The sequence below is a fragment of the Virgibacillus litoralis genome (genome assembly GCF_017873675.1).
Classification (GTDB): Bacteria; Bacillota; Bacilli; order Bacillales; family Amphibacillaceae; genus Lentibacillus; species Lentibacillus litoralis.
Map to the genome: position 1 here is coordinate 57,672 of NZ_JAGGKK010000005.1, position 57,671 is coordinate 115,342.

At 38.1% G+C, this 57,671-nt stretch carries 44 protein-coding genes and 1 pseudogene (2 of these 45 cut by a window edge); 6 read left to right on the top strand and 39 right to left on the bottom strand.

Going from position 1 to position 57,671, the window contains the following annotated elements; translation table 11 throughout:
- Window positions 1-937 carry the 3' portion of an argininosuccinate lyase gene (gene argH / locus J2Z82_RS06220; RefSeq protein WP_209479921.1) on the top strand. The gene continues 464 nt to the left of window position 1, outside the view, so only the last 937 of its 1,401 coding nucleotides appear in the window; its start codon lies beyond the left edge, outside the window; it ends in the stop codon at window positions 935-937.
- Window positions 938-1,046: 109 nt separating this feature from the next.
- Here argH and J2Z82_RS06225 read toward each other — a convergent pair whose 3' ends face one another.
- From J2Z82_RS06225 to J2Z82_RS06290, 15 genes are all read right to left on the bottom strand, one after another.
- On the bottom strand, window positions 1,047-2,330 hold the full coding sequence (locus J2Z82_RS06225) for a family 4 glycosyl hydrolase (protein ID WP_209479922.1): 1,284 nt from the start codon (window positions 2,328-2,330) through the stop codon (window positions 1,047-1,049).
- Window positions 2,331-2,461: 131 nt separating this feature from the next.
- The gene (locus J2Z82_RS06230) at window positions 2,462-4,972 is read right to left on the bottom strand and encodes a PIG-L family deacetylase (protein ID WP_209479923.1); all 2,511 of its coding nucleotides are present in this window, start codon (window positions 4,970-4,972) and stop codon (window positions 2,462-2,464) included.
- Between the two features lie 792 nt (window positions 4,973-5,764).
- Window positions 5,765-6,952: a site-2 protease family protein gene (locus tag J2Z82_RS06235; RefSeq protein WP_209479924.1), complete on the bottom strand. Its 1,188-nt coding sequence runs from the start codon at window positions 6,950-6,952 to the stop codon at window positions 5,765-5,767.
- 43 nt (window positions 6,953-6,995) lie between these two features.
- Window positions 6,996-7,232, bottom strand: a complete 237-nt coding sequence (locus J2Z82_RS19330) for a PTS sugar transporter subunit IIB (RefSeq protein WP_209479925.1) — start codon at window positions 7,230-7,232, stop codon at window positions 6,996-6,998.
- 245 nt (window positions 7,233-7,477) lie between these two features.
- Window positions 7,478-11,077, bottom strand: coding sequence for a glycoside hydrolase family 97 N-terminal domain-containing protein (locus J2Z82_RS06245; protein WP_209479926.1), 3,600 nt, complete (start codon window positions 11,075-11,077; stop codon window positions 7,478-7,480).
- 301 nt (window positions 11,078-11,378) lie between these two features.
- Window positions 11,379-11,939, bottom strand: a complete 561-nt coding sequence (locus J2Z82_RS06250; protein ID WP_245251147.1) for a sigma-70 family RNA polymerase sigma factor — start codon at window positions 11,937-11,939, stop codon at window positions 11,379-11,381.
- 261 nt (window positions 11,940-12,200) lie between these two features.
- On the bottom strand, window positions 12,201-12,335 hold the full coding sequence (locus J2Z82_RS19545) for a hypothetical protein (protein ID WP_280922973.1): 135 nt from the start codon (window positions 12,333-12,335) through the stop codon (window positions 12,201-12,203).
- Between the two features lie 137 nt (window positions 12,336-12,472).
- On the bottom strand, window positions 12,473-12,721 hold the full coding sequence (locus J2Z82_RS06255) for a sigma factor (RefSeq protein WP_209479927.1): 249 nt from the start codon (window positions 12,719-12,721) through the stop codon (window positions 12,473-12,475).
- 361 nt (window positions 12,722-13,082) lie between these two features.
- Entirely contained in the window at window positions 13,083-14,579 is a 1,497-nt protein-coding gene (gene mqo / locus J2Z82_RS06260; protein ID WP_209479928.1) for a malate dehydrogenase (quinone), read from the bottom strand.
- A gap of 194 nt (window positions 14,580-14,773) precedes the next feature.
- Entirely contained in the window at window positions 14,774-16,117 is a 1,344-nt protein-coding gene (locus J2Z82_RS06265) for a GntP family permease (protein ID WP_209479929.1), read from the bottom strand.
- 96 nt (window positions 16,118-16,213) lie between these two features.
- A complete protein-coding gene (gene rhmD / locus J2Z82_RS06270) occupies window positions 16,214-17,398 on the bottom strand; it encodes an L-rhamnonate dehydratase (protein WP_209479930.1) in 1,185 nt (394 codons plus the stop codon).
- Between the two features lie 26 nt (window positions 17,399-17,424).
- Window positions 17,425-18,450, bottom strand: a complete 1,026-nt coding sequence (locus J2Z82_RS06275) for a zinc-binding dehydrogenase (protein WP_209479931.1) — start codon at window positions 18,448-18,450, stop codon at window positions 17,425-17,427.
- 17 nt (window positions 18,451-18,467) lie between these two features.
- Complete coding sequence (locus J2Z82_RS06280; RefSeq protein WP_209479932.1) at window positions 18,468-19,370, bottom strand: fumarylacetoacetate hydrolase family protein; 903 nt, start codon at window positions 19,368-19,370, stop codon at window positions 18,468-18,470.
- A gap of 341 nt (window positions 19,371-19,711) precedes the next feature.
- Window positions 19,712-20,476 (bottom strand): IclR family transcriptional regulator, encoded by a 765-nt coding sequence (locus J2Z82_RS06285; RefSeq protein ID WP_209479933.1) that lies wholly within the window; start codon window positions 20,474-20,476, stop codon window positions 19,712-19,714.
- Window positions 20,477-21,191: 715 nt separating this feature from the next.
- The gene (locus J2Z82_RS06290) at window positions 21,192-22,469 is read right to left on the bottom strand and encodes a DHA2 family efflux MFS transporter permease subunit (protein WP_209479934.1); all 1,278 of its coding nucleotides are present in this window, start codon (window positions 22,467-22,469) and stop codon (window positions 21,192-21,194) included.
- Between the two features lie 480 nt (window positions 22,470-22,949).
- On the opposite strand from J2Z82_RS06290, the gene J2Z82_RS06295 reads away from it, so the two are divergent.
- Complete coding sequence (locus tag J2Z82_RS06295) at window positions 22,950-25,223, top strand: ATP-dependent DNA helicase (RefSeq protein WP_209479935.1); 2,274 nt, start codon at window positions 22,950-22,952, stop codon at window positions 25,221-25,223.
- A gap of 79 nt (window positions 25,224-25,302) precedes the next feature.
- On the opposite strand, the pseudogene J2Z82_RS06300 reads toward J2Z82_RS06295, so the two are convergent.
- From J2Z82_RS06300 to J2Z82_RS06325, 6 genes and pseudogenes are all read right to left on the bottom strand, one after another.
- Window positions 25,303-25,620: pseudogene (locus J2Z82_RS06300) on the bottom strand (transposase); the annotation flags it as partial.
- A gap of 170 nt (window positions 25,621-25,790) precedes the next feature.
- The gene (locus tag J2Z82_RS06305) at window positions 25,791-26,774 is read right to left on the bottom strand and encodes an ABC transporter substrate-binding protein (protein ID WP_209479936.1); all 984 of its coding nucleotides are present in this window, start codon (window positions 26,772-26,774) and stop codon (window positions 25,791-25,793) included.
- Window positions 26,775-26,961: 187 nt separating this feature from the next.
- A complete protein-coding gene (locus J2Z82_RS06310; protein WP_209479937.1) occupies window positions 26,962-28,137 on the bottom strand; it encodes a Glu/Leu/Phe/Val family dehydrogenase in 1,176 nt (391 codons plus the stop codon).
- A 239-nt stretch (window positions 28,138-28,376) separates the two neighbouring features.
- Window positions 28,377-29,849 (bottom strand): aldehyde dehydrogenase family protein, encoded by a 1,473-nt coding sequence (locus tag J2Z82_RS06315; protein WP_209479938.1) that lies wholly within the window; start codon window positions 29,847-29,849, stop codon window positions 28,377-28,379.
- 235 nt (window positions 29,850-30,084) lie between these two features.
- Window positions 30,085-31,758 (bottom strand): thiamine pyrophosphate-binding protein, encoded by a 1,674-nt coding sequence (locus tag J2Z82_RS06320; protein WP_245251152.1) that lies wholly within the window; start codon window positions 31,756-31,758, stop codon window positions 30,085-30,087.
- Between the two features lie 547 nt (window positions 31,759-32,305).
- On the bottom strand, window positions 32,306-33,043 hold the full coding sequence (locus J2Z82_RS06325) for an SDR family NAD(P)-dependent oxidoreductase (protein ID WP_209479939.1): 738 nt from the start codon (window positions 33,041-33,043) through the stop codon (window positions 32,306-32,308).
- 192 nt (window positions 33,044-33,235) lie between these two features.
- On the opposite strand from J2Z82_RS06325, the gene J2Z82_RS06330 reads away from it, so the two are divergent.
- The gene (locus J2Z82_RS06330) at window positions 33,236-33,835 is read left to right on the top strand and encodes a TetR/AcrR family transcriptional regulator (RefSeq protein WP_209479940.1); all 600 of its coding nucleotides are present in this window, start codon (window positions 33,236-33,238) and stop codon (window positions 33,833-33,835) included.
- A 188-nt stretch (window positions 33,836-34,023) separates the two neighbouring features.
- Here the strand turns inward: J2Z82_RS06330 and solA are convergent, their stop codons facing one another.
- The 8 genes from solA to J2Z82_RS06365 form a co-directional block, all read right to left on the bottom strand.
- On the bottom strand, window positions 34,024-35,181 hold the full coding sequence (solA, locus tag J2Z82_RS06335) for an N-methyl-L-tryptophan oxidase (protein ID WP_209479941.1): 1,158 nt from the start codon (window positions 35,179-35,181) through the stop codon (window positions 34,024-34,026).
- Window positions 35,182-36,130: 949 nt separating this feature from the next.
- The gene (locus J2Z82_RS06340) at window positions 36,131-38,116 is read right to left on the bottom strand and encodes a sodium:solute symporter family protein (RefSeq protein ID WP_209479942.1); all 1,986 of its coding nucleotides are present in this window, start codon (window positions 38,114-38,116) and stop codon (window positions 36,131-36,133) included.
- A gap of 11 nt (window positions 38,117-38,127) precedes the next feature.
- Window positions 38,128-38,892 carry a cyclase family protein gene (locus J2Z82_RS06345; protein WP_209479943.1) on the bottom strand — a complete coding sequence of 255 codons (765 nt, stop codon included), beginning with the start codon at window positions 38,890-38,892 and terminating at the stop codon, window positions 38,128-38,130.
- Window positions 38,889-39,719 carry a beta-keto acid cleavage family enzyme gene (locus J2Z82_RS06350; protein WP_209479944.1) on the bottom strand — a complete coding sequence of 277 codons (831 nt, stop codon included), beginning with the start codon at window positions 39,717-39,719 and terminating at the stop codon, window positions 38,889-38,891. Before J2Z82_RS06350 ends, J2Z82_RS06345 begins: the two co-directional genes overlap by 4 nt.
- Before the next feature lie 91 nt (window positions 39,720-39,810).
- Window positions 39,811-40,620, bottom strand: a complete 810-nt coding sequence (locus tag J2Z82_RS06355; RefSeq protein ID WP_209479945.1) for a TrmB family transcriptional regulator — start codon at window positions 40,618-40,620, stop codon at window positions 39,811-39,813.
- Between the two features lie 469 nt (window positions 40,621-41,089).
- Window positions 41,090-42,682 (bottom strand): sodium:solute symporter family protein, encoded by a 1,593-nt coding sequence (locus tag J2Z82_RS06360; RefSeq protein ID WP_209479946.1) that lies wholly within the window; start codon window positions 42,680-42,682, stop codon window positions 41,090-41,092.
- Window positions 42,683-42,740: 58 nt separating this feature from the next.
- Entirely contained in the window at window positions 42,741-42,872 is a 132-nt protein-coding gene (locus J2Z82_RS19550) for a hypothetical protein (protein ID WP_280922974.1), read from the bottom strand.
- Window positions 42,865-44,859 carry an oxidoreductase gene (locus J2Z82_RS06365; protein ID WP_209479947.1) on the bottom strand — a complete coding sequence of 665 codons (1,995 nt, stop codon included), beginning with the start codon at window positions 44,857-44,859 and terminating at the stop codon, window positions 42,865-42,867. The genes J2Z82_RS19550 and J2Z82_RS06365 overlap by 8 nt, the downstream gene beginning before the upstream one ends.
- Window positions 44,860-45,070: 211 nt before the next feature.
- Between J2Z82_RS06365 and J2Z82_RS06370 the strand changes: the two genes are divergently transcribed.
- Window positions 45,071-45,658 (top strand): helix-turn-helix domain-containing protein, encoded by a 588-nt coding sequence (locus J2Z82_RS06370; RefSeq protein ID WP_209479948.1) that lies wholly within the window; start codon window positions 45,071-45,073, stop codon window positions 45,656-45,658.
- Between the two features lie 580 nt (window positions 45,659-46,238).
- Here the strand turns inward: J2Z82_RS06370 and J2Z82_RS06375 are convergent.
- Entirely contained in the window at window positions 46,239-46,850 is a 612-nt protein-coding gene (locus J2Z82_RS06375; protein WP_209479949.1) for a hypothetical protein, read from the bottom strand.
- A 409-nt stretch (window positions 46,851-47,259) separates the two neighbouring features.
- On the opposite strand from J2Z82_RS06375, the gene J2Z82_RS06380 reads away from it, so the two are divergent.
- A complete protein-coding gene (locus J2Z82_RS06380) occupies window positions 47,260-48,297 on the top strand; it encodes a C40 family peptidase (protein WP_390314405.1) in 1,038 nt (345 codons plus the stop codon).
- Between the two features lie 249 nt (window positions 48,298-48,546).
- Window positions 48,547-48,723: an aspartyl-phosphate phosphatase Spo0E family protein gene (locus J2Z82_RS19555; protein ID WP_209480015.1), complete on the top strand. Its 177-nt coding sequence runs from the start codon at window positions 48,547-48,549 to the stop codon at window positions 48,721-48,723.
- Between the two features lie 612 nt (window positions 48,724-49,335).
- Here J2Z82_RS19555 and J2Z82_RS06390 read toward each other — a convergent pair.
- The 9 genes from J2Z82_RS06390 to lpdA all read right to left on the bottom strand — a co-directional run.
- Window positions 49,336-50,286, bottom strand: coding sequence for a nuclease-related domain-containing protein (locus tag J2Z82_RS06390; RefSeq protein WP_209479950.1), 951 nt, complete (start codon window positions 50,284-50,286; stop codon window positions 49,336-49,338).
- 362 nt (window positions 50,287-50,648) lie between these two features.
- On the bottom strand, window positions 50,649-50,864 hold the full coding sequence (locus J2Z82_RS06395) for a DUF2922 domain-containing protein (RefSeq protein ID WP_209479951.1): 216 nt from the start codon (window positions 50,862-50,864) through the stop codon (window positions 50,649-50,651).
- A 44-nt stretch (window positions 50,865-50,908) separates the two neighbouring features.
- Window positions 50,909-51,133, bottom strand: coding sequence for a DUF1659 domain-containing protein (locus J2Z82_RS06400; protein ID WP_209479952.1), 225 nt, complete (start codon window positions 51,131-51,133; stop codon window positions 50,909-50,911).
- A gap of 361 nt (window positions 51,134-51,494) precedes the next feature.
- On the bottom strand, window positions 51,495-52,280 hold the full coding sequence (locus J2Z82_RS06405; RefSeq protein WP_209479953.1) for a Cof-type HAD-IIB family hydrolase: 786 nt from the start codon (window positions 52,278-52,280) through the stop codon (window positions 51,495-51,497).
- Window positions 52,281-52,537: 257 nt separating this feature from the next.
- Complete coding sequence (locus tag J2Z82_RS06410) at window positions 52,538-52,819, bottom strand: PTS sugar transporter subunit IIB (RefSeq protein WP_209479954.1); 282 nt, start codon at window positions 52,817-52,819, stop codon at window positions 52,538-52,540.
- The gene (locus J2Z82_RS06415; protein WP_209479955.1) at window positions 52,820-54,181 is read right to left on the bottom strand and encodes a PTS galactitol transporter subunit IIC; all 1,362 of its coding nucleotides are present in this window, start codon (window positions 54,179-54,181) and stop codon (window positions 52,820-52,822) included.
- Window positions 54,182-54,221: 40 nt separating this feature from the next.
- Entirely contained in the window at window positions 54,222-54,686 is a 465-nt protein-coding gene (locus J2Z82_RS06420) for a PTS sugar transporter subunit IIA (RefSeq protein ID WP_209479956.1), read from the bottom strand.
- Between the two features lie 20 nt (window positions 54,687-54,706).
- Window positions 54,707-56,539: a BglG family transcription antiterminator gene (locus J2Z82_RS06425; protein ID WP_209479957.1), complete on the bottom strand. Its 1,833-nt coding sequence runs from the start codon at window positions 56,537-56,539 to the stop codon at window positions 54,707-54,709.
- A gap of 387 nt (window positions 56,540-56,926) precedes the next feature.
- Window positions 56,927-57,671, bottom strand: partial view of a dihydrolipoyl dehydrogenase gene (gene lpdA / locus J2Z82_RS06430; RefSeq protein ID WP_209479958.1) — the 3' portion only. 635 nt of this gene lie beyond the right edge of the window; the window shows 745 of its 1,380 coding nt (coding positions 636-1,380); the start codon falls outside the window, past its right edge — the gene reads right to left on this strand; the stop codon is at window positions 56,927-56,929.

Consider the following 57,671-nt stretch of genomic DNA (forward strand, 5'->3'; position numbering starts at 1 on the left):
ATCTATTATGCCTGCCCATACTCATACCCAGCCGGCACAACCAACGACATTCGGACACTATCTAGTCGCAATATATGATAATTTGTCAAGAGACATCGAAAGATTAAAACAGGCACATAAGACAGTAAACCAGTCTCCTATGGGCGCTGCTGCCATTACTACAACGGGATTTCCTATAAATAGAGAGCGAATGGTCGAATTGCTTGAGTTTGATGGGTTAATTGAAAATTCCTATGATGCAATTGGTACAGGGGATTATTTAATAGAAGCAGCACAAGAATTAATAAGCCTTATGACAAATATGGGTAGATGGATTCAAGAGTTTTTACGAATGTCATCAAAAGAGGTTGGATTGTTACAAGTATCAGATGCATATGTTCAGATTAGCAGCATTATGCCACAGAAAAGAAATCCTGTTTCTATAGAGCATTCTCGTGCAATTGCCAGCAGTGCTGCAGCAGAGGGAATGGCAGTACTTCATATGATTCATAATACACCATACGGAGATATAAATGATACGGAAGATGATTTGCAGCCTCATTTGTATGGTGGATATCAAAAGGCTAATAGAGTAATAAAATTAATGCGAGCTGTCATTCTTACATTAAATTTCAATAAAGATCGTGCTCATCAGCAAGCAAAGGAAAATATGATTACGATTACTGAACTTGCCGATGTACTCGCCCGGGACTACGGTGTGCCGTTTAGAAAAGCACATAAAAAGGCAAGCATTATAGCAAAACGTGCTAACGAAGAGAATAAGGAACTTTATCAAATACCATTATCTACAGTGAATGAATGGTTAGGTAATGTTCAATTAGAAAGTAATGATTGGGAATCCATTATCGACCCTAAACAATTTGTAGAACGAAGAAAGGTAACAGGGGGAACAAACCCTAAGGTAGTATTAGATATGATTCAACGGAGGAAAAGGTAAAAATTTATTCTTGAGCAGTCGGTGTCCCCCTAAAACCAGTTTTAATACGGGGGGATTACAACTGCAACTTTCTTAATTTAGACCAATCATAGTTTTCCTCCATTACTTTTCAGTAGAATTGATTCAAATAAAGTTTGTTGATTTCCATTAACTCATCATAAATTTTCATTGCAGCATTTGCACTTGGAACATTTGGATCGGTAAGTAAGGCTTGCATAACCAAATTTCTGTCACCATTAACTCCTGCATCTACTACAAGATGCTGAACATCAATTTGTGTTTTACATAAAGCAGCAATCCCCCTCGGAAGCTTACCAAGTGCAAGTCCATTTATCCCGTTACCACTGATTAAAGAAGGCACTTCAACAATTGCATCATTTGGAAGATTAGTTATATAGCCTTCGTTTGGGATATTTACAGATTCAACCATTTCATTCGTATTATTTGTTATTCCATTTATTATAGTAAACGCTTTTTCTCCAGAGGGCTTAATTAATTCACTGTCAATAGTTACCTCATCATTAATAATGTCGTTTAAAGTTTTAACTACATTTTGACGCCTTTTTTCATATTTATTGAAATCATAGCCTGCTTTACTAATCATTTCATGCGCATAAGGAAAGAATTCACCTAAATGAATGTCACCAGACGTTGGAAAAAGCCCATAATTACGGAAAATAAACCTCGATAATTTTTCATATTCTGTAGTATAAATTGCCTCTTTTTCTATTAAGAGCGGATACAAATCTTTTCCATTGCGTTTATCTCTAATATCAACCATCCAAGTAAAATGGTTTATTCCCCAAGCTTTCACATCAATATATTCTCTATCAATATTAGTTAATGTTGAGACAATACCAATTCCTGCGTTAATTTGATGACAGAGACCCACTACCTTAACATTCGTATATTTTTTAATTGCCGTGCATAAACGACTTTCAGGATTTGTAAAGTTAATTAGTAATGCATCAGGACAATACTTTTCTATATCCTTACAAATATCAAGAATAATTGGAAGGTTTCTCATGGTATGAAAAACTGCACCCGGTCCAACATTTTCACCTAATACATGGGGAATTCCATGCTTTTGTGGAATAGAAAAATCTTTCTTCCACATTTTTACTCGATCAACAGCTATAGATACAATTACAAAATCTGCTCCTGTTAAGGCATCAAGTCTATCGGTGGTCGATGATATCTTGTATCCAGCATCAAAGTAATCATTAAACCGAACTGCGACTAATTCCATTCTTTCAACAGCTTCTTTGTCAATATCTACTAATACCAGTTCACTTCCCCATAAATCTTTTGTAGAAAAGGCATCTTTCAACATACTTAGTCCAAAAATGGCACTACCTGCACCAACAATAACTATTTTCGGTTTATTTATCATAAAAGACCTCCTTTAAATAGCTTACTCTCTAAAGAATTCCCCCAAATCACAGTAAATAATAAATTATGCGATTCAGGGGTTTCTTTTTGTGATTCTCCTGCTGCTGATACTAGGTACTTATAAACATTATTCTATTCTTCATATAGAGGATAGCTGATTAGGTTGCTAAAAATACGATACCCTCCAGGTACATTATTCTGAATTTGTCGGTACCATACTAGGTTTGTATACATGTATGTTCCCTCTCCATGGTCCGCCATCAATATACCACCGTCAAATGACTCCTCATTCGGATCAGCCATACTTACGAACGTTTCAAATCTATCATCCCATTGCATAGGGTAATATAAACCACGTTCCTGAACCCAATTAGACCAATCATCTCCAGTTATATTATTTGGATAGTTAAACAAAGGATGATTTGGTTTTAAAACGTCCACCTCGGCATCTTCATTAGTGACACGCCACTCTATTGAAGGCTGGCCAATAACAAGATTGTATGGACTGGTTTCATCGGGATTCCAATTATCCCAGGGCTTATTGTATTGAACTACAAGATGTCCTCCATCCTCAACGTAATCTAGCAATCGTCCATTGTTATTTCGCAAATCTTCACGAGAAAGATATGCTCTAACACCAGTAACAATGGTGTCGTATTGCGAGAGATCAGCAGATTGAAGATCTTTTTGTGATAATTTCGTAACATCCATCCCAATACCCTGTAATCCTTCAGTAACTTTATCGAAACCACTATCTACATATCCTACCTTCAATGTTTCAGGTACGTTTAAATCGAATGCGGTTCCTTCAACTTTTGCAGGGTAAAGATAGTAGGACTTGTCTATATGATCGTAATTAATTTTTTGTACGTCTGTACTTAATGATTTTCCATTTGCGTTTACAATAGGGTTAATAGAAAATTCACCTTTGTTAACACTAGATCCAGGTGAAACGGTAAATGTTATCGATTTGGTTTCATCCTCTTCTTCAAATGTAACAGGTGCTAATTCAGGCTCAACTTCCCATCCTTTTGGTACATCTAAGCTAACAGATGCATCAAGCTCTCCATTCGTATTATTCTGTACTTCAGTATCCACAGTAACTTGTTCTGGAACATCCAAAGTGTTTACTACTAAGTTATTTGGATTGACCTGTACGGATACATCCGGCAATACAGCCACAGTAGTATTTGTATCATAACTATGACTTACTTTTGTTGATCCTACTGAATAGGATACTTCTGAATGGATAACAGGTTTCTCATAAGGTTTAAAGTAATTGGCATCAGAAGGAACATTGACAGTAAACTCAATTGTTCTCTCCTCACCAGCTTTTAAACTGGACAGGGTTCTTGATTCATTCAAGGTCCACCCCTCTGGTAGATTTAGCGTTGTGCCAATATCTTTTAAAGGGTGCTTCCCTTTATTTGCTAGGATAACGGTAACTTGTGTTTGTCCATTTTGAACAAGCGTAGTATCTTCAACCACTGTCTCTACTTTCAAGTTAGCAGCCACTTTACTTACATCAGAGAGTTGTTGCTGTTTAACATCAAGGCGAAACAGAATATCTTCTTTAATCTTATCTTCCAGATTACTATTGTTTAATTTCGACTCTAACTTTCTTGCTTCATTAAGAGCAATATGAGCCTTTTTCATTGCCTTATCACGATTTGGATATTGTTTTATAACCTTCTCGAGTGTCATTTGAAGATGGTTTAGTTCTTCACTTAACGGTTCGTTATTTAGTTGACTTGCAATTTCAGAGAAATCATATGCTAGTCCATCAAAAAGGTCCTCTTGTTCTGGAATATCCTTTAGTGACTTAGCAAGTCTTAAGTTAATTTTCTCTGGTTCAGCTGGAATGTCATTTCCCATTCCTTGGCTTTTGTGAAGATAACGAGACTCTTCGCCAAGCTGTGGATAAGTCATCCCATAAATCGGATCATACATACCGATTTCTGTTGAAGTAGTTGCGTTTTTAGAATCTGCGGGAAGGTACAATTTTTTAGCTTGCCAAGTAGAAAGCCCTTCTTCCTCAAGCTGTTCTGGATACACGGTTGGATCCGCCGCATCTTCGAAAGCCTTTCTTGTAAGCTGATTAATTGCTCTGTGGTGTCCATGTTGAGTGTTTACATCTAAAAAGGATGTGAAGAGAATATCGGGTTTATAGGTTCTTATTCTATGAATAAAACGTTCGTAGGTTTGGTCACTTCCCCACTTTTCTAACGTTTCATCCGGACTCTTAGAGAAACCAAAGTCATAAATAGGGTCACTAGTTGTTTGACTTAAATGAAATACATCAATACCAGTAATCTCGGAAGCTTCAATAAGCTCATTTGAACGGATTATCCCTAATCCATTACCCAGTTCCTTTCCTATTTCATTTTGTCCTCCTTCCCCACGGTTAGCGATAAGACTCGCAGTTCTTAATCCAAGTCCTCTTGAAAGGTATGCAAGAAGATGACTGCGCTCATCATCCGGGTGAGCACCAGTATTCATGAAACTTAATGTAGTATCTAAAGGCTGCAATGTATTCCAGAGTTCAACATCATGTTCAACTTTTTCTTCCCCCACTGTTTTCATAGGTGTCAATAGTGGGATGAGTAAAAATAGAATTAAAAACAAATAAATAATTTTCTTCATGGTATTTCTCCCTTCATGTTTCTGATACAGTGACAGGTTTACTTACCAAATACTTATTTATCTTCATGTTAGTATCTTAAATACGATCACCTCCTAAATTTAATTGATATATACTTAATATCTTAAGTTAGTAAAGTTTACTTACCAACTCGAGACACACCACAAATGAAATCCCTTTCATTTGTGAAAGTGAAATCTAATTTGCTGAAATTTAATATATTCTTATATTTATCTTCTCTATCTATATTTCACCACCGTTTACATGCTTATCTGGATAAGAAAAAACATTCTTTCTTGCACGCAAGGAAGTAACAGATGAAATATTAACAAATTATTTAAAATAGTTTGTCATTTATTGTTAAAAATACCATATTTATGTCTTCTAGTATATAATCCATTATTACTATTTCATATTATCTAAGAATGCTTCAAATGAGTCTTAAGTACTTAATTTATGCTGACAAAATTCCAATTATATAATGTAAAAGACTAAAGAATAGGTGCTAAAAATAAGCTAGAAATTCATACTCACCACACCAAAAACGCTGTGGAACTTTTAGATCCACTTAGGGTGCAATTTTGAAAAACAGTATCTGCCTAAACTAAATCGAATCTCACATAAAAAAAATGGCACCTGGATAGAAAAAATTAAATTTTTCTTTCCTAATGCCACTTTTTCAGCTTTAGAAACAATAGTACTTAAAAGAAAGGTATTTTCTGCTTTAGCAGAAAATCAACATTTCTTGGTGAGTTGGATGCAAGCTGAGAGGTTACAGTACGAGTGACCCCCCACTACATTCCCGACAACTCACTCGCATCCAAAATACCCATCGCATAAACTAAAATCACAGCAAGCAATATAGCCAAAGCTAAATACAGAACAAGTGACTTAACTTTTGTTCCAACCGAGGTTTGGTAGTATGCTTTTACACGTTTAACCTCTTTTCTAATCTCCATAAGTTGGTATTCATTTTTGTGGTAAATACTTTCTACTATTGAATCGAGATGGCTAGCCGGGTCCACCTCCAGTGTATCCTCTCTAATGTTCATTTCGTTTAGAATTCTTTTTAAAATGTGTTTCTCTGCCTTGTTCTTTTTAATTTCCGTACGCTTCTTTTCCTGTAAAACCGGAAAGGTAAAGCCCTCATTATTTTGCAGATAACGATTAACTTCATCTTTTCGATCTTTGATTTTAATAAATAAGGAAGTAAATTGATTTGCTGTTATTTCGGAATGACCAAAATCGCGTGACCTATTTTCAGCTAAAAAGCGAAACTCCTTATTTAGTTCAGTCAAAACATTCTCTTCATGCTTCATGATTTCCGTGTCTCTATCCTTCTTGAATTGTTTCCACCATGTCACGAGTCCAAAAATAAATATTAAAATTAGGATGGGATCTGGTGAGATAAAAAGTATCGGAATTAGAACTAACAGCCCAACTAACCATATATTCGGTGACAATACACTCACAATCCGTCCACCATCAAGTGGGGATACCGGAAATAGGTTGAATAAATTAATAAGTGCACCAAGCTGAATGACAAGAGCCCAGTAAGGATCCCCTGTTGTCGTATATAGTGCAAATGCTGGAAGAATGGATATTAATCCAGCTAAAGGACCACCATACGCCACAAAAAATTCTGTTTTAGCATTGTCGATTTTTTTAGGGTCTATCCCAATTGCAGCCCCTAAGAATGGGATAAAAACTGCAGGACTTGTTGGAATGTTTTTCATCTTTGCTGCAACAAGGTGCCCCATCTCGTGAATAAATATTAAGTAAACAAGTGCGATTGCAAATTTCCATCCAAAAAATATCGCATATGCCCAAAGTGATACAAACATTGAAGCTAGCGTAGCAAATTTCCCAACCTTGAGTAAGACTAGCAGCCATTTTGCTTTGGTTAATAAGAAGACTCCAATTACGGCTAGCCATCCCCAGTAACTTTTATTTTTATTTTGTTTAGCAGTTGTTGCCATCATAAATCCCCTCTATCCATTGTTGCTCTCATCTATATTAGCAAGTTTAACATAAACTTATTTTTGGGTGTTTTATATTTTTAATTAACTGATTAACTAAAGGGTGGAGCGATCCTTTAGAGGCATTTTCCAGTTCTTTAACGGCTTTATTCTGAGCAACCGCCCAGATCTTCACATCAATTCCACGACCTTCCGCTTCCTCCTCCATTTTTTTAACTAATAGACTTGTAGACATTCCTGATGAACATGCTAATAAATATGTTTCATAATAGTTCCTCCCCATAGGCTTGTTTATCTTGAAGTAATTTCATTATAATTTAAAAGCGCTTACATGTAGATACAATGTATTTCCGTTGATAGTAGGAAATATTTATTTTTGGATTTGCTTTTGGCAGAAAGGATTAAAAAAGGTTAGGAACCTGAGCGGACATTATCCGCGTAGTTCCTAACCTTTTAATGCACAAAGATTAACCGGTAGAAAGTTCTTGCCTAGTTAATAGTAGCTACCATATTGGCAGCTTAATAACTTTAATTAGTCTCAATCAAAGTTAATGTCACATTATCAATCTGCAAATTAGTATTACCAGGTGCTTCCTGATAAAAAGCAATTTCCAGGGTTCCGTTGGTCACCTGCACAGTTCCACTTATCTCTTTGTACTCTGGTCCATGAGCAATATCAGTGTATACAGGGTCTCCTCCATAACCTGATAATTCCATTCTGCTTAGATCAGCAGTCCCGGTATTTTGCTTAACCATTGCACTCACGGTATACGTACCATTTTCGAGTTCAGTTATTGTTTGTGAAACCTCTGCAGTATATGGATTAGAACTCCATATCCAATACTTACTGCCTTCATATGCATCGTTACTGTCTACACCACCAGATGCATTACCTGTCAACGTCCATCCAGTTGTTCCATCTTCAAAATCTCCGTTGATCAATTTTAAAGTTGGATCATCATAGCCTGGTACCTCTACGTCCGGCTTATCTTCCCCTTCTACAAATATCTCCAACGGGGTGACTGGCCCAGCATAAAGACCGCCACCACCTGTTCCATCAAAAACTCTTATACTAATAACATTTTCTTCACCATATTGGATGGCTTCTGCAGGGATAACATATTCTCTATCCGCTTCCCATGCAGTGACCATCCCTTCTTCCCCTTCTCCTGTTGGGAACGTTCCGGTTTGGCCAATCTTATGTCCGTTGAAGTATGTTGTGTCTACATCATCAATCTTTCCCAATCTTACTTTTAATGAATGACCTTCCCATTCTGCAGGAATGTCGATTGTTTTTCTGTACCATCCATATACACTGTTATCTGTATAGTTAGAGTGTTCCTCCCAGCTTGATGGAAGGTTTACTGTTTCCCAATCGCTATCATCAAAATCTTCTTCTTTCCAGCTAGGATCGTCTCCTTTTTGGAATAACCATTCCCCTGCCATTTCAATAGAAGGTAATCCTATCGTTTTTGTAAGGTCACCTAAGGAAACTTCGAAAATGCCAACAGTTTCTGTAAGCTGATAAGTAAGCTTCACTTCTACGCTTGCTCCTCCTGCCTGTGCAGGCACTTCTACTGTTTCACTTTTTACAACCTCGCCATTCACATATAATGGCACCTCTGTTTCTCCTGCATAGCTCCCATAGTTAACTACATCGGCTGTTGCTGTAATTGTTTGACCTTCTAACAATACATCTAAATTGTAATAATCAAATGTTGGTTCTTTTTCATTAACCGTTACTTGTTGTGTATTTAGTCCATTTACACCGAATTCATAATCACCTGCTTCAAACAGTTTTTTGTAGGTTAAGCTTACCTCCTTGGTACTTCTAGGAGCAACCCTTACAAACTTTTCATCTACCTTTTCCCCATCAATTTTCAATTCCAATTGTTTAGCGGCAATTACATTTCCTTTATTTCTAACGTTGACTTTCACTGCAAATTCATCATTGGATTGAATAGACTTAGCAAAATCTTCATAGGAAACTTTCACTTTTTGTTTCTTGTAATTCGGAAATTTTGCTAGTTCCTTTTCAGATGCCGGATAAATTCTAACTGCTTGCCCGCCACCTGCTGCAAGGGAAGCAGTTAAGGTGTCATTCGACTTTACAATTACTTTATTTATAGAGACCGATGTTGGATTCGTTACCAAATCTGCGTCAGGACCATCAGAATAAATTTCAGCTACATATTGTTCACCTTTATCCAGGAAGTCCAGGGCTATATCCAAATTTCTCGCGTTTTCATCTGTGATACTTCCGATATACCATTCTTCTCCACTGCGACGGATAATACTGGCATAATCTCCAATTGCAGCGTCTGGAACGATGATATCATCCCATGTTACCGGGACGTCCTTAATAAACTGAAATTCTGGTAAAATATTTCCATCCTCATCCTTGTAGTTTTCTGGTAAATCCGCAACCATCTGTGTTCCACTGGAAATGGTTACATATAAGGCTAGTTGTTTAGCTCGTGTTGTATGGACACGTGTATTCGCATGTGATATTTCAACATCAAAAATTCCTGGTGTAAAATCAATAGGTCCACCCATCATTCTAGTGAATGGAAGAATTGTTGCATGTTCAGGAGGATTTGTATCGTCGCTAAAGGCACTATATTCCATTCCACTAACACCTTCACGACTCATCCAGTTCGGATAGGTACGTTCAAGGCCTGTACCTTTAATTGGTTCGTGGGTATCAATCATAATCTGATGTTCGGCCGCTCTTTTCACAGCATCTAAGTAATGATTAACTATATATTGACCATGATGACGCTGCCCCTCTGGATTATGGATTCCATTGTCAGCAACATATCCACTTTTAATGGCATGAATCCCTAACTCTTGATAAAAATCATAGGCTTCACCCATTTGATTCTCGTAATTCACGATATCTCCTGATGTTTCGTTATGCATAATATAAGAGACATCTTTATTTTGCGCATACTCGACAACCTCTTTTAAATCATAGTCGGGATAAGATTTAGTGAAATTAAATTGATCTCCATTTTCAATCCAATTCCCATCCCAGCCAATGTTCCATCCTTCGACTAATAGACCGATATTTTGGTTTTCCGTATCAAGATAGTTGTGGGCGAAATCAATATATTCTTTTGCATGTTCTGTTGTAGCACCATGCTTTGGACCTGATGCCCATGTTGATTTGCCACTAATCATTTCCCACCAAACCCCTACATATTTCATTGGCTCAATCCATGAAGTATCCTCTAGAGCATTCGGCTCATTTAGATTTAAAACCATATCTGATTCAACAAGATCACCAGCGTTTTCTCCAACTTGAATGGTCCTCCACGGCGTTTCTATTGGGAATGAATCCTTTTTAACCTTTGTACCATCTGGCCATGGTGCTAAGTGACTTTCTAATGTATTTTCTTTTCCATCTACTGCTTTTAGAGCCATACCCGCGTAATCTATTAAAGCAGCCTCATGAACAGTAAGGTGTATCCCTTCTGGTGTCTTCATAGTAAAAGGAGTACTAACTTCTTGAACTTGACTTAATGGAGTTTGTTTATAGTTATATTCATAACTATCCCAGTCATTCGGAATCCACCAGGAAGTATTATTACTTGATAATTGAAATTCCGTTTCCTCTGATGTTATTTCTATATGTTCACTACTAAAACCATCTTGTTCTGGCAGGACATATTTAAACCCTAACCCCTCATCAAAAACTCTAAAGATAAGGTTCAATTTTCTATGTGGTTCTTCTTCCTCCTGCAGATAAACTGTTAATTCTTCATAATGGTTTTTTATCTCGCTTTTTTCACCCCATTGAGGCTCCCAGGTTTTGTTAAAACTATTAGTAGTAGTTTTTATGATTTTAAAGTTATTTTTTAAGGGTAATTGTTCTTTAAACTCAAATCCTAAAGTTGAGGAATCAACAAGATTAACCCCGTTATAGGAAAGCTGATAACTTGGCGCTCCCTTATCAGTTAGTTGAAAATCCAGGTTTACCTTGCCATCAGGTGAGCCTACCTGGGCGGTCATCTCCTGTTCACTTTCCACTTCGGCACTTACTTGTACAACCGTTGCCATGGAAAAAGCTAGTATTAAACTTAGCATCAGGTAAAATTTCCGTATTACTTTATCTTTATTTCCCATACTTTTCCTCCTTTTAATCATTTTACTAGCTTGAAATTATCGTCAGACGCTTGACCGTTCTTCTAAAAAGTACTCCCTCCCTCATTATTAGAAAACGCTTACAATAATTTATTATACAGAAATTTCTAATTTTTTTAGTGATTAAAGTCTGTACTTTCTTATGATTCTTATCAATTTTTTATTATGGGAATCAATTTCATAATTACTCTTTTGAGGGACAGGTTGAGCTTTTATTTTTGGTTTATTCAATTTCAACATTCTAGTAGTCGCGTTTCAGTGACCTCCTCCTGTCCCCCCGAATTCACGAGGGCCGATACAAACTCTCAAGATACTCCCCTTCATCCTTCAATTTCTTCCTTACCTCTCTCCCCCAGCTTTTCACGGCATCAAAGGACACACCTTCCAGCTGGGCAATCTCTTGCATTGACATCCCTTCAATGATAAAGAATTGCACCCATTTCCATTGATTTTCACTTAGCTTTGATTTCACGCTTTCCCAAAAGGTATTATCCTCGATAGTGATACCATTCGGGTCGAACATTGGAAGTTTCATTGTCCCGCAGCTGTTGCCATTATCTACTTCGCATATCTCTTTTTGATTAATTTTCTGTTCGTTATTGTCTTCTCTTGTTTTCATTCTGAGCATGTCGATTAGGCGGTTGCGAATTGTGTAGTTGAAATAGGTTGCAAGTGGGCCTTTGTCCGGGTCGTATTTCTTGTAAGCCATCCACATCGCGTACAATCCTTCCACATAGAATTCCCGATGCGGATCGTTAATTCCAAGCTTCAGCATATGATAATGGATCCTTCTTTCATTTTGCTCGAATATTTCTTCAAACGTCATACTCACCTTTTCAGTCATTGTTTCTCCCCCTAGTAACTATTGAATAGAGCAAGTCCACTAAATCTCATCCTATGTATCTCTCAATTTTCGCTGTAAAATAGGAAAATGTCCCTGTAATTGTGACATTCAGAATATCCCTCTATTCATTTGTATAATCGATAGAACTCTGAAAAAGGTGGCATTTAACTGAAAAAAATTATGTATGAATTTTTTAGAAATAAACAAAACTGCCAGATCAACTAGTGAACAACCACCTCAGACCTAACAGTTTCTATGTTTTTATACTGCTTCAGCAAAACCTACACCCAAATTAAAAGCTAAAGAATGGTGGAATCTGACTCCAATTCCCCAGCTTTTCACTGTCTCTGTGGTTACGCTTTCATTTTTGCGACTTCCTTTAATGGGATTCCTCATAAAAACTCCCTCATTTCCATTGGTTTTCTAGCTTTTTCTTCAAGTTCTCCCAGAACATATCTGTGATTCCTGATTGATCTACCATTGGAAATTTCGTTCATCCGTGCCGATTGCTTTATCCGTGCTACATATTTCTTCTATGTTGTTACCTTCTCTTGTTTGTTTTTCAAATCAATGAGACGTTTATGAATTGTGTAGTTAAAGTAAGTTGCCAGTGGTCCTTTGTTTGGCTCGTATTTTTTGTATGCCATCCACAACTCATATAATCCTTCCACATAAAACTCCCGATGCGGATTGTAGCTACCAAGCTTGTGCATATGGTAGTGAATTCTTTTTGCATTTTGCTTAAAGAATTCCTCAAATGTTACATTTTCTTTGTCGTTCATTGATTTACCCCCTTTATTATTCTCTTATATAATAGAGTATGTTCACAAATTCGTCATCTATTTTTTTCCAATTTTAACTAAAAATTTAGCTTTTATTGAAAAAATGTCGAAAATTTGTAATATTTTACCGAAAAGTACGTCTATTTCAGCTATTTAATCGAAAAAGTCACATAAAAGGTGGCATAACTTTGAAAATATTAGTTTTTATGGAATGACACCTCACCTCCAATTTCCACCTAAAAATTATTAAAGATTTTTTGACAAAATCCGGGAAGTGACAGGCACCCCCACACAAAAAAGCTTCCCACACCCAAAAAAAGCCCATCCCCTCGAAAGGGAATGAGCCTCATTCATTACTTGATTATTCCTGCTCCTTCAAATCATTCAATTCCAGGGCTTTCATTGTTGATGTTTTAATTTCAGCAATAAGTTCAGGTTTATCAGATAATTTTTCACCATATGAGGGAATCATTTCTTTTAATTTTGGTTTCCACTCATTAAGTTTTTGTGGGAAGCATTTTTCAAGTAATCCAAGCATGTCTGAAACAGACGTTGATGCACCTGGAGAACCACCAAGTAACGCAGCCAATGTTCTATCATGACTATGAACAATTTCCGTATCACTAAATTGAATAATTCCTTTACCAGCTGGCGTATCCTTAATCACTTGCACACGTTGTCCAGCCACTTTAAGTTCCCAATCTTCATCTTTTGCATTAGGAAAGAATTCTCGTAATTCATTCATCCTCTCTTTCTTTGATAGTCTCAATTGCTGAATCAAGTATTTCAGCAAGGATATATTTTTGACGCCAGCTGCTAACATGGTAATCATGTTGTTCGCTTTGACTGAAGCAAACAAGTCCATATTTGAACCTGATTTAAGAAACTTAGGTAAAAAGCCTGCAAAAGGACCAAAAATTAATGTTCTTTTACCGTTGATAAATCGCGTATCCAAATGGGGAACAACCATTAGTGGTGCTCCAGGTGGATTCTTACCATATACCTTTGCGTAGTGCTGTTCGATCACCTTAGAATTATTACATTCCAAATATTGTCCACTGATAGGAAAACCGCCAATGTGTTTCCCTTCAGGAATTCCGGTTTTCTGTAATAAAAGCAAGCTGCCACCGCCGGCTCCTATAAAAACAAACTTTGAAGTATGCGTTCCAATTGCACCGTTTTTGTCGCGAACCTTCAATTCCCACAACCCATCTGTGGTCTGCTTAATATCTAACACATTATGATTGTAATTAACAGTTACGTTTTCTCTCTCCAGGTAATCGTACATGGTGCGAGTCAATTCCCCGTAGTTAACATCTGTACCATCATCAATTTTCGATCCGGCAACAGACTCATTTGCTGACCTATCATTCATAATAAGCGGGAACCATTCTTTTAATCGTTCTGGATCTTCGGAAAACTCTATTTCCTGAAATAAAGGATGCCCAGATAATGCTTCAAAGCGTTTTTTTAAAAATGCTACATTTTCCTCGCCTTTAACAAAACTCATGTGAGGTAAACTGGTAATAAAATTACGTGGGTTCTCGATCAAATTATGATTTGCCAAATAAGACCAGAGTTGCCTTGACAATTGAAAACGTTCATTGATTCTAACTGCTGCATTGATATCGATGGAACCGTCAGATTGTTCGTTTGTATAATTCAACTCGCATAATGCGGCATGTCCTGTGCCTGAATTATTTTTTTCGTTAGAGCTTTCCCCGCCAGCAACTCCAAGCTGCTCGAAAGCTGTAATTTTCCAACCGGGTTCTAATTCTTTAATCAATATTCCTAATGTTCCACTCATAATCCCAGCACCTATTAAAACAACGTCTGATGTAGATGATTGATAACTCATTTTGGTTCACTCCCATTTATATAGTTCGAATTCTCGTTTAAACAAATTTCGAAATTATAAGACCATAAGCTCCGTTTTCGAAAGAAAGTGGAAATACTTTCGAAAACGGAGCCAATCTGTTGGTTCCAGTACTTATGGAAATATGAAAGGTAATTATGAAACTCGTATAATAACATCCTCTATAAAACTTATACTTAGAATATATGTGCTCCGATTATCGTAATGAATAATACGACAAAACCGGCAATTGCTTCACTAGTGGTATATGTTTTCAGACCACCCTTAACAGTTAATCCAGCAATTTTGGTCGAAATCCAGAATCCACTGTCATTCACATGCCCAAGCATTAATCCACCTGAGAGAGAAGCCATGGCAACCCAAACCGGATGAATATCGACACCTGTTGCGACTCCAGCCATAATAGTCATTGTAGTAATACCGGCTACTGTACCTGAACCGGTGATTGTCCTAAACATAACACCCATAAAAAATGCTACCAAAATAATACTTATTGTAGACTGGGCATCGCTTACAAAAATATCTACAATAGCCTGATCAATGCCAGTATTTTCGATAATTTTCCCGAAAGCTCCACCAGCCCCCGTAATTAACAATACGATACCTGTTGCCTGCATTGCTTCTGAAGAGGAATTATCTCTTTCTTCTTTGCTAAGCGATTTGGCTGCGATAAAGTAGGCTGCTAATGTACCGATTAATAATGCAATAATCCGATGACTAAAGAAGGCAATTACTGCAGGATTCTCATCATAGAAAACGCTTCCAACTGAACCTAAAATAATCATAATACTTGGCAAAATGATTGGAATTAAGGCCAGGAATGCAGATGGCGGATTTGATGGAACATCTATTCTTCCAAAAGTATTGTCCAGTGACTCATCCTCGTCCTGCTCTTTATTCCAAAATCCTTTATCCAAAATAATGAAATATATTTTGATCGTTAACATTGTAGCCGCAAATCCAACTAATGTACCTATCAAAATCATAATTCCTAAGTCAAAATCCAATATACTTGCAGCAGCTAATGGATTTGGTGTTGGAGGTACCAGTGTATGCGCTACAGCTGCACCAATTATGATTGCCCCTACAGAGTATGGTAAAGGTTTATTTGCTTGTTTCCCCAATTGAATTGCTAATGGTACCAATATGATAAAGGCAACATCAAAGAATACTGGTATAGCCAGGATGAACGAAGCGGCACCCAAGGCATATAAAGCCCATTTTTCGGATGTCCTGTTCAAAACTGCTGTCGCAATCGAGTAAGCACCACCGGAATCGGAAATAAGTTTACCCAATATAACCCCGAGACCAATTGGAATACCCAATGCAGTCATTAATCCTCCAAAGCCTTCTGAAATACTAGTTAACGTTTCCACGAGTCCAAGTCCTGAAACAATCCCCATAAATAAACTGGCAATAACTAACGTCACAGCAACATTAAATTTAAACTTCATTGCTAACGTTAGAATGATTACAAGTGATAAAAATAAGTATCCTATCAAAAGAATATCTTCACTCATATTTCTGTCTCCCCTTTGTTATTTTAATATTAAGAAATATATTTATCTACTTCCGGGCGAGATAAGCTTACCTCGCCCTGGAAGTTGAAGATTCTATTAATCTTTATTTACTTTTTGCAGATTTGCATTTTTATTGAGGCTTACCCCAAAGCCTGGACGGTCGTTTAATTTGACTTTACCGTTTTCTGGAATAATTTCATCCTCAAGTAATGGGTAATATTGCGGAACAACCTTGTCTGCATTCGGGCTCATGACCAAATATTCTGCAAACGGACTGTTTGTCTTGGTAGTCACATAATGATAGCTGTACACTCCACTGCCATGAGGAATTACATACTTTCCATAGCTTTCAGCCAAATTACCGATCTTTATTAGTTCGGTTAATCCACCACACCATCCAACATCCGGCTGGATAATATCTACGTCACTGAACTCCATTAACATTCTGAATCCATAGCGTGTCGCTTCATGCTCTCCGCCGGTAACCATCATGTTATTTGGTGCCCTTTTCTTCAAGTCACGGTATGCCCAGTAATCATCCGGGTTGAAGCATTCCTCAATCCATCTAAATCCAAGCTCTGATGATTTTTCCATTAATTTTTGTGCGTATGGCAAATCGAGTGACATCCAGCAATCCCACATAAGCCAGAAATCATCGCCAACTCGTTCACGCATATCTGCTGCCTGTTCAATGTTTTTCCTTAACCCTTCTTCGCCATCAGCAGGACCATATACCAGTGGAATTTTACCACCGATAAAGCCCATTTCTTTAGCCAAATCCGGACGCGGTCCGGTTGCATAACATGAAATCTCATCCCGGACTTTACCGCCAATCATGGCATATACAGGTTCCTGTCTGACTTTTCCAATTAAATCCCATAATGCAAGATCGACAGCTGAAATCGCATTCATAACAACGCCTTTTCGACCATAATACATTGTTGAGCGATACATTTGGTCCCACATTTTTTCAACATTTTCCACTGGTTGTCCAACAATAAATCGATCCAAGTGATTCATGACTATCCACGCAGCCGGGTAGCCTCCTGTTGAAATTCCAACACCAACTTCTCCATTATCCGCTTCAACCTCGATTACTAATGTCTTTAAAGCATTAATCCCAAAACTTGTTCTTGTTTTTTTGTATTCAGGATAAATACTCATTGGTGTTGCAATTTGATTGACAATCCAATGTTCCTGTCCCTGATCGTGATAGTCACCGCCGCCACCACCTGCAACATATGCACGAATGTCTTTGATCTTCCGACCGGTCAACCCCATTATTCTACCTCCCTAAAGCATTCCTATTATTTATTAAGATCAAGGAAAATTTTGCTGTTTTTAACTTTGCCTTCAATTAAATCCATGAAAGATTGTTGTCCCTCTTCCAGTTTACGAACTTCTGTCCACCCATCTGGTGTAACCTTGGCATTGACAAGTAATTGAACTGCATCTTGGAAATCCTGTCTGGAATAACAGAAAGATCCTAATACCGTAATCTCACTTCTAATAAAGTCATTGATTGGTAAAGGGGTCTCATTAACTCCCAGTCCAACATTCATAATAACGCCACCAGGGTTGATAACTTTAGCTGCTTGTGATCTAGTTGGCAAAAATCCAACGGCATCAATTAACACATCTATCCCTTTATTACCAGCGATTTTCTCCAGTTCCTGTTCAAACCCGTCCTCACTGTTATTCAGGGTGTGCTCAATACCAATTTCATTCAACGTTTGCAACCGTTCTTCATTAATATCAGCAACAATTACATGGTTTGCACCAAGTTCTTTTGCAACAAAAGAACTTAATAAACCGATAGCTCCTGCACCATAAATCAATACATTTGGTACAGTATGTAAAACAAGTACTCTTCTTACAGCTCTGAAACAGCAAGCTAATGGTTCTGCCAGTGCCGCAGCATAGGAGTCAATTCTTTCTGGCACTTCAACAACAGCACTTGCAGGAACAGCAACATATTCCGCAAATGCACCTGAACGGTGAATTCCGATGATTTGTCTGTTTTCACATTGCGTTTCATTACCTCGTACGCATTGTTTACAGCTGCCACAAGTTAATAGTGGATTTACGACAACCTTTGCGCCCTTCGTAACTCCATTAACATCTTCGCCTAAACGCTCCACATGGCCACTAAACTCATGACCCATTATGAGCGGTGGTACACGCAAACTATTATGTCCTAAAAAGCCCTCAATTTCAGAACCGCAAATACCGGCGACATCCACTTTTACCAATACTTCATCCTTTGCCAGTTCGGGTACGGATCTTTCCTCTACATCCATTTGCTTTGGTCCATTCCATGATAGTACTTTCATCTGTTTCCCCCTCGCTGTTATCGAACTGGATTTTCCAGTACTCCAATATTCTCTATCTCAATTTTGCATGTATCACCCGATTTTAAAAATAATTGCGGATCACGGAAAACGCCAACCCCATGAGGCGTTCCGGTTGCAATGATATCTCCAGGTTCAAATGTGAATCCTTTTGACAGATACGAAATGATGAATGGAATATTAAATATTAAGTGTTTCGAATTTGAATCCTGCAATCTTTCCCCATTCAATTCCAGTTTGATATCCAAATGGTGGGGATCTTCAATATCATCTTTTGTAACAATCACAGGCCCAATTGGTGCAAATGTATCATAGGACTTCCCTCTTACCCACTGTACATCAGCAAATTGTACATCCCTGGCACTGACATCATTAAGGATTGTGTAACCAAAGACATGATCCATTGCATCTTCTTCAGGGATATTCTTACCTTTCTTCCCAATGACAACTGCAAGCTCTGCTTCATAATCAACCTGTTTTGATTCCTCAGGTAATTCAATCGCTTCACCAGGAGCTGTTAGACATGAAGGCCATTTTGAAAAAATCATCGGTTGTTTTGGTGGTTCCACATTCTGTTCAATACAATGGTCCATATAATTATTTCCTACACAAACTACTTTTCCTGGACGAGATACCGGATTCAACACCTTGACGTCCTCATAACGATAAACCGCTTCCGTTACTTTATCTGGGTTTTCTTTTGCCCACGTCCAGACTTTGTTAATAACAGGCAATGTTTTATCATTATTAACTACCAATTCATCCAAATTATTTACTAATGAAACATTTTGATCGGTTGCTTCATTATATAAATCTACTAATTTTACCAATTCATATACATTTGCTTCTTCTTGAATACCAATTCTTTCTTGTTCCTTTAATTCGAATGTGAGTAATTTCATGTTTCCACTCCTTGTTAGTTAATTATTAAATTTGATAACGTTTCCAAAAAGATTTAATTAAGTGGCAGATATTCTATCCTTTAATTGAATCTCCCCTTTTACAAGGTTTATTATAATAAACTTAGTTTCTCTAAATGAACTATTAATATAGTAACATAAGACAATTTATTGTCAAATAATTTTTAACCTTCTTCAACTTTGAAAATTTGGCTTATCGCTAAGCCTTAATTGGGAAAGCCTTCGCTACGCTTATGCGCTCAATTTTTAATGTTTTCTAACCACTAAAAAAATGCCATATCCCAGTCAAACAGGAATATGACATCATTAATACCTTCATTATTTTATCCTAAATAGCCGCTTATCTTAGATAGTTTGTTTGCTAATTCAATAATTTCTGTGGTTGCTATATCTTTCTTCTTTATCCAACTCGTTTTCGGCATAGTAAAACTTATGCCATAAAAAATCCGATTGCTATGATCATAAACAGGTGCTCCTACACAATAAAACCCCTCAGCACCCTCCTGCTCTTCTACCACATATCCATCTGCTTTAGCCTTTTGTAACTGGTTCCATAACTGTTCAATATTTTCCACTGTATAATCCGTTTTCTTTTTAAATGATTCATCTTTATAAATTTCTTTTAGTTCGTCAAATTCATACTGCGCCAACTGAATCTTTCCGATTGCTGAAGCGTACGCCGCAAATCGGGTTCCTGGATCCGTTACAAGTCTGACCGGTGAGCTTCCTTCTTCCCTACCGATATAAAAAACATCGCCACCCATTAGTTTGCCTAATTGAATATGTTCATCGACGATTTCGATCGCCTTTTTAGCCTCACTAGAAAACGTTTCCATAATATTGAATTGATTTAAATAAGTGGAACCGATAAATCCTAAAACTGAGCCCAGATTATATTTCTCATTCTGTCCTTTTTCGATCCATCCTAACTTCTCCATTGTGTTTAATAAAGAATACATAGAACTTTTATTTATTTCTAATCGATTTGATAAATCAATCAACCTTAACCCATCCGGATTCTTAGCAACTTGTTCAATAATCAGGTTTGCCCTTTCCAGCGCCGGCACCCAATACTTTTGCTTTACCAATTTCTACCACCGCTCCTTTATCAGTGAAATTTCAGTTTATAATAGTAAACTGACTTTATTATAACACACATATATTAACGACAATATTAAGGCACATTTCGTGTCTCGTCTTTTTAATGAAACAGTTGATGTTGCTGAAATAATTTCAACATAGATTTCCATGTTGTTCTGTCTAATAGACTCAATGATGCTGCGTTTTAGGGAATTGTCGCTTGTAATCTATTTTCACAACATTATTTTTCTTCTCATTCATGTACCTCCATATTTTTTTATTACAATCTACTATGAACAAAACGAATGGAGGTTTCATTTTTTGTAGTGTGGTCTGTCCCTAAGTCCATACCCATGCTTTGTTAAGAACCGTCACCATGTTTCTAAAAAAAGGAAAATAGTACGCTGATTTTTGCCATTAGAAAAACGCCAAAGATACTGACCCTACAATGTTATTGGCGTTTTGGGTGTCAGACTTTAATCCATATATTTTTAACGGTTAATCTTATTGCTAAATAATCGTAGGCGGGAGAACCACCTAGTGTGGGTAAGATATCAAAACCCTCCAAAATAAAAGCCACCCAAACGTCATTACCCTCTTTCACCAGCCTGCTTCTCACTTTCTAAAAACAGAGAAAGAAGCAATCCTGTGACAGCAAACAAAAATGCGACGAAGAAGGCGGTTTTTACGCCGGTTAGGTAATTAGCGGGTTGTGCTACTGCCTCAGATCCGGACCCAACATTGCTGATAAACGAAATAATAAACGTCAGTCCCAATCCCCCCCCCAAATTGGCGGGCGGTATTGATTACCGCAGTCCCATGTGGAATCAGCTTATCAGGCAAAGCATTGATGCTAGCGGTCATGATGGGCATATTAATTAATGCCACCCCGCCCATGGCAATCATGAATAATCCCATCGTAATAATGAATGACGTGTGAAGACCAAGAATTAAATGAAAGCCGAGTGTGCTTAGACTGAGCAGCACAAAGCCAATAATTGCAATTGTTTTGCCACCGTATTTATCAAACAATCTTCCTGCCAAAAGCGACATAGCAGCAAGTGTCAGCGCGCCGGGCATCACAATCAGGCCCCCGTAATAAGCTGAGAACTGCTGAGCGTTTTGCACATACATCGGCAAAATCGTCTCGGTTGCGATAAGAAGACTGAACGAAAGGATGGATACAAACGCAATAAGTGCAAAGACAGGCACTTTAAGCACACGAATCTCCAGGATAGGTGTCGTGAGCCGCAACTGCCGAACCAAAAATAAACCCAGTGCGAGGGCTCCGGCAATCAGACTGGTAAGTGTAACTGGATCAATTATGCCACCCTCCTGTATGTTATTGAAACCGTACAGTAAGCCGCCAAAACCAATCGTTGACAGTATAATGGATAAGATGTCGATGTCTGTGTTTCGCTGCTCGGTAATATTACGCATAAACAAGAAAGTAAAAAGTAGAATACATGCTGCAATCGGCAGGGTTATCAGAAACAACGAACGCCAGTCAAAATAGCTAATCACAACACCGGAAATAGGCGGACCAACCGCGGGCGCAACGTTAATCACAAGACCGGCCAATCCCATCGCATATCCTCTTTTTTCCTTTGGATACAGAAGGAACAACAGTGTCTGCATTAACGGTATCATTATGCCAGATCCCATTCCCTGAATAACACGTCCAATTATCAGGATGGGAAACGAAGGTGCAAACAAACAGATCAATGTCCCTGCAAAAAACAAGAACATAGCACCCATCATTAATGTCCTTGTTTGAAATTTATCAATAAAATAAGCCGTTATCGGAATCAGAACGGCGATTGTTAACATATAGCTGGTTGTTAGCCATTGGACTTCCGTTGAGTTAATCTCAAACCCACTCATGATTTTTGGAAAAGCTGTAATGAGCAGAAATTGTGTCAAAACAGATAAAAAAGCAGCCGATAATACAATCGCCACAATTAGGCGTCGTTGAATTCGTGATAGATTCACCGCAGTCATCTCGCTCCCCTCCCTCTCTAGTCAAACTCTTCCTATGTAGATACAACCATATTACATGTCACACAATGTTTCAGCAATTAACAAACAAACGGTGAACATTTAAATTTGAAGCGTTTTTGATTACATGATCTTACCAAAGACCCGTGTACAAAATCGTAGACGGGATTAATCGTGCCATCCATTGATAAAACACCAAGAAAAGCAGCATCATCCGGAAGGGCATCTTAAATATCCTCCGCTTCTTTTCTAATGCCCATTGCCATCCCCACGAAACATCAAACCCTAAGTAAAAAAAACCGCCAGTTTCAAAACAGCTGTCTTAGCTATTATTATTGTATAATTCAACAAAATTCGGGAAGTGACAGGCACATTGGCTCTCCTTCCACAACCTCCAAATGAAGCAATAGAACCGCCCCCATGCTTCCTCTTCCCTAAAATCAGCTGACCTGCTAAACTTAATGTAACGAAGCAGGTGATTACATGACAAACGTTGTTAAGATATCGGTACGGCATCTAGTGGAACATGTATTTCGAAGTGGGAGTATTGATTCCGGTGGTTTCCGTTCAGCAAATCCTCTTACAGATGGTACAAAGGCTCACCAGAAGATACAAAAAACGTACAAAAAAGATGATCAGAAGGAAGTCTATCTAAAGGCAGAGATTCCCTTTGAAAATATAAGCATTCATGTCGATGGACGCTGTGATGGATTGCTTTTTCAGGAGGACGGGTCGGTAACCGTCGATGAAATCAAGTCTACTTCACATGTGCTCGGTACCACAGAAGAGACCTACCCAGTACATTGGGCCCAGGCTGTCTTCTATGCATATATTTATGCGTTAGATCATGAGCTGGCGTCAATGACGATTCAACTTACATATGTGCAAGTCAAAACAGAAGAGCAGAAACAGTTTCAACGTTATATGACACTTACCGAACTTGAAGATTTTGTAATGGAAGTGGTAAGTGAGTACGCTGCTTATGCCAAAGCTAAGACGCAGCATATAAATGACAGAAATACCAGCAGTAAAGCGCTGGCATTTCCTTATGGAGTCTACCGGGATGGGCAGCGCAAGCTTGCAGGGTCAGTCTACAAAACGATACTCGATAAGAAGGTTCTGTTTGCCAAAGCTTCCACTGGAATTGGTAAAACGATTTCCACAATCTTTCCAGCAGTTAAATCGATTGGAGAAGGCAACCTCCAGCGCATCTTTTATCTGACTGCAAAAACCATTACCAGACAAGCAGCCGAAGAAGCATTCCAGTTGTTGATTGAAAATGGCTTGGAAATGAAGGTTGTCACCATTACAGCAAAAGACAAGATCTGTTTTCAGGAGGAAACTATTTGTACTGCTGAGCATTGTCCTTTTGCTGAGGGGTATTATGACCGGATTAACGGCGCAATTCTGGATATTTTTGAAAATGAATCATTAATGAGCCGTACAGTGATTGAAGCATATGCACGGAAACATCGGGTTTGTCCATTTGAATTTTCGCTTGACCTTGCTTACACAGCAGACGCCGTTATTTGTGATTATAACTATATATTCGACCCTAGAGTGTCCCTAAAACGCTTAATTGAAGATCAGAAAAAACAAGCCGTTCTGCTCGTGGATGAGGCGCATAACCTAGTAGATCGTGCACGGGAAATGTACTCGGCGGTGCTGTTTAAATCATCGTTTTTACAAGTACAAAAAGAATACAAAGATATGAATGGCGCTGTTGCTAAAGCTGCAAAGGCCGTCAATGTTTGTCTCGCGGAAAAGCGAAAGCAGGCAAATATAGTAGAAAAACAGCTGGATGAAGACCTGGCAGTCCTGGTGGAAACGTTCACTGAAGTGGCAGAAGAAGAATTGGTTCAAAGTGAGGAATCCAATCAACTTTTAGTGGATACTTATTTCGCCGCCAGTACTTTCGCAAAAATCTGCCGGCTCTATGATAAACGCTTTGTTTCTTATGTAGAAACAGACAAGAATGAGGTAAGGATGAAGCTGCTTTGCTTAGATCCATCGTACCTTCTCCAGCAAATGGGAAAAGGTTTCCGTTCTAAAGTTTTCTTTTCGGCTACACTAACACCAGCAGATTACTATAAAAATCTATTAGGAGGAACCAAGGATGACTATGTGTTATCCATCCCCTCTCCATTTGTCCATGAAAATGCAGAGATTCTGGTTAAGCCTTTGTCCACACGCTATCATGACCGTGAACAGACACTGTTGCCAATGGTCAAGTTTATTCTTGATGCCCTGAAAAAGCATGAGGGGAATTTCATCATCTTTTTCCCGTCCTATAACTATATGAATAAGGTTTTCGAGGCATTTAAAACACAAGCACCAGATGTAAAAACAATTGTCCAGGAAACCGGGATGTCGGAGGAGTTACGGGAGAATTTCCTAACTGCCTTCAAGGCAAGCGCAAATGAAAGATTGGTAGGATTTGCGGTTCTTGGTGGCGTTTTTTCAGAAGGGGTCGATTTGAAAGGAGACCGGCTTTCTGGAGTCATGGTCGTTGGGGTCGGGCTTCCGCAGATCGGATTCGAACGAGATATTATCAAGGATTATTTCACGAATGAAGGACATAATGGCTTTGATTACGCCTACGTCTATCCTGGAATGAACAAAGTCCTGCAGGCTGGCGGCAGACTCATAAGGTCTGAGGACGATCAGGGGACCATTGTCTTAATAGACGACAGATTTTTACAGCTAAAATATCAGAAGCTATTCCCGGAAGAATGGCGTCATTATAGAGTGGTTTGAAGCATGGAGACGGTTCCTGCAACTTCTAACATTCTGCTTAACTTTTTCCGGGTACCTGTGCCGTTCCACCTGCAAGAGATTTCGTTAATAAGCTTGGATGGGGTAAGCTATCTTCTGGATTAATACCTAGGAAATACATATAAGCAAGATTTAACGAAGCCTCCTCAATAACTCGTTCATCTGACAAATTATAGAGGTATTGCAGCACCGACAATTTAATCATAAGTTCAGGCTCTTTTGCTGGTCTCCCGTAATACTTGCAGTAAGAGGTTTCAAGAAGTTTATTAATAGAACTAAAGTCAACCTCATCTCTTATTAACTCAAGCATGTGATTTTCAGGGATTTTATTGTATAATTCTGAGTAGATGCTTAATTGTGCATCATCATTATTGAGCATAGAAAAAAACTCCGTTGTGTGTTTGGTAGTAGTTTTTGGTTAACTCTATTATACCAAATAACGGAGGTTTTTTCTGTGTCTAAAATCAATTTTATTCCATATTTTCCAAAATTTAGGAGTCGTTTTTCAGTGGTCTCTTCCTGTCCCCTTGTCCCCCCTGCAATAATAGATTATTTAATTCCTTCCTTCACTTTTGCCGCAACATCCTCAGGTACCCATTTCGTCCATAAATCTTCATTTTCCTTTAAGAACTTGAGTGCAGCATCCTCATGCGACGCTTCCTCTTCTTGCATATAGACTAATGCATCGTTAGCTATCTTACTAGATGTTTTATAGTTTTTCAAAAATTCAACTACTTCTGGTGCTCGTTCTGGTAAACTTTCATTTGATATAATATCAATATCCTGTGCACCGATCTTTTCTAGTGGACCAGGTTCCTTTTCAAGTATTGGTGTCATGTCAAATTTCCCCATTACCCAGTTTGGCTCATAATTATATCCAATCCACGGTTCACCATTATTATATGCCTCTGATAATGATATATTTATCCCTGTTTCGGATCCTGCACGGAAATAATTATAATTTTCATCTAATCCATAGTGTTTGAAAGCATCGTACAGTATTTTATCCACATTCCACCCAGATATCGCTCCAATAATGCGTCCTTTTTCTGGATCTGCAGGGTCCTTAAAGAGTTCCCAGTATTCAGGTAGATCTGTTATGTATTTTAAATCCGGTGCCACTGGTTCAATCCCACGTTCTGGATCTCCTTCAATCACATAAGTAGGTACATAAAACCCTTGATGGTTGTCATCATAATTTGTCGATAACTTAATAAAATACCCTTCCTCTATTCCTTTTGTATAAACTTCTTCATCATTTTTTGTCCATATTTCCATATGAACGTCTACCTGTCCTTCTTCAATTGCAGTATAAATAGCTGGAGTTGACCCAGATAATTTTTCTGTTTCATAACCATATCCTTCTTCAATGATTGTTCTAGCAATCTGATTATGAAAACGAAGGCTATCCCATCCATCATCAGCAAACACAATTTTTTCTTTAGAATCTGCATCTGTTTTATCACTACAGCCAACAGTTACTAGTAGTGAAAGAAAAGCAATTACCATTATGACAATATTAAACTTTTTCATATATTTATTCTCCTCATCTGATTTATAAACAACGATTTTTTAATAAGTAAGGTAAAACGTGCCCTACCAAAAGTAGATAATTTTTTCACTAATAGCGCAATCTTTGTTTCGCGTAAACTTATCTCTTTTTTAATTCAAATAATTATGCATAAAAGAACCTGGAAAATGTTAAAGCATTATCAGCTGCTTATTGTGCTGCTACTTTTTTGGAAGGATCCGCAAACTCTAATAAATCGCTGACTTCCGGTTTGAAAATTTCATAAGCAATATCTCGCTGATACCTGTTTTGTTTCTTTGCTTGTGAAAATAATTGATAGGTATTTTTTCGGCATAGCTTTTCAATATCATCAATCACATCTTGTGGGTCTGGTTTGACCAGTCCAAAAATAACTGCATCATAAAATCTTATTGCCCCTAGATTCGCAACGAAATCATTGACGATATCAATTCCTTTATGCTTGATGATTTCGTCCCCTTCAGAAGAGATTGGAATATTGGCAGCTTCAACAATCAAGCTTGATTTTACGCTATCAGCATTAGACTGGTTAATAACGTCCTCTAATGCACATGGGATGACTATATCACAGTCCACATCAAGCCAGTTCTCGTTTGACCTCACAGTATAGTTCGATTCAAAATAGTCGTGATCCATTTCTCCATATACATTCTTATGGTCAATCAGCTTTTGGACATCTAATCCTTCTTCACATGTGACTAACAGGTTTGCATCCGAAATTCCGACGATTTTATAACCTAATTGAGACAATTTCAACGCACAGCTTGCGCCTACACAACCGAAGCCTTGGATGACAACGCTCGCTCCATCTTTTCCATTTTTATATTTCCAAGCCTCATCTGTCGAAAATGCAACACCATATCCTGTTACGGCATCATTTAGAAGCAGTCCATCAATTCTTGTTTTCATCAGTACATCAAAATCCTTTATCCCTTGAAGGACTGCAGGATCTTGTTTCATTGACGGCGTCAAAGGGATATCAATGCTGAATTCATTAAAGATTTCAAGCACATCTTCATATTTAGTACCTAGATCACTTCCTAAAGATACGCCTTTATCAATATAGGGCATCATTGCAATTAAAAATCTTCTTAAAACGGCATATGCATCAGGAGCTTTGTAATCATAAGAAATACCTGCCTTACATCCGCCGGTCGTTTCACTGTCACTAGCTACATACTTATAAGCCATGGCCTCGGCCAATCTTTCAACCTCTTCTTTTGTAACCGACGGATGCATTCTCGTACCGCCGCCTGTATAGCCTTTCATGAAGTTATGAACAACAAGCCACCCTTGTGCATCCGTTTCCGTATCATTCCACTCTATAACTAAATAGGCTTTAGCCATTTTATTACCTCCTAATGATTTTTTTGCATGTAAGCCTCATGTAGATATTCTTTTTTTAGATTGCTAGATTACTATTTTTCCGTGCAGTAAATTCACAATCATCCCTTGCCCAACTTTTCATTGTATGCGACCCCATAATATTTCCAGCAAACAATGGAAGCGCCCTTATTTTCACATAAGGATTCTTCACCTTGTTCCTTTTAAGCATTTTTCAAAAAGAACAAGGTGCCATCCATTCTCTAATCAAACCAATGAATCGGTTTCGGAGCCAGATTAATGTTAATCTGTTTCGTTTCCTGGTATTCATCCAATCCATACGTACCAAGGCTTCTACCAATACCACTTTGTTTATAGCCACCCCATGGGGCTTGAATATTCGTAAGGTGGTAAGCATTTAACCATGTGATGCCGGCTCGGACTTTTTTGATGACACGTAAGGCTTTATTTTGATCTGCAGAGAAAACAGAACCCGCAAGTCCAAAGTCTGTGTCGTTTGCAATCTTAATTGCCTCTTCTTCATCTTGGAATTTCTGGATAGTGACGACAGGACCAAAGATTTCTTCTCTGACAATCCGCATATCGCTTGTTACATTCGTAAAGACGGTAGGTTCCATAAAAAAACCCTTTTCCAGACCGTTTTTCTCGATGCGAATGCCGCCAGAAGCAAGGCTTGCACCTTCTTCTTTTCCAATTCGTATGTAGTCTAGTATACTCTTGAGCTGGTTTTCGCTGACAATAGCTCCCATCTCAGATTGCTCATCATTTCCGGGACCAACCCTTATCCTTCGTGCATTCTCTACAAATTTCGCCACAAATTCATCATAGATACCCTCTTGGACAAGAATACGGCTTCCCGAAGTGCAGACTTGCCCAGATCCCATGTAGATCCCAAACAAGGAGTAATCGATGGCTGTTTCCAGGTCCGCATCACCAAAGATGATGTTCGGAGATTTCCCTCCCAATTCAAGGGACACTTTTTTCATATTACCTGTTGCTGCCTGCATGATACGGCGACCGACACCTGTGCTTCCAGTAAAGGAAACAACATCCACATCATCGCTTTCAGCGATCGTTTGGCCAACAACCGATCCAGAACCCATCAGGAGGTTAGCTACCCCTTTTGGCAAATCGGACTCATCAATCAGTTCAAACATTTTCACCGCTGTCATCGGAGTAATTTCTGCGGGTTTTAATAGAATGCTATTACCTGCTGCCAATGCCGGAGCAATCTTCCAAACACTCATCAATAAAGGGAAATTCCAAGGAACAATCAATCCCGCAACACCCATCGGTTCCTTCACAATCATTGTCTGCATATCTTCTGGGGCTTCATACGTTTGGCCATTAGGCATATTAAGCAGACCTGCATAATAACGAAAAGTATTAGCGGCCTCTTCAGCATCCGACCGTGCCTCTCTTCTTGTTTTTCCGTTATTCTGTACTTCCAAATTCGTTAACTCGTCAATGTTTTCTTGCAATTTATCCGCAATCTGAAGTAAAACTGCCGCCCGTTCTTGCGGGGATTTATCAGACCATACACCACTTTCAAACGTTTTTTTTGCTATTTTGATAGTCTCTTCTGTTTCTTCTTTTGTTGCTCTCTGGGCCATGGCTATAACTTCTTGTGTAGCAGGATTAATAATATCAAGTGTATCCGGATTACTAGATTCTACCCAATGTCCATTTATATATAGTTTCAACTCTTTTGTCATAACATTCCTCCCCCTTCTTGTCGGCTTTAAAGTCTAACAAATACTGAAATAGACTGTGCTCTAGTTTATATTAGCCACAATTGCAGAGCATTTAACCAATTCCGTAAACTGAATATGCTATATATACGGTATGAACAGACTAAGCCAACTTTTAATACCCGCTAGCCCTAAAAATGAATGCCAATTCTATCAATCTACCTAAAAGACAAGATAGGTAGAGGATGAACGTTAAGCTTTATCCATGTTTTGGACGGAAAGAGGCAATGTATTCGTCTGTATCTTCGTATTCCAATACACCCATTGCCGCTACATCTACTACAACCAAATAAGGTTTATTACTTACAATTGCATTCGATAACCCTTCCTTGAACTCCTCGACTGAGCGTAGTTTCTCTGATTCGAATCCCATTGATTTTGCCATCATGACGAAATCTGGGTTTTCCAAGTCTACAGATGTACGCCTGCCATAAGCCGCTTCTTGGTAGTATCTTAAGATCCCATATCCGCCATCGTCGAACAATAGAATGACAATTGGCGTATTTTCCTGAATTGCGGTGATCATTTCGCCTGCATTCATCATGAATCCGCCGTCCCCCGCTATAAGGACGACAGGCTTTTCTGGCTGAGCGATTTGGGCTCCAATCGCCATTGGTAAGCCTTGGCCGATTCCTCCGCCGGTCATGTGGAGGTAGTTTCTTGGTTCGTAAATGTCGAACAATTTATTGCCCCAAGTGTAGCCAGGGATGGTCACATCAGTTACCAAGATTGTACTCTCAGGCAACTGTTCACGCATGATATCTGCAACTTCTCCGTAGGGCTCAATTTGGCTGCGAAGGTCTTCACGAACCGCTTGACGGGCGAATTTCACTTCATCCACGTAGGCTGCATCTGGAGTGATTTCCTTATTTGCCAAAGAACTGTTGATTTCTTGTAAGACTGCCTTGGCATCTCCGACCAGTGTATACAATGTATCAAAGTTACGGTTGAATGCACTTGGATTTAGATCAATATTGATGTGATTTTCGGGTACTGGAAGCGTCCAGTTATACGTTTCCCCATCGCGGAAACGCGCCCCGATACTAACGAGCAGATCCGATTTTTTCAAAAGTCCTTCCACTTGTGGTGTAGCCCCAAAATTACCGATACAAAGCGGATGATTTTCAGGAATGGACCCTTTTCCAGATTCACTTGTAATAACAGCAGGCTGAATTTTAGCCACCAGCGTTTGAAGTTCCTCGGATGCTCCCGAAGCAATAACTCCATTTCCCGCCCAGATAACTGGTCTTTTTGCTACGGCAATTTTTTCAATCACATCAGCTGGAAGGTTGATTTTCACTTCTGTATCTTGAACCGTTGCCACTTCGACCAATTGATTTTGCGGAATGATCTGTGCTTGAAAGTTCGTTGGGACTGAAATTGTTACTGGCCCCGTAGGAACAGTCAGCGCCTCTTTAATAGCACTGCGCACAAATGGTGTGACTTGCTTTGGACGCTTTAACAAATAAGCTGTCTTGTTTGCACCATTCATCATTTTCAACTGGTCTTTAGCTTCGTGGACATAACGTTGATCCGTTCCAATATAATTAGAATCAGCTTCCCCCGTAATGTGCAATAACGGGGTCCCTGAATTCCACGTTTCTATCAATGAACCTGCACCGTTCCCCGCTCCGGAACCAGTACTTGTTATTACAACGCCCAATTTCCCCGTGGCACGCGCATAGGCATCAGCCATGTTGACCGCCCCACTTTCACCGCGGGCAGTGACTATTCGAATGCTTTCTTGACGCATAATCGCATCATAAATTGGCATATTGTGAATACTAACGATCCCGTATACTACCTCCACTTCTGCCAGTACAAGTTCTTTTACGATTGCCTCTGCAACTGTAAATTCTGTTTGATTGTTCAATGTAATAGCCCCCTAATATGGAAGCAGAGGGACGGTTCCTGTGCTCCTCCCAAATTGGACAAATCTAAATCCCTTTTTGAAAAGTGGACTCTTAGGACATAAAAGCAAACGAAGCGATAGAACCATCCCCCGGCTTCGTTAAACTGTGTAATAAATTTAAAAAGTGGTTTTTAGACCAATATTTTAAATTTTATATCTCTTTTATGTATTATTCAAACAGCAAATACAGTTATTTTTGTACAAAAAGTGTATACAGTTTTAGATTGTCAGGCCTTCAGGGGATTAAACATATATATCCTTTGATTATCTCCGACTTACACCATTCTACAAAATCTGAGGGACAGTTCCCGTGCTTTCTGCCATATTCGACAAATTTAAATCTTCTTTTGAACAGTGAAATCAGTTAGACATAAAGCAGCTGAAGTAATAGAACAGTCCCTGTCCCTCATGTCCCCCCAATCAATCCCAGACAAAAAATGGGACAACCATTGAACTGAGTCCAACAGTCACCCCATCATTTAATTATATCATTTCAGACACTTTCCAGTTACTGAGCAGTATACCCTCCATCAACTATCAGCGAATTACCAGTCATGAAGCTGGAATCATCGCTGGCCATAAATAACACAGTTTTGGCCATTTCTTCTGGCTTGCCAAGACGCTTCATTGGTGTTGCGTTTGTTAAGAAGTCTCTGTCTGTTTCACCCAGAATAGGTGTTTCAATGAAACCTGGGCATAGTGCGTTGACGCGAATATTGCGTTCTGCATATTCCAGGCCAAGTGAACGGGTTAAGTTAACGACACCAGCTTTTGCTGCATTATAAGCGGCACTTCCAGGTGATCCTACCCACCCATACATCGAAGCTGTATTGACGATTACTCCGCTGCCAGCTTTTAAAAACTCTTTGATTGCTGCCTGCGCTACCAGGAATACGCCATCCAGGTCAACTTCTACAGTTTTTCTCCACTCCGCATATGTTAATTCTTCAGTTGGTTTGACTGCGCCAATTCCAGCGTTATTAAATAGGACATCCACTTTACCAAACGTTGATAACGTGGTTTCAAAAATGTTCTTTACTTCTGCTTCATTCGTTACATCTGCTTTAACGAAAAGTGCTTCTGTACCCTGGGACTTTAATTCTTCCTCAAAACTGGCACCTTTCTCCTCATTCATATCGACAAGCACTAGTTTTGCCCCTTCAGATGCAAACAACTGTGCAGTTGCTGCTCCAATACCAGATACTCCACCTGTAATGACTGCAACTTTATCCTGTAACTTACCCACTTTGAACTCCTCCTGTTATAATAATGTTAGATAACCTAGTTATTGAAAATGCTTACAAATTTATTATAGATATCAGAATTTAGTGTTCAACCAACAATATTAAACAGACTGTCTAAAGGTTGGACACAATATGCGCAAGTGTCTATTATGTATACATTTATCCAAAAATTGATTGGAAGTGGGGGATTAACAATGAAAGATCATCTTACCTCTCTAAGAAAAAACAGAACAAAAGAACATTTCCGGCAGGCACTTGTTAACCTGATTAAAGAAAAAGGCTATCAATCGGTCACCGTTAAGGATATTGTGCAATACTCCAAATATAATCGAAGCACCTTCTATGTCCATTATCATGACAAATTCTACTTAGCAGCGGATCTGCTGCATAGTATGCTGGCTGGGATGGAGGAAGCTGTCGCAACCCCGTATGAACGAAATCAGCAAATCAATACAGCCCGCCTTAATGCAAGGTCGTTTGAGATCATTCGCTATATCTATGAACATCGCAATTTTTTCGAGCTGATAAATTATCAGGATACCATTCCACAGCTACATACTAAATTTCCGGAGACCATTCTGAAAATCTACCAGGAGAAGTTTCAATTTAAGACTATTAACAATATGCCAGTTGATATGGATTATTTCACCCGTTATACCGCATACGGCTTTTACGGACTGTTAATCCACTGGATCAATACAGGATTCGAAGCCTCACAGGAAGAATTTATTGAGGAAGTTATTAAGTTGTCACGTACGCATATTGAGTCGGTTAGGTATGTGGGGAAGGGTTGAAGAAAATTAATCTTCTTTTTGTGTGGCGGATAGCTTGCATCCAATGTGTTTGGACGTTTAAAGGACCTGGATAATACAAAGAGGAAATGAATTCTCAACCCTAATTTTACCATGTACCTACATAACAAAAGCCCATCAAGTAGACATTTAAAGCAGATACACTTACTCGGTGGTGGGGGCTATTTATTTTACTCATTTTTAAAAACGTTCCCAACTACGTTTAACCTTTGCATGGAAAACGGACTAATGTCGAGTTGCGACTTATGATCTTCTGTTACTAATTGACTCAGAATTTCTCCAACTACACTACTAAATTTAAAGCCGTGACCAGAAAAGCCACAAGCAACAGCAACATGATCATGGTCCGGATGTTTATCGATAATAAAATCTGCATCTGGGGTATTCGTATAGGTACAAGCTTTCCCCAGTTTATGTTGCCCCACCTCAGGTATACACCGCTCTGTAAAACGAGTGACATCCTGTTTGTCTTGTTCATAAGTGCCAAATGTTTCCAAAGGTTTACGCATGTCTCTTGGACGTCCACCGTCGTGTCGACCAATTTTAACACCTGCTTCTTTCATGCTTGGAAAGCCGTAATATGTTTCTGTAGGCAATTCAAACGAGAAGGCTGGAAATGCAGTAGAATCATAGATGCTCTCATCCGTTTCAAACCACGAGAATGTATTTCTTAATTCCTGTAAAGGTAAATCTAATCCAATTAATGGCAGCAACTTTCTCGTGCCAGCACCAGGCGTAACAACTAACGATTCCGCTGTAAAACTTTCTTGTTGCGTTTCCACCTGTACATAGTTATCAAAAATAGAGATGGAGGTCACTGGCGAATTAGGCTTAAACTCAGCCCCATGTTTCAGTGCTCCTTCTCTAAAAGCCCGGATACAATTCTCACTCATTAAAACACCTGAATCCAATTCATAACAACCTATGTACCCTTCTGGAACATTAAATCCTTCCCAGCGATTATTAATGTCTTCAGCCGTTAGCTGTTCCACATTTAACGAGTAATCTTTTGCGCTTTTTTTCACATTTTGAATAAAATTGGAATTTGGTTGCGCAATATTAACAACACCAGTATTTACAAAAATAGCTTCATCTGACGTATCTTGAAGCTGGCCCCATAACTTCTGTGCCCGTAGTGCCATTTCCGTATAATTTGCACCTTCTCCATAAGCATGCCGTATAATTCTGGTCTCCCCATGATGGGAGCCTTCCGCATGTGGTGGATTATGAGAGTCTATTAGCAGGACACGCTTCCCTTGTTTTGCTAAATAGTAGCCAGCTGACATTCCCATTGAGCCAGCACCAACGATAATAACTTCATAGTCCATGTGATATCCTCCTACCGTAGCTACGGAATTTAAACAAATCTATAATAATATGAATAATACATTCATCTGGGATGGAATTCAATACTTAAGTCAATACATATAATCATAGTTGTCACCCGAAAATAATTTAATTCAGAATTCCTAGAGATCGTCCAAGGTGACAGTCACCCTAACTTTTGGCAGTAAACGGCAGAAAGGAACTATCCTGGCAAGGAACCTATCATTACCACTTCTACTTGTATAGACCGTTTCCGAATTTTTATGTCAGGTCAATAGTCCTGGATCTCTTCATGGGAGAAGTAGGTCAAAACGATGCCCTAAGTGGATCATTTTTATGGCGTGGTTCATTTCAATAGCAATATTCATAAATATCCCTTTTTTACTATATAGTGTAAAATGAGTGATTTCTAAACCTAAATCTGCCCTTTGATAAAATTCAATTATCAATTAATCTTCCATGTTTAAGCCTGAATAATACAAACCGAATAGGCGTCCACGCCTCACACAGAGCGCATACGTGTGGACATTCGCATGCTGATCTTCCCATACATCCCTTTCAGAGATAAAGTTCATCATAAACAAATACAAGACTTATAGACCAAGTCCCGAGAAAAGTTTATTATATAAGCCCACATGTACCATTGGACTTTTGGAACTTCTCCAGGCCAAACATACGAACACTTCTTTGTGTGGCACTCTCACTAAAGCATCAATTCAAAACTGATTCTTTAAACCTATTATTCTATAATGACAGCATCGAAAAATTAAAGGAACAGTTCACGAGGAAGCAAAAGATCCGTCCCCATGCTTCCTACATTCAAAAAAATAAGCCGCCAGTTCCAGCAGCACATTTCTAGCGCAGCTAAATCTAACAGCATATACTATAAAACTATTCTATTTTAAATATACGAAAAATCACTAGAAGTTACTATCGTGTTTATACATCAAATCAAACAATTACTTGGTTAATCTTTGAATCATATTTATCCAAAAGTGTTTTCCCTTCTTCACTGATATTAATTTTCCTTTTCCATAGGCCACCTTCATTCAAATATCCTTGTTTTATTAACTTGGATATAATAACAGAGGCCTTCAATGAATTCATTTTTTGTTCTTTTATATATTGGTTGAACACTGCGATTCCAGAATCCACTTTTTGTAAAATGATTAAGTCGGCCATCGTTACCTTCTCTTCAAATTTGTCTCTTGTATCGGCAACTACTTTGACATGCTGTAAACCTGCGTTTGTTATATTAAAAGTATAGAATCCCGGTCCAGTGTGCTTATCTCGATAAATCAATCTATTCTGGTCAAGACCTTCAATGAATTTGTTGCTGATCGAAGAATCTACACCAAGCATATCGGAAACTTCAGCCATTGTATTATAACCGTTAGAAATAAGTTTCAATACTTGTAATTCGTGTTCATTTGGTTTAAATGAACTATCAGCAGGTTCTTCATTAAGCTCCCAACCTACTTTGCCGTAATAGTTTGGTGTAGTCATCAAACTGACAGTAATGGTAGATACTACAGTTATAACTAAACCAACTACGCCTACGTGGGTGTATTGATCAATTGAAAATATTCCTAATAAATCTAGTAAAGTAAATAGCGCTGTCACTCCGATTCCTAGTACAGCCCCATAAAAAGCTCCTTGCTTTGATGTACGTTTCCACCATATTCCTAAAAAGACTAATACAGAAGGTGGTCCTAACCAAGCTGTGGCGAATGCAAATAAATATAATGGACCTCCTGGATAAAAGCAAAGAAACCAAACTAATATCCCCAAACCTACTGTAATTAACTTGGAAGGTAGGGTAAGCTCTTCCGGTGTTGCCTTTGGTCTCATAAAGCGTTGATAAACATCTCTTACAGCTGTTCCAGAAGCACCTATTAATGCTGTTGTAGAAGTAGATATTGATGCTGCGAGTGAACCCATAAGAGCAAGTGCTGCTATAGCAATCGGTAAGCCCTGAAGAACTACCCCAAATGCGGCCATTGGTGAAACACTGCCGTTCGGAGCAAACATGTCAGAAAATGCAGAGCCTGCATATATCCCGGAAAATGTTAGAATTAGATAAGGAACAGTTGCCAATAGAATAGCAGCATAAATAAATGAACGTTTTGCCGTCTTTTCACTTCTTGTAGATGACACACGTAACCAGTAATAGTTATTACCCCATACTAAGAAGCAGGCAAACAGTATAGCAAATGTTAAAAGACTAGGATATTGTAAAGAAAAAATACTCAACTGGCCTCCAGTAAATCCATGTGCCCAATAACTTAAATCACTTGGCCAGTTATTTCTAATGAAACTAGGTCCTCCGAACTTGATTAGTAATGAAATTAGCATTGCTGGAAGTGCTATTAAACCGATGCACATTTGTACAAAGTCAGTTAATGTGACAGCCCAGAATCCACCGATATATGTGAAAAACAAGAACAAGAAAAAGATTACAGAGAGTGTTGCAATCAATGACCATCCCGTAAAACCATTAACTACAATAGCCATCGAAACAACATTATTAGCCATAATTCCTAGTAACCCTAAAATACTTGCTATAGTAACTAAAACTCGTGTTCTTGAATCAAACCTCATCTCAAGCCATTCAGGCAATGTGTGTGCTCCCGACCTACGAATATACGGCGCGAAGAAAACGCCATAAAGGGCTAATCCCCCAATAAGATATGCAAACCCGAAGCCATATGAACCCCAAAACCCGTACATAACTGCTAAACCTGGTCCTAATGTAATAATCGTACCAGCGAATCCGATTGCGGCAACTCCAAAGATATTAACAATTAAACCAACTTCTCTACCAGCTAGTAAATAGTCATTTGAATTGTTTACCCATTTTCTTGTAATCAACCCACCATATAAAAGGACCATGAAAAAAATCACAAAATAGATAATAAAGATCGTATTGAACCCCATTAGTATTCCCCCTATTCAATAATTGCTACTGGTCTTGCCCATCCAGCACTAGCTTGCTCAATTTTCACCGGAAAAACAGCCACCTTAAACCCGTAAGGCTTTGATATTTTATCGAGGTTAGCTAGTTTTTCTATCTGACAATATTCCTTTTCTTCCCCCACAAAGTGAGCAGCCCACAGCACTCCATCTCTTGGTTCCTTTTTATATTCTTCTGCTTGCAGATGGAAAGGTATGTCCCACCCCCAACCATCAATTCCCATGACTTTAATTCCACTATCGATCAACCATCGCGTTGCATCAGCAGACACACCAGCATGAGCATTAAAATAACCTTCTTCATAAATCTTTTTGTCTGCATCCGTCCGAATTAAGACAATATCATATGGCTTTAAAGAATAATCCATCTCAGTAAGTTTTTGTTTTAGATCATTAGTCGTAATCTCGTACCCTGGTTCCTTATCATGAAAGTCAAATAAAACACCAGGTCTGTAAAACCAATCAAGTGGCATTTCATCAATTGTCCTTGCTCGTTTTCCTTCAGATGTCGGCCAATAGTGCCATGGTGCATCAACATGTGTACCTGTGTGAGTATTTAGAGTTACCGTTTCAACCGCCCAAGCCTTCTTTTCTGGGAAGTCATTAGCCTCTAAACCAAACATGCTGGCAGCTTGCACTGCACCTTGCTCATGTTTAGAATAATCAATCTTAGCAGGAAGTGGCTCCTTTACTTTCTCGCTTAGCGGGACACTTAAATCGATAATTTGGAAGTCACTCATTTGACAACCCCCACATGGTTTAGCCCTAAAATCTTCCGAGTTTCATTTACATCAGCAACTTCCCGCCCTAATTCACCTGAAATGCGCACGATCCTCTCAACAAATTGAGCGTTCGTTTTTGCTAATTCATCTTTCTTATAAAAGACGTTATCTTCCATTCCAACCCGTACATGACCACCTAGAACTATACCCAATGTATTCATAGCCAGTTGATGTTTTCCGATTCCTATTACGGACCAGGTTGAACCAGATGGAATGCTATCAACTAAATGAATTAAATTTTTTGGATTTGCTGTCATGCCACCAGGTACTCCTAAAACAAATTGAAAATGAAAAGGCGGTTTAATAAGTCCTTTTTTCGCTAGCATTAAGGCATTGTTAATCATTCCAGTATCAAAAACCTCTATCTCTGGTTTAACATTATATTCGTTCATATTGTTAGATAATTTCTCTAAGAAGGGTGGTGAATTGATAAAAACTGAAGGGCCAAAATTCATTGACCCAGCGTCCAATGATGCAAACTCAGGAGCTAATTCACAAACCTTTAGTCGTTCCTCTTCCTTTAAATTCAGTCCTCCCGAAGAAGTAAGATTGATTATGATGTCACACTTATCTTTAATTCGCTCTACTGTCTCCTGAAACTTCTCGAAGTCCATTGAAGGGTTACCGTTTACATCCCTAACATGAATGTGTGCTATTGAGGCACCAGCCTTATACGAATCAAACACTTCATTAGCAATTTCTTCAGGTGTTATCGGGAGATAAGGCGAGTTATCCCTTGTTGTGACTGCACCTGTTGTCGCGACAGTAATAATTAATTTTTCCATAAAGATCCTCCTTGTTTTGATATTCTTTAACTAGTCTCCTGACCTCTTTTATGAAAGCCCTTTCATTTAATCGCAGAAATACTTCAACAAATCAAAAGTCTTTAATTAGACTTTCAAGATCCTTTCCATATTTCTTTTTCATCACCCCCTCGAAGTCGTGAAGTATCCGATTCACATAAATATCATGACGGATATAGTTACGGGTGGTAGATATTGTCACTGGATGACTAGAAACTACTGCATGGGGAGAATTGTTTAAGGATTGAAGTACAATCGCTTTCGACTGATCTGTCACAATAGAAAGTTCTCCTGAGTGTCGATGGGAAGCGATATCCCCCCCATAGTGTTTAAAGTTTCGCCAGAGTACATCTGTGTTGTTACCTTCATCAAACGTCAAGGTAACAATGCTGATTCCCCGGTTATAGGCTTTAGTTAGTGGGGCCTTCAAAGCATCAAGTTCTTCACACCAACAACTCATTACAATTTCAGAATCACAGTGTGCGATTGCTGATTCAACTGCTTCCATTGATGATGAGTAACCATGTATCACAAAAAGCTCGGTCCAATTGGTGTCACTCATCGAAGAAATATTTGTTAGTTCTTCCGAAAGAAAATCTACATTACCCGAAAATGCTTCTTTTTTTTGTTGTAGTAAATCCTTATAGGGTAATGGGCTATAACGGACTTTTTTACCTTTATCACCACCAGAAACCGTAAAAATAACTTCACGTTCTTGCATTTTACGAATCGTTTCATAAACCTTTGGTGTTGGTACACCAGATAACACGGCAATTGCATTCCCATTTGCTGGGTGGGAGCGTAAAAGAGCGAGATAAATTTTAGCCTCATATTCTGTGAAACCTAGTTCTTTTAAACTGTCTACTATTTGTTGAATTTTCAATAATATTCACCTCTAAAAAGAGTATACTACTAAGGTAGTTATTTAGTCAATTACAAATATTAAGAATATTTGTTTTACAAACTTTAGTTACAATTCATACCTAGAGTCCAATCTCACCAATATAAAAAAGCGCCTTCCCCCTAAGAAAGACGCTTTCACTCCAGTATAATTTGCCAAAAAATGTTCTAAACTTCTTTGCTATAAAACATTTTAGCCTTGAACAAGTATTTCAATTTTTAAGAAACTACATCACAATTCTATTTCTTGCAAAAAACAATCTCATTATGAATGCCTTCAATTTTAGTTCACCCATTTTCTTACTGATTGTTGGAAGGATAAATTCTCTCTCATTTTTATGCATTACCTAATGGGTAGTATAATTTTAAAAAACAAATACTGTCGGCATCTCAAATACTTACCATTATATTCCATTTGATGTTGGTCTACTCCATTTGAATTTGAAGCTTTCCTATAAAAAATGTAATGGTACATAATAAAAGACAAACGTAAGAATTAATACTAAAACACCGCTTATAATTAAAGCATTTGGAAATTTTTTTGTTATGTTCATTTCCCTTGGATTCTTTAATGTTACAGGGGCTTTTATTATTTCCAAGCGAAATTCTTTTTCTACTTGCGTAACCTCTTCTGTTTTCGAAACAAGATTTAGAGTCAATATTGACAACACTGCCCCAATAATTACAGGGTGCAAATATATTGGCAAGGCTGTTACCAGCATTTCAAATAATTCTGCTCCTACAACTCCAACGAACCCAACAATAATACTCCAAAATGCTGCATTTTTTGTAACCGTCTTTGAATAAACGCTTGCAAATGCCACCGGGCCCCATGAAGCGGCAAACAAAGTTGCTGCAAAATATCCAATCCACATTACCGCTGGTGGTTGCCACATTGTGATAAGTAAGATGACTATGCTGGAAATCAGCATTGTATTGCGGCTAAATCTCAAAACAACTTTACTTTTGCTTTCTTTATTAATGAAAATATCATGAGCAATACTATTCCCTATCAACTGCAAGAAAGTAGAGCAAGAAGATAATATAGCAGCCATAATGCCAATCAAAGCGATTACCCCTAGCCATGTAGGCAAGAGATTTTTAGCCGACCAGATAAAGACGTTCTCAGTTGGGTTTATATTAGGGTTTACTAAGTTAACTGTCGCCATTCCGATATGAAGGAACAGATAAATCACAAATATAGCTATGGTCGCAATGACACCTGAACGTATAACAACATGTTCACTTTTAGCCATCAAGTATCTGCTTGTCTGCCACGGACTCACAGCAACTACGGTTCCCCAAACAAGCCCTAAGATAACAGCCCAGACAAGTGCTTCAGTAGGGCTATTAAAATAGGAATCCACACCACTTAATCCATGCCAGCTTAGAATACCTGGATGAGACTGCAAAGAAGCAGTCTTGATTATTGCGTCTGGCCATCCTCCAGTTGCATTAAGGATAAAAGGCACCCCGACAATTGTTGCTGCAAGGAAAATTATAAACATAATTGTATCATTGACAAGCACACCCTTAGCTCCGGATAAGAAAGTAAATGAAGTGTAAGCAAACCAGATAATCACTAAGGAAGCGCTGTAAGAAAGTCCCGAAACTGAAGAAAACAGTAAGGCACCACCTTGTGTTACCGCTACGATATATGCGGATACTCCTAGGATTGTTGTAATACCAGCTACCTTCCGTATTTTTTGTGAATCAAATCGTTTACCGAAATACTCTGGAACAGTTAAAGCTTTGCTGCGACGCAAGTATCTTCCAAAGAAGAATGCACCCAGAACATATCCACTTGCATTAAAGACTACAAGGATGAGCTGTATGATTGGATAACCTGAATATGAAAAACCTGCCTCCCCCATAAACGTGACAGAGCTTAGAAACGACGCAACCAATGAACCTGTGATCAATAGAGTTGGAGCATTTCGACCCGATACATAATAATCCTCTACATTTGTAACCTTCTTTGATAAAAATACTCCTATTAAAATAAAAAGTAGAAGTGCTACAACGATTCCTACTACATATATCATTTTATATTATCCTCCTATAGCGTTTCAATATATCGATATTCGGTATCTATAAGCGCATTTAGTTAACAACACTCTTCTTCTCACTAGATGTTTCCGACTCAGTCCCCATTCGATTCACCATGAATTTCGCAAATAATCCAATCAAAATTAAACCGCTTCCATAAAATAGTGTAAAGAATAATTCACCCATAAATCTTTGCCTCCTCCTTTTCTTCTGAAATTTTCAAAGCTGCATGGAATCCTTCCCAAACTGCTTCATCCAGCGTGCGAGGACTTTTTGCATCCCCGATTCTAAGCACATTCTTAAAATGGCTTTTTATCTTTCGAAACTCTGCCAAATAATCTGAAGCATCCTGACCAACAGCAAATATGATAGCTTCTGGTTCACGCTCTTCTTTTCGCCCACTAAATAAATGTTCTAAAACAACCTTTTCCTTTTTCAATTCGACTAACTTAAAGTTTGGCGTTTGTTTTACACCTAACTCATCCATTCGTTCCAGAAACTTGTTTCGCTTATACTGTTGAACTGCTTCGGCAATCCCGTAACTCCGCGATACAATTTCCACATTTTTATTTTGTGAGGCTAACAACTCAGCCGACTCGATCCCCGGCCAATCACCTTTCCAATCGATGACAATAATATTTTCTTCTTTAATCATCTCTTTATTTAAAACATCCCATGATGAATAAGAAGCAATGTTTGTTGTAAATTTCTCTGGTATCAATGGTTTTGAGCCAGTGGCAACAATAACCCCATCGAACTGATACCTATTGAGTACCTCTACGGTGACACGTTTTCCTGTTTCAATTTTTACGTTTAGTCGCTTTAACTCACTAATAAGATAGGTTTGCCAGTTTCCAACTTGATCTCTATTCAGAGCACCTTGTATAACATTTAACTGTCCACCTAATTGATTCTTTTCTTCAAAAAGTGTTACGTGATGACCATTCTTCGCCAGTGTAAGCGCTGCCATAATTCCCGAAGGACCGCCTCCAATTACAGAAAAGGATTGTATTCGTGCCGCTTTTGGAACATCAGCAAAGTGTTTTTCACGACCAGTTACAGGATTAATAGTACATCTAATTGGAAGATGTTCCTGATAACGCCCAATACATCCTTGGTTACAAGCAATACATGGAATAATTTGTTGTTCATTATCTGCTAATATCTTGGAAGGTAGGTGTGGATCAGCAATTAAAGCTCGGGTCATACCAACAATATCCACATCTTTTTCTTGAAGAAATCTCTCAGCAATTTCTGGTGCGTAGATTCGTGAAGTAATGATTAACGGTGTTTTTCCAATAATTTCTCTTACTTGATTCGCATCAGTAAAAAGTTGTGAAGCAGAGTCATTAGCTGGTGGCACAATGTAAGAACTTCCTTTGTATGATGCCGATGAGCCTATAACCAAGCTCCAGTAATTTAGTTCTCCTAGTCCATGAAGGTAACGGATTACCTTTAGTGATTCTTCTCCTGAAGTGCCTACATCATCTTTTGAATGCAGTGACATCCGCATACCCAACACAAAATCTTCCCCCACTGCATCACGTACTCTTTTTATCACTTCTTTAGTAAAGCGCATTCGGTTTTCAAACGAACCCCCCCAGTGGTCTGTTCTCTTATTGATAGCAGGACTCCAAAATTGCTCAAATAAATACGTGTGAGAACCCACAAACTCCACTCCATCAAGTCCGGCTTCTTTCAAGTTCATAGCACTACCTACAAACCCATCTATAATTTCTTGGATTTCCTCCTCTTCTAATTCCCTTGGAATAATATGAAATCGTTCAGTAGGAACTGCAGACGGAGCTACCACATCATTATTTTCTTCGCTTACATACGCTTCTCTACCATGATGAATTAACTGAGCAAATAATTTCCCGCCGTATTGATGCACATTTGCTGCTGTATTCCTATGAATGTCTACAATTTTAGGATTACTAGCATCAATGGCAAAAGGAGTGTTTAACCCGGTGTGATGGACACCATGAGCTTCCATAACAATTAGGCCAACCCCCCCTTTCGCCCTTTCAGTATGATATGCAACGAAATCATCAGTCGGTAGATGGTCCTCAACTAATGTTGTTTGATGACCACTTGTCATGATACGGTTTTTAAATTCTGTGTTACCAATTTTCATCTTAGAAAACAGCTGAGGATATTTAAGTTTTGTCATAAAAAAACCTCCTAGAAAGCAAAATTAAGTATTAGTTAATTAAGTATATGTTAATATACTAACAAAACATCTTTTGAAGTATCAATAGTTTTATGCAGAATTTTTTAAAAAATTTTAATTACCAAAAAATAGCGAATTTCCAATTTCTTTATTTATTTTATCAAATCCTTTACTATAAAAGGAAAACATTACCTGTTGAGAGGGGTTTAAAATGACTAACCAAAAAGACGTCGATTACTCCAAAACTGTTGGGGAGAAATTACGTTCCATCCGTTTATCAAAAGGCGTAACAATAAAAGATATTTCCAGCCAGACAAAGCTAACCTCTAGTTTTATCAGTCAATTTGAACGAGGTATAACGAAATCTTCAATTGCGTCTATGCAGAAAATTGCCCAAGTATTAGACATTCCCATAGCTTCTTTATTTGAAAATGGAAATTCACAAGGTTTTGAATCAAAGAATGTTAGCATTGTTCGTAAAAAAAATCGTAGTCAGCTTTCTTTTCCAAAACCAGCATTTACCAACGATTATTTACTAACGAATTTAGATGGGAAATTACAAGTTATTTATTCGACGATAGAACCTGGTGGAAAAAGTGGGGAACCATACAGTCATGACAGTGAGGAAGAATGTATCATTGTCTTGTCCGGGGAAATGAAGATTACCATAGAGGAAGAAACATTTCACCTCTTTGAGGGTGATACGATTAAATTTTCGAGTCGTTTATCACATAGCTGGCAAAACCCTGGAGCTGAACCGTTGGAAGCATTGTGGGTTATGACGCCTCCAAGTTTCTAACTTACATAACCCTTCATACCGCCAAATAAGTAAAATTGTTCCTTTTGAATAATAATATGTGTATTTAAAGCGAGAATTCGTTAGTACAAAAGCTATAAAACGTAGTTACTTCATCATTTAAAAAGAACCGGTGATATGGCAATAAAATTCAGACGCTCGTTCGATAACTGAATTGTTAAAAGTCCATTTTCCTACACTCAAAATTAAAATTTTCAGCATAAAAAGTAAGAAAATGAAATATTGACATGCCTACTTATAGAGAAAATAAATTTTAAAGATGTGAATTTTATTTGAAATAACAAAAACCGCTAGACCAATGGAAAGTAAATCCAATAAACCCAGTAGCTAATATATTATTTAAATTGCTATCATACAAGAAACGCTAAAATACTTTAGCGTAGTGGGGGTCTACCCCAGTTCTTCCCCAAAATATCAAAAAAGCTGTTAGACCTTGATATATATATCAAAGTCTAACAGTTGTTAAATTCATACTTATTATTTCTACTTATCCAAAAGTCCCTTAATTATTTGGTAATAGTAGATGCATTCTTTTCTAACGTCTATTTAGTAATCAATTATCTTACCATAAAAAATTATTTTTACTTTCGACAGCGACCGAATTCGCCTGTAAAGTTAAATCATATACTTTATCAGCGTGTACCCTGTATTTTTTAATATTTTTGTTATCATCTGTTTTAATATAAAGCTCAATCTGCTCATATGCTAGCCTGTGTTCTTCCATGGCATCTTTAGTGTGTTTAATTGCAACTTTCATGTTTGTTAAATCTTGTTTATATTCCCCACTGATACTCATTAGTGACTCACTCGAATCAATAGTTTCCTCTATGTTAGTAGAAACTTTAGAAAAGATTTTGGTGAACAAATCAAGATTTTTAATACCTTCTTCATACCCGTTTAGATGATAACCCTCAACAGCAATGTTATATAAATCCTGAGTAACATCGTTCAGTTCAGAGTTCAGGTGTTCTAATACTCCATAATTCCTCATTACTTGAGCATAGAATTTAATTTTATCGATATTACTCATGTTATCAGACTCTTGCTCATTAGACTTATCAGTTACTCCATTTGCTGATACTTGTTCATTATTTCCTTGCATTTGATCGCTGGAATTATCTGAACACCCTATAACAAAAATTGATAAAAGTATAATAGCTATTGCTTTTTTCATGTTAATACTCCAATTGAAATTTAGACTTATTTTATATTATTACTTCGCAAAAAAATACAATATCCTCCAAGTTTTTCTACGGAGAATCTTTATAGCCCACTAACCACCAAATAAATTTAAATTCTGCTAGGAACGTTAAACCGATAATCGTCATATTAATTGCAATAATAGCCATAATTAAACTGGAGTCATAAATTACTTTTTTGACATTTATAAATTATAATCCAACTAACCAATTCTCTATTTTAATATGTGATATGTTATTTATTTCGACATTATAAACGAATTTATGTATGTAATTCGATTGTTTATAAAAAAGTGTCTATTACTATTTTCCTATTTCTAATGGACTCTATTAAAAATATGTAGAATCATGCTATAATTAACAGACTTTATATGGAAGGGAGTAATGAAAAATTTGAACAACAAGAAATTATTCATGTCGGTAACTGCAAGTGCGTTTATAGCCTCAGCATTTGTCGGTGCAGAAGATGCAAATGCAGCATCATATAAGGTAAAAAGCGGTGACTCATTGTGGGCGATAGCACATAAATACGATGTTAGTGTCGGACAGCTAAGATCATGGAACAGTCTATCAGGAAACATTATTTTCCCAAATCAGGTAATCGAAACATCCAAATCTACTACTACATCAAACTCTAATTCTACTAATCATACGACGAAATCTACTACATATACCGTTAAGCGTGGTGACACACTGAGCGGCATCGCAAGCAAACATAATATTTCACTAACTAAATTAATGAAATGGAATGACTTGGATACAACGCTGATCTATCCTGGGAATGAGTTTGTCGTTTCTGAGGGTGGTGCTGGTGATAGCGGGCAGCCTGATGTGAGCCCTGCACCGGATAAAGAAGTTGCATCATCGAAAGTGTACACCGTTAAGTCAGGAGACAGCTTGTCTGCAATTGGATCGCGCAATGGCGTTAGTGTTACTCAGTTGAAGAAGTGGAACGATTTGTCGTCCGATTTGATATTAATCGGACAGAAGCTGAATATCGGCGAGAAATCGACTTCTGATGGTGGAAGCGATTCGAGCGCGCCTACTGCTGATATTGACTATAATGTTAATAAATTGATTAGTGGTGCCAAGAGTGTAAATGGCGCAGGCTACGCATGGGGCGGCGAATCACCAAGCGGCTTTGATTGCAGCGGATTTATTTATTATGCATATAGTGAGGCAGGGAAAGACATAAGCCGACTATCAACGGAAGGCTATTACAACCGCTCATTCTATATTAATAAACCACAAGTAGGCGATCTCGTATTCTTCGAGAACACCTATAAGTCCGGAATATCACATATGGGAATTTTTCTCGGCAACAACGAGTTCATCCACGCCGGCTCAAGTGGCGTGCAGATAACTAGTTTGGATAACTCATACTGGAGCAAGCACTTCGATGGGTTTAAGCGGTTTTACTAGATTTTAGGTGGTAAGGAGAGAACATCCAGCTGATGCTGGATGTTTTTTTAATGTGGATTAACAAGGTTAAGTTACTATCCAACAGTTTTGTGCTATAGTCGTTCAGTATAATGTTAATATTTTCTATTTATTGTCGATATAACAAATAAGGAACGGAACAATTTAGTGGCCTATTACAAAGATCCCCAATATAAATTTAATTCTTGTTATTATATTCTAGCTTAGGATTGTGATTTGGCAATTAAGGAGATGTGTATAATAGTTACCCATACCGAGTATACAGATGAGCTATTACGAACTATCGAAAATAAAAAAGACAAAATGATAAAGATAGCCGAAACATTCGGCCTAACAGCAAGAGAAACTTTAAAATATAGTCAAGAATTAGATGAGTTAATAACTAAGTACCAATATATGCAAGATTAATAGAGATATGGAGAACATTCAGCATGTGCTGGATGTTTTTTTATTTACTGGGAAGTTAATTTTCTGCTTTAGCAGAAAATATCCTATTGAATTGATTAGATAAAGTTGAAGATTTTCGGCAGATGCCGAAAATCACCCCTCCTAGGAGGAACTGTACGGCGGCTGCTCGCTTGAGTTTGGGCGTTGCTCGCTCGAGTTTGAGGGCTGCTCGCTCGAGTTTGGGGGCTGCTCGCTCGAGTTTGGGGCTTGCTCGCTCGAGATTGGGGGCTGCTCGCTCGAGTTTGGGGGCTGCTCGCTCGAGTTTGGGGGCTGCTCGCTCGAGTTTGGCGGCTGCTCGCTCGAGTTTGGTGGTTGCTCGCTCGAGTTTGGGGGCTGCTCGCTCGAGTTTGGAGGTTGCTCGCTCGAGTTTGGGGGCTGCTCGCTCGAGTTTGAGGGCTGCTCGCTCGAGTTTGGGGCGCGCTCGCTCAAGTTCAAAGGCTACTCGCTCGAGTTTGAGTACTCAATTAAATAGGAAAACATCCAGCTTCGGCTGGATGTTTTCATTATTATTATTGAAGGAAGATTTTCGGCTCGCGCCGAAAATTAACAATATTGAAGGGTTTGCTCCTATCGTTATTGCTTTACCCAATACCTACCTTTCTCGACGTAAATTAGTCCGCTTTTTGATAGTATCCTTGTAGCTGCATTCCGTGAGCTCAATTTTAGAAAACGCATGCATTCTCTGTTTGTTATGTATGGCTTTACTAATAACAAGTAATCAGATATGGCATTTAGGTGAGCGTTCTTCGAGAACATATTACATCTCCTGCACCTCCACCCGCCATACACCCGCTCCATCCCCAGCAATCCACATTCTGTACAGATAACCCCAGGTAACAGATCCATTTTCTTGATGGAGAATTTCTTGTTAATATCCATATCAAACACATTGCAGGCATTCAGAATTATTTTTCCAATTTTTCCATCCTGAATCTTGTTAACACTTTGCTCGGTAATTTGTTGTTCTTTTTCCATAATCATGGAGGGAATTCGTGCTGCATGAGCGACTATCTTTCCAATCGCTTCTGTGTCACCATGCACTTTAATTATGGTAGATGGTTCACTGATAGCTACGAAATAATAGATTGGAATACTAGGAAGATTATGTTGGGAGAGCCAGCTTTGAAGGTGAAATTGTTGGTTTTGGACTTGGGTGATAGGATATTCGAATCCCTTATCTACTTTCCCGTCGCTCCGGGTCATTTGTTTGAGGGTTGTATCGAAGGTTATCGTATCATTAAAGTTTTTTGAATCAACAATATAAATCGCCTGCTGTGAAAGAACCAGTGAATCAATTTGCACATTTTTGCCGTTCACCCGCAAATAAACATCCTGAAGAATGGTATAGTTTGTCGCTAAGTAGTCAAGGTAGTAATCAACCTTCAATTCCCCACTAAACCCTTTCTGCTGGATTGCTGCATCTTCCTTCATCGCTGGCAACTGTTGAAAATGTGGTGACAGTCGAGGAATCGCTGCATCAAGCTTTTGGAGTGGACGTGGTTTAGTCCTTAATTTCATATTCATTTCCATTTCTCCTTAATTCGTTTTTAGCAATAATATAACGTTTTACTTCATAAGGGAAATCAGCAACAATCACTGAGGTTGCAATAGAAATGAAATTTAATTCTACTAAAAATAAGGGAATGGAATTTTCCTTTACCCAAGTCAAAATTCAACCTATATTAGTGATAGGAAAATATAATTTTATTAATTCTAGAAGATATTTTCGGTATCCGTCGAAATTCAACACATCCAATATGAAAAAGCATCTAGAACCTAGCGACAATATCTAACAAATTATTTCCCCGGAAATAATTTTGTCGGTATTTGTTTGATAGAAAATAAAACACCAAAGGACCAGTGCACCCCCGCACTGGTCCTCAATATTATACTAATTCAACTTCCTGCACATTGCGCTCAACTACGCGTGCACTTTTGATAGATACTAGATTTCCGCCCGATGATGTGAAAGCATCTTGTGCGATGACCTCGTCCATTGCAGCCTTGACTGCTACTGGATCAACCGGCTCAATTGGCTTTTCTAATGAGTATGTCACTGTTTTTCCTTCAGCATTTAAGAATTTAAGCTCTAATTTTTTCATTGAGTTCCCTCCTTTCATCCCTTATTTTGTAGAGCTGTGAGTGATTATGCTCCTCTTAGTTCGGAACTGTCTTTTCGCTCGATACTTAATAGTGGGCGTTGCTGTAAAACGACGACTGCGTTAGCTATTGAATATAACTGATCAGCTGTTGCAGCGATCTTTACATTGTTGAAGCTCTTCGTTTTGAAAAGCTGCTTACCTGATACTTCGTCAATACCGTCATCCAAAATTAGGCTCATACGTGTGTTCACCATTTGTGCTATTGCCATGTCGCTCACCTCCTTTCACACATACTATCGAACCTCACGACTAAAAAGTGGCATCATAATTAAAAAAAGTTATTTTCACTGAAAATGCCACTTTTTTGGTTTGAGAAACGATAGTACTTAAAAGAAAGAGATTTTCTGCTTTAGCAGAAAATGACCTATTGAATACTTCTCTAAAAAGTAGAAGATTTTCGGCGGATGCCGAAAATCAACTTATTGGGGAGGTTGGCTGCGCGAGTTAGTCGGGCTGCTCGCTCGAGTTTGAGGACTGCTCGCTCGAGTTAAGTACATTGCGGCGTGAGCTCTCCGCATACACCAAAAAAGCAGACCCGCCTAAGCGAGTCTGCTTTGATCAAACGTTTGATTAACTTTTAATTAATCCTACCATCCTAAGTCCATGCAGGATGCCATCATCTTGAACATCTTTTGTCACTAGTTTGGCTGACTCCTTTACTACATCTGATGCATTGCCCATTGCGACGCTATTTCGGACTGATTGCAGCATTTTAATATCATTCAGGCCATCACCAAATGCGTATACATCATCTGCTGCTATTTGTAAGTGGTCGATTAATTTTTCTATACCAGCTGCCTTTGATCCGCCGTGGGGAAGCACATCCATGGAGTGCTCATGCCAACGAATAAATTCAAGCTGCTGCTTAAATGCTTCCCAATAGTCCGGTTCACTCTCCTCCGGGGAGAACAGCAGGGCTTGGTATACTTCTCCACTATGATGAAATTTGGGATTATAGGTTAACTCCTGATCAACTTTTAATGAGGCGATTGCCGCTTTCACCTGTGGATGATCTTCCGTATTGGAATACCAATCTTCATGATTCACATAGATAATAGGATGATTTTTGGTTGTTGCAAAGTTATTTAATTCTTCCAGAACATTTGATGATAAGGGATTCTTGTAAATTGCTTCATTTTCAAAAACAACGTATTGCCCGTTCATACTGACATGTGTATCGATATCCAATTCTTCCAATATTGGTTGGAATGTAAATGGGGCTCGACCTGTCGCAGCTGCTACAACATGTCCATTGCGCTTCAATTCATCTATTGCTTTTTTTGCTGAGGCTTGTAATTGCTTATCGTGGTCGAGAAGAGTCCCGTCAATATCAAAGAAGATTAATTTTTTATTCATTTTTTACTCCATTCCATAGAAAATTGACCATCACCCACCTATGAATGATGACCAGTTTAAGAATAATTAAAACGTATGCACTTTTCAAGCCAGGCGCATCCGGCTCCATACAATAGCTTAGGATGATCTCACTTCAAATTAGCATCGGAGAAAAAAAGGTTAACATAGAGCGTTAAGCATGATAATAACAGTACACTCGCACGACTCTATGTCAAACCAACTTTAATAGTAGTCTATCGATTGATTAATAAACATAATTATTTAATCTGAGCTGAAATTTTTGCATACATCTCATCAATACCCATCCCAGTTAAAAGTGGAACACCATCAATTACTTTTTCCCTTATATTGTCTGGAACGATTGTAGTCGATAAGACAATGTCATATTCATCAATTCTATTTATTTCATCACTTATTTTAGATTGATATATCTTGACTTCATTGTTTAAATTATTCTCTTTTAGCCATTCTTCGACTTTGCCTTTAACAACTGTTGAAGTTGCTATTCCTGTACCACACATAATTAATAATTTTTTCATTTAAGCTTCCTTCCTTTCTAAGCTTTCTTCGTTCGCCTTTTGTCTATTTGGTTTTATTTTGTTCTGATAAATTAACCCAAATAATATAAGCAATCCTATTGCTATCATGCCGTACCAGCTAAATATCTTAGGTATCCATACAAAGATAAATGTTGTCCACACAGCGCCATCAATCAATGCAGAAATACTTGAGCTAGCTCCCGTGTCAAAATTGGAAGCAACTGCGGCCTTCGTAAATATTGGAGCTATCCACGTTGCTATATAAAAACCAATACCTATATAAATGGATCCACCGATAACAGTTCTTATAATATTGCCTCTAAATACTGGTACCATTAAACAAATCAAAAATGGAATTGATGCTAAATCAGCAAATGGAAGAACTGAATTTCCAGGTAGTATAACTGCCATAAAAATTGTAATCGGCACAATTAGTAATGCTGCAGACAGTACTGCGGGATGACCAATAGCTAGTGCACTGTCCATCCCAATATATAAGTCTCGTCCCGGAAAGCGTCGCTTAACAAACTCTCCCGCTGCCTCTGATACAGGAGTTAAGCCTTCCATTAAAAGGGAAACCATTCTAGGTAATAACATCATTACTGCTCCTGTTTGAATTGCAAGCTGCAAGGTCTCTGTTACGTTATACCCGGCCAAAACACCTATAACAATACCTATAAAAACACCAATAATCGTTGAGTCTCCAAAAACTCCTAATTTCTTTTGAATTGTATCTGGGTCGGCTTCCAACTTATTAAAGCCAGGGATACGGTCAAAAACCCAATTCATAGGCTTTGCTACAAATGCTGATGGTGTTGACGTACCATGTGGAAATGTAATATTTTGAAACCCATAAAATTTCTCGATATCTTTTGCGAGTACATCAGCCATTAAATAAATTAGAAGTAAATGAACTACAATTGTAAATATCCCTAATCCAAAATCACCTGTAAGCGCATAAACTAAAGAGCCCGTAAATGCAGCATGCCAGAAATTCCAAATATCAACATTTAACGTTTTAGTTAATCCAAATGTCAACAATAGAACGTTCACAGCTATTCCAATAGGTATGGCTAAACTACCCAATGCTGTCCCATATGAGATAGCGGACACAGCTGGCCACCCTACGTCAATAGTGTTTAAATTAAAACCAAAATTGTCGACCATAGATTGAGCAGCTGGGCCTAAGCTATCTGTAAGTAAACCAATAACCAAATTAATTGCAACAAAACCGATCCCTACTGTAATCCCTGCACGAAATGCCTTACCAGGTTTAGTCCCCAAAACTAATGCAAATATAAAAATTATAATGGGCAACAAAACACTAGCACCGAGGTCAACAAACCATTGTAATACTCCCATGAAATCTCCTCCTAAATTTATTTTCTATATAAATTGATAACTAGTTTAGTGATTGGTGTGTCCTATCTCCAATTAACTCATTTAATGTATCAGTACTTTTAATATTAGCTAACTTTGTAACGGTTTCCTGATCTTGAAATAATCCAATTAACTTTTGCAGCATTTCTAACTGATCATCTGGGTCCTTTAAAGCAAGCATAAAAATTACCCTCACATCTATTTTCTCATCACTATTTCCCATTACAGAAAATTTTACTGGCTTTTTCAAAGAAGCGAATGCTATCTGTGGCTCATTCACCTTGTCACTATCCGCATGAGGTATAGCAACTCCAAAAGGTGCTGTGGGTAAGCCCGTAGGAAACGTCCTTTCCCTTTCAATAATACTTTCAACAAAGTTTTCTTTAACAAACCCTTTATCAAATAGTTGGTTACCTAATAAGGTCAATGCTTCCTCTTTTGATTCTGAATCCAAATCAATCATGACCAATTCTTTGTCTAACTTCATACTATAGTCCTCCTTCTATGTCAGGATGCCATGTTTGTTATCTTTCGTAAGGAATCAATAATTACTTTTTTCGTTGGATTTTCTAAAATATTCTTTAGTAAACCTTCATCCATTGATAGGTTTGTTAATTGATAGATTGCCTTCACATGTTGGTTAGCATCAGGTGCGGCAATTACAACAACCAAATTGATTTTTAATTCCTGAGAAAATAAGACACCATCTTTCACGATCAACAAACTCATCCCCAGTGAATTAACACCATTCTTCGGTTCAGCATGTGGTATTGCTACCTGCTTGCCTAATATCATATATGGATTCTCATAGCTATGAGAATCTATCATTTTTTTAACATAATTCTCTGTAATTGATTGATTCCTTAGTAAGGGGATGGAGGCTATCTTAATAGCTTCTTTCCAATCCTCTGCTTGGTTAATAACTGTAATTGTTTCTTCCGTTATTAAATCTTCCAGACTAGGATTGTTGTCCGCTCCCACTTTCACTTCACCCTGGTGGTTAGATTGTTGTAGCAGGTATTTTTGTAAATCTTCTTTTAGCTTTTCTTTATTATTTATTGTTGATGATTCTCCAATGATTTCTATTAACTTATCACTATTGAAAAGATCATTATCAACCCCGTAAATCCTTTTCATTACTCGCTGTCTTAAATTCCATTTATCTGCTTCTGTAAGTAAAGGATTTATAATAAAAAGATCAATTTCAGTTTTAATCGGCACCGGGGAGAAGATCACAGCTGCATCTATTGGTCCTAATTCATTAAACTCTCGCATTGACATAGTTGGATAAAAGTAAAATTCAGGAAATAATTTTGAAAGTGTATTTCTTAATAGTTTTGAAACTGTCACGCCATTTTTACAAACAACTAATGCTTTTTTTCGTGTTGTAAATATTTGCTTTGTTTCTAGTAAATGACCACCTATAAATATTGTTAAATAGTGTCTTTCATAATCAGGGATTCTGTTTTTCATAAAATTTTCTAATGGTTTTAGCGAAAATTTCACAATTTGATCCAATCCCAAAAAAGCATCTTCTAATTTTACGATGGATTTATCATAACTACTCAAATCATATTTAATCCTATAGTAAGCAGGCTTAAAGTGCAGTATCAACTTTTGAACTAAATCCTCTTTATTATCTAAATTAATAAAAGCATTTGTTTCAAATTTATCTAATGTTTTATAAAGTGCATTTTCTAGCTGTGGTATTTCATGCTCCATTAATAGTTCGCCGGAAAAAACATTGGTAGATAACACTTGCAAAGTAATGTACAATCTTTCTATTCTAGGTAATCTGCCTTCATACCTCAATAATCGTTCTGTCGCCTTATATTCTTTTGTATCAGACAATTCCTCATATTCAATTTGAGAATCAAACTCGATAATATTGCCTTGCTTTACTCTTTCGAAAATAACTCCAAGGCAATAGATTAGTATCTCGAATTTTTCATCCGTGAATTTTATATTTAACATTTCTTCAATGCCTTCTAATTCAACGGAGATACGGTTAAGCTTTTCATCGTGGAGGATCGTAAAATCCCGAATTAAAGACAAACCACCATACATATCTCGTGTTTCCTGTATGATATCAAGTAGCAAATTCCGTTTATCCCATTCCAACCCGCTTAACTGATAACCCTCAGTTCTTGAGTAGTTTAAGGTCAGCCCATATATATCAATCTTTGTTCGAGCCTTTTTCATATCGTTAAGTACAGTTACGTTACTGACTTCTAATGCATTTGTAAAATGAAATAAGGATAGGTCGTTTTGTGAGAGCAATATAAATAAAATTAAAAGTACTCTTTCACTCTCCGTTGGAATGTAATAATCAGTTAACATATTATGATCACCAGTGAACATTTCCATTAATGTCGAATCAACTAGAAATTGCCCATTGTTTAGTCTCTTGATTCTGGGGTAATTATTATCCAACAACCAATCATTAATTTTTTCTATGCTATATTTAATTTGCCTTCTGGATAACTTCGTTTTCTCTTCTAATTCTTTACTGGAAGTATTTGGGCTGCTTATAAGCTCCTCGAGTATACTGATACTTCTTTTATCTAAATAGATTCTGTTTTCCCCCTTCCCTATTCACATTATATCACCGGAAAACCAGTCATTGTATGCGTTTTCATTTAAATGTTTATCACCCTTATTGTCCAACTCTTTAACTCTTTATTAATAGAAAAATTGGCCATCATTTTGAATGATGGCCGCATAAGATTAATTAAAATGTATTCCTTTTTCAAGCCATGCGCTTCCAGCTTCAAACAACGATTCAGATATCGTTGGATGCGGGAATACCATGCTTTCGATTTCATCTACGGTTCCTTCCAGGTGCATGTAAGATGTTGCTTGGCTGATCATTTCCGTGACATGGGCGCCAACCATGACAACACCTAGTATTTCACCGTATTTTTCCTCAGCGATGATTTTCATGAAGCCGCTTGTTTCACCCGCTGCAATCGCTTTTCCGTTTGCAGCGATGTCGACTTTCTTCGCCTTCACGCGATATCCAGCTTCTTTTGCCTGATCTTCCGTTAATCCGACACTCGCAATCTCAGGGAAGGTATAGACACATCGCGGTATGATTGATTCCTTTTTAGCAGAATTACCTAAAATATGATTAACGGCCATAATGCCTTCATCAGATGCAGCATGAGCAAGCTGGAATCCGCCAATTAGGTCTCCGACAGCATAAATGCCATCAATGGAGGTTTTCATATTTCGGTCAGCTTTGACAAATTTACCGTCAAAATTAATGGATAAGTCCTCTATTCCAGTGAGATTCGGGGTTCTTCCTACTGAAACAAGCACACTGTCCGTTTGAAGAGATTTCGTCTCACCATTCTTTTCCATTGTAACGGTTGTTTTGCCATTATCAGATGCAAAACTGGTAATCTTGGATCCTGTATGGATGGTAATCCCGTTATTAGCGAATTCTTTCGCCAAATAATCAGCAGCATCA

What these genes read in the sequence shown, in the direction of transcription:
- J2Z82_RS06400 (WP_209479952.1), bottom strand. Translation starts at nt 51,133, where the DNA reads ATGGCAATAGCACAAATGGTGAACACACGTATGAGCCTAATTTTGGAT.
- J2Z82_RS06330 (WP_209479940.1), top strand. Translation starts at nt 33,236, where the DNA reads ATGAAAGATCATCTTACCTCTCTAAGAAAAAACAGAACAAAAGAACAT.
- rhmD (WP_209479930.1), bottom strand. Translation starts at nt 17,398, where the DNA reads ATGGGGTTGACCGGTCGGAAGATCAAAGACATTCGTGCATATGTTGCA.
- J2Z82_RS06405 (WP_209479953.1), bottom strand. Translation starts at nt 52,280, where the DNA reads ATGAATAAAAAATTAATCTTCTTTGATATTGACGGGACTCTTCTCGAC.
- J2Z82_RS06310 (WP_209479937.1), bottom strand. Translation starts at nt 28,137, where the DNA reads ATGGCTAAAGCCTATTTAGTTATAGAGTGGAATGATACGGAAACGGAT.
- J2Z82_RS06340 (WP_209479942.1), bottom strand. Translation starts at nt 38,116, where the DNA reads ATGGGGTTCAATACGATCTTTATTATCTATTTTGTGATTTTTTTCATG.
- J2Z82_RS06420 (WP_209479956.1), bottom strand. Translation starts at nt 54,686, where the DNA reads ATGAAGTTAGACAAAGAATTGGTCATGATTGATTTGGATTCAGAATCA.
- J2Z82_RS06250 (WP_245251147.1), bottom strand. Translation starts at nt 11,939, where the DNA reads ATGACTGAAAAGGTGAGTATGACGTTTGAAGAAATATTCGAGCAAAAT.
- J2Z82_RS06350 (WP_209479944.1), bottom strand. Translation starts at nt 39,719, where the DNA reads ATGGAAAAATTAATTATTACTGTCGCGACAACAGGTGCAGTCACAACA.
- J2Z82_RS19545 (WP_280922973.1), bottom strand. Translation starts at nt 12,335, where the DNA reads ATGAGGAATCCCATTAAAGGAAGTCGCAAAAATGAAAGCGTAACCACA.
- J2Z82_RS06225 (WP_209479922.1), bottom strand. Translation starts at nt 2,330, where the DNA reads ATGATAAATAAACCGAAAATAGTTATTGTTGGTGCAGGTAGTGCCATT.
- J2Z82_RS06360 (WP_209479946.1), bottom strand. Translation starts at nt 42,682, where the DNA reads ATGATATATGTAGTAGGAATCGTTGTAGCACTTCTACTTTTTATTTTA.
- J2Z82_RS06235 (WP_209479924.1), bottom strand. Translation starts at nt 6,952, where the DNA reads ATGATGGCAACAACTGCTAAACAAAATAAAAATAAAAGTTACTGGGGA.
- J2Z82_RS19550 (WP_280922974.1), bottom strand. Translation starts at nt 42,872, where the DNA reads ATGGGTGAATTATTCTTTACACTATTTTATGGAAGCGGTTTAATTTTG.
- J2Z82_RS06370 (WP_209479948.1), top strand. Translation starts at nt 45,071, where the DNA reads ATGACTAACCAAAAAGACGTCGATTACTCCAAAACTGTTGGGGAGAAA.
- J2Z82_RS06375 (WP_209479949.1), bottom strand. Translation starts at nt 46,850, where the DNA reads ATGAAAAAAGCAATAGCTATTATACTTTTATCAATTTTTGTTATAGGG.
- J2Z82_RS19330 (WP_209479925.1), bottom strand. Translation starts at nt 7,232, where the DNA reads ATGGGGAGGAACTATTATGAAACATATTTATTAGCATGTTCATCAGGA.
- mqo (WP_209479928.1), bottom strand. Translation starts at nt 14,579, where the DNA reads ATGAGTTATCAATCATCTACATCAGACGTTGTTTTAATAGGTGCTGGG.
- J2Z82_RS06265 (WP_209479929.1), bottom strand. Translation starts at nt 16,117, where the DNA reads ATGAGTGAAGATATTCTTTTGATAGGATACTTATTTTTATCACTTGTA.
- J2Z82_RS06275 (WP_209479931.1), bottom strand. Translation starts at nt 18,450, where the DNA reads ATGAAAGTACTATCATGGAATGGACCAAAGCAAATGGATGTAGAGGAA.
- J2Z82_RS06390 (WP_209479950.1), bottom strand. Translation starts at nt 50,286, where the DNA reads ATGAATATGAAATTAAGGACTAAACCACGTCCACTCCAAAAGCTTGAT.
- J2Z82_RS06245 (WP_209479926.1), bottom strand. Translation starts at nt 11,077, where the DNA reads ATGGGAAATAAAGATAAAGTAATACGGAAATTTTACCTGATGCTAAGT.
- J2Z82_RS06365 (WP_209479947.1), bottom strand. Translation starts at nt 44,859, where the DNA reads ATGACAAAACTTAAATATCCTCAGCTGTTTTCTAAGATGAAAATTGGT.
- J2Z82_RS06315 (WP_209479938.1), bottom strand. Translation starts at nt 29,849, where the DNA reads ATGACAAAAGAGTTGAAACTATATATAAATGGACATTGGGTAGAATCT.
- J2Z82_RS06415 (WP_209479955.1), bottom strand. Translation starts at nt 54,181, where the DNA reads ATGGGAGTATTACAATGGTTTGTTGACCTCGGTGCTAGTGTTTTGTTG.
- J2Z82_RS06410 (WP_209479954.1), bottom strand. Translation starts at nt 52,819, where the DNA reads ATGAAAAAATTATTAATTATGTGTGGTACAGGAATAGCAACTTCAACA.
- J2Z82_RS06290 (WP_209479934.1), bottom strand. Translation starts at nt 22,469, where the DNA reads ATGACTGCGGTGAATCTATCACGAATTCAACGACGCCTAATTGTGGCG.
- J2Z82_RS06380 (WP_390314405.1), top strand. Translation starts at nt 47,260, where the DNA reads ATGAAAAATTTGAACAACAAGAAATTATTCATGTCGGTAACTGCAAGT.
- J2Z82_RS06255 (WP_209479927.1), bottom strand. Translation starts at nt 12,721, where the DNA reads ATGAACGACAAAGAAAATGTAACATTTGAGGAATTCTTTAAGCAAAAT.
- J2Z82_RS19555 (WP_209480015.1), top strand. Translation starts at nt 48,547, where the DNA reads ATGTGTATAATAGTTACCCATACCGAGTATACAGATGAGCTATTACGA.
- J2Z82_RS06230 (WP_209479923.1), bottom strand. Translation starts at nt 4,972, where the DNA reads ATGAAGAAAATTATTTATTTGTTTTTAATTCTATTTTTACTCATCCCA.
- J2Z82_RS06345 (WP_209479943.1), bottom strand. Translation starts at nt 38,892, where the DNA reads ATGAGTGACTTCCAAATTATCGATTTAAGTGTCCCGCTAAGCGAGAAA.
- solA (WP_209479941.1), bottom strand. Translation starts at nt 35,181, where the DNA reads ATGGACTATGAAGTTATTATCGTTGGTGCTGGCTCAATGGGAATGTCA.
- J2Z82_RS06295 (WP_209479935.1), top strand. Translation starts at nt 22,950, where the DNA reads ATGACAAACGTTGTTAAGATATCGGTACGGCATCTAGTGGAACATGTA.
- J2Z82_RS06280 (WP_209479932.1), bottom strand. Translation starts at nt 19,370, where the DNA reads ATGAAATTACTCACATTCGAATTAAAGGAACAAGAAAGAATTGGTATT.
- J2Z82_RS06305 (WP_209479936.1), bottom strand. Translation starts at nt 26,774, where the DNA reads ATGAAAAAGTTTAATATTGTCATAATGGTAATTGCTTTTCTTTCACTA.
- J2Z82_RS06395 (WP_209479951.1), bottom strand. Translation starts at nt 50,864, where the DNA reads ATGAAAAAATTAGAGCTTAAATTCTTAAATGCTGAAGGAAAAACAGTG.
- J2Z82_RS06425 (WP_209479957.1), bottom strand. Translation starts at nt 56,539, where the DNA reads ATGTTAACTGATTATTACATTCCAACGGAGAGTGAAAGAGTACTTTTA.